35 protein-coding genes, 1 other RNA gene and 3 pseudogenes (1 of these 39 cut by a window edge) are annotated in these 43,068 nt (G+C 65.1%); 12 read left to right on the top strand and 27 right to left on the bottom strand.

Annotated features, from left to right (window positions below; genetic code table 11):
• Nucleotides 1–90: 90 nt before the first annotated feature.
• Nucleotides 91–438, bottom strand: a pseudogene (locus tag XBLMG947_RS22460) (integrase); the annotation flags it as partial.
• 107 nt (nucleotides 439–545) lie between these two features.
• Nucleotides 546–942, bottom strand: a transfer-messenger RNA (tmRNA) gene (ssrA, locus tag XBLMG947_RS04840).
• Between the two features lie 135 nt (nucleotides 943–1,077).
• On the opposite strand from ssrA, the gene XBLMG947_RS04835 reads away from it, so the two are divergent.
• Entirely contained in the window at nucleotides 1,078–3,477 is a 2,400-nt protein-coding gene (locus XBLMG947_RS04835; protein ID WP_065466640.1) for a S8 family peptidase, read from the top strand.
• Between the two features lie 156 nt (nucleotides 3,478–3,633).
• Here XBLMG947_RS04835 and smpB read toward each other — a convergent pair whose 3' ends face one another.
• Entirely contained in the window at nucleotides 3,634–4,137 is a 504-nt protein-coding gene (gene smpB / locus XBLMG947_RS04830) for an SsrA-binding protein SmpB (RefSeq protein ID WP_065466639.1), read from the bottom strand.
• 60 nt (nucleotides 4,138–4,197) lie between these two features.
• Between smpB and XBLMG947_RS04825 the strand changes: the two genes are divergently transcribed.
• Both XBLMG947_RS04825 and XBLMG947_RS04820 read left to right on the top strand, forming a co-directional pair.
• A complete protein-coding gene (locus XBLMG947_RS04825; RefSeq protein WP_065466638.1) occupies nucleotides 4,198–4,629 on the top strand; it encodes a type II toxin-antitoxin system RatA family toxin in 432 nt (143 codons plus the stop codon).
• 13 nt (nucleotides 4,630–4,642) lie between these two features.
• Nucleotides 4,643–4,918: an RnfH family protein gene (locus tag XBLMG947_RS04820; RefSeq protein WP_065466637.1), complete on the top strand. Its 276-nt coding sequence runs from the start codon at nucleotides 4,643–4,645 to the stop codon at nucleotides 4,916–4,918.
• A 266-nt stretch (nucleotides 4,919–5,184) separates the two neighbouring features.
• Here the strand turns inward: XBLMG947_RS04820 and XBLMG947_RS04815 are convergent, their stop codons facing one another.
• On the bottom strand, nucleotides 5,185–5,580 hold the full coding sequence (locus XBLMG947_RS04815) for an outer membrane protein assembly factor BamE (RefSeq protein ID WP_065466636.1): 396 nt from the start codon (nucleotides 5,578–5,580) through the stop codon (nucleotides 5,185–5,187).
• A 104-nt stretch (nucleotides 5,581–5,684) separates the two neighbouring features.
• Between XBLMG947_RS04815 and fur the strand changes: the two genes are divergently transcribed.
• Nucleotides 5,685–6,095, top strand: coding sequence for a ferric iron uptake transcriptional regulator (fur, locus tag XBLMG947_RS04810; protein ID WP_002804358.1), 411 nt, complete (start codon nucleotides 5,685–5,687; stop codon nucleotides 6,093–6,095).
• A gap of 206 nt (nucleotides 6,096–6,301) precedes the next feature.
• Here fur and recN read toward each other — a convergent pair whose 3' ends face one another.
• Nucleotides 6,302–7,966: a DNA repair protein RecN gene (gene recN, locus XBLMG947_RS04805; protein ID WP_065466635.1), complete on the bottom strand. Its 1,665-nt coding sequence runs from the start codon at nucleotides 7,964–7,966 to the stop codon at nucleotides 6,302–6,304.
• A 137-nt stretch (nucleotides 7,967–8,103) separates the two neighbouring features.
• On the opposite strand from recN, the gene hrcA reads away from it, so the two are divergent.
• The 6 genes from hrcA to XBLMG947_RS04775 all read left to right on the top strand — a co-directional run bounded on the left by hrcA (nucleotide 8,104) and on the right by XBLMG947_RS04775 (nucleotide 15,599).
• Nucleotides 8,104–9,135: a heat-inducible transcriptional repressor HrcA gene (gene hrcA, locus XBLMG947_RS04800; RefSeq protein ID WP_065466634.1), complete on the top strand. Its 1,032-nt coding sequence runs from the start codon at nucleotides 8,104–8,106 to the stop codon at nucleotides 9,133–9,135.
• A gap of 99 nt (nucleotides 9,136–9,234) precedes the next feature.
• Nucleotides 9,235–9,753, top strand: coding sequence for a nucleotide exchange factor GrpE (gene grpE, locus XBLMG947_RS04795; protein WP_065466633.1), 519 nt, complete (start codon nucleotides 9,235–9,237; stop codon nucleotides 9,751–9,753).
• 141 nt (nucleotides 9,754–9,894) lie between these two features.
• Nucleotides 9,895–11,820: a molecular chaperone DnaK gene (gene dnaK / locus XBLMG947_RS04790; protein WP_065466632.1), complete on the top strand. Its 1,926-nt coding sequence runs from the start codon at nucleotides 9,895–9,897 to the stop codon at nucleotides 11,818–11,820.
• Nucleotides 11,821–11,979: 159 nt separating this feature from the next.
• Entirely contained in the window at nucleotides 11,980–13,107 is a 1,128-nt protein-coding gene (gene dnaJ, locus XBLMG947_RS04785) for a molecular chaperone DnaJ (protein WP_065466631.1), read from the top strand.
• Between the two features lie 465 nt (nucleotides 13,108–13,572).
• Nucleotides 13,573–14,481, top strand: coding sequence for a pyridoxal kinase (pdxY, locus tag XBLMG947_RS04780; RefSeq protein ID WP_065466630.1), 909 nt, complete (start codon nucleotides 13,573–13,575; stop codon nucleotides 14,479–14,481).
• A complete protein-coding gene (locus XBLMG947_RS04775) occupies nucleotides 14,478–15,599 on the top strand; it encodes a prephenate dehydrogenase (RefSeq protein ID WP_065466629.1) in 1,122 nt (373 codons plus the stop codon). The genes pdxY and XBLMG947_RS04775 overlap by 4 nt, the downstream gene beginning before the upstream one ends.
• A gap of 280 nt (nucleotides 15,600–15,879) precedes the next feature.
• Here XBLMG947_RS04775 and XBLMG947_RS04770 read toward each other — a convergent pair whose 3' ends face one another.
• The 15 genes and pseudogenes from XBLMG947_RS04770 to purB form a co-directional block, all read right to left on the bottom strand.
• Nucleotides 15,880–16,074 carry a hypothetical protein gene (locus XBLMG947_RS04770; RefSeq protein WP_065466628.1) on the bottom strand — a complete coding sequence of 65 codons (195 nt, stop codon included), beginning with the start codon at nucleotides 16,072–16,074 and terminating at the stop codon, nucleotides 15,880–15,882.
• A 360-nt stretch (nucleotides 16,075–16,434) separates the two neighbouring features.
• Nucleotides 16,435–17,838: a TolC family protein gene (locus tag XBLMG947_RS04765; RefSeq protein ID WP_065466627.1), complete on the bottom strand. Its 1,404-nt coding sequence runs from the start codon at nucleotides 17,836–17,838 to the stop codon at nucleotides 16,435–16,437.
• Nucleotides 17,835–18,920, bottom strand: a complete 1,086-nt coding sequence (locus tag XBLMG947_RS04760; protein ID WP_065466626.1) for an HlyD family secretion protein — start codon at nucleotides 18,918–18,920, stop codon at nucleotides 17,835–17,837. Before XBLMG947_RS04760 ends, XBLMG947_RS04765 begins: the two co-directional genes overlap by 4 nt.
• Nucleotides 18,904–20,592 carry an ATP-binding cassette domain-containing protein gene (locus tag XBLMG947_RS04755; RefSeq protein WP_065466625.1) on the bottom strand — a complete coding sequence of 563 codons (1,689 nt, stop codon included), beginning with the start codon at nucleotides 20,590–20,592 and terminating at the stop codon, nucleotides 18,904–18,906. The genes XBLMG947_RS04760 and XBLMG947_RS04755 overlap by 17 nt, the downstream gene beginning before the upstream one ends.
• 89 nt (nucleotides 20,593–20,681) lie before the next feature.
• Nucleotides 20,682–21,581 carry a hydrogen peroxide-inducible genes activator gene (locus XBLMG947_RS04750; protein WP_065466624.1) on the bottom strand — a complete coding sequence of 300 codons (900 nt, stop codon included), beginning with the start codon at nucleotides 21,579–21,581 and terminating at the stop codon, nucleotides 20,682–20,684.
• A gap of 173 nt (nucleotides 21,582–21,754) precedes the next feature.
• Nucleotides 21,755–23,524 (bottom strand): ABC transporter transmembrane domain-containing protein, encoded by a 1,770-nt coding sequence (locus XBLMG947_RS04745; RefSeq protein ID WP_065466623.1) that lies wholly within the window; start codon nucleotides 23,522–23,524, stop codon nucleotides 21,755–21,757.
• On the bottom strand, nucleotides 23,521–24,123 hold the full coding sequence (locus tag XBLMG947_RS04740; protein ID WP_065466622.1) for an IMPACT family protein: 603 nt from the start codon (nucleotides 24,121–24,123) through the stop codon (nucleotides 23,521–23,523). The genes XBLMG947_RS04745 and XBLMG947_RS04740 overlap by 4 nt, the downstream gene beginning before the upstream one ends.
• Nucleotides 24,124–24,354: 231 nt before the next feature.
• Nucleotides 24,355–24,948: an LOG family protein gene (locus XBLMG947_RS04735; protein ID WP_065466621.1), complete on the bottom strand. Its 594-nt coding sequence runs from the start codon at nucleotides 24,946–24,948 to the stop codon at nucleotides 24,355–24,357.
• 220 nt (nucleotides 24,949–25,168) lie between these two features.
• A complete protein-coding gene (lpdA, locus tag XBLMG947_RS04730) occupies nucleotides 25,169–26,605 on the bottom strand; it encodes a dihydrolipoyl dehydrogenase (RefSeq protein ID WP_065466620.1) in 1,437 nt (478 codons plus the stop codon).
• Nucleotides 26,606–26,789: 184 nt separating this feature from the next.
• Complete coding sequence (gene sucB, locus XBLMG947_RS04725; RefSeq protein ID WP_065466619.1) at nucleotides 26,790–27,995, bottom strand: dihydrolipoyllysine-residue succinyltransferase; 1,206 nt, start codon at nucleotides 27,993–27,995, stop codon at nucleotides 26,790–26,792.
• Between the two features lie 42 nt (nucleotides 27,996–28,037).
• The gene (locus XBLMG947_RS04720) at nucleotides 28,038–30,866 is read right to left on the bottom strand and encodes a 2-oxoglutarate dehydrogenase E1 component (protein ID WP_065466618.1); all 2,829 of its coding nucleotides are present in this window, start codon (nucleotides 30,864–30,866) and stop codon (nucleotides 28,038–28,040) included.
• Between the two features lie 180 nt (nucleotides 30,867–31,046).
• On the bottom strand, nucleotides 31,047–31,970 hold the full coding sequence (locus XBLMG947_RS04715; RefSeq protein ID WP_065466617.1) for a GNAT family N-acetyltransferase: 924 nt from the start codon (nucleotides 31,968–31,970) through the stop codon (nucleotides 31,047–31,049).
• Complete coding sequence (locus XBLMG947_RS04710; protein WP_065466616.1) at nucleotides 31,967–33,454, bottom strand: ribosomal protein uL16 3-hydroxylase; 1,488 nt, start codon at nucleotides 33,452–33,454, stop codon at nucleotides 31,967–31,969. The genes XBLMG947_RS04715 and XBLMG947_RS04710 overlap by 4 nt, the downstream gene beginning before the upstream one ends.
• Nucleotides 33,455–33,691: 237 nt before the next feature.
• A pseudogene (locus XBLMG947_RS23480) lies at nucleotides 33,692–34,193 on the bottom strand (DUF3060 domain-containing protein).
• Between the two features lie 241 nt (nucleotides 34,194–34,434).
• Nucleotides 34,435–35,802, bottom strand: coding sequence for an adenylosuccinate lyase (gene purB, locus XBLMG947_RS04700; protein WP_065466615.1), 1,368 nt, complete (start codon nucleotides 35,800–35,802; stop codon nucleotides 34,435–34,437).
• 196 nt (nucleotides 35,803–35,998) lie between these two features.
• Between purB and XBLMG947_RS04695 the strand changes: the two genes are divergently transcribed.
• Nucleotides 35,999–36,949 carry a CAP domain-containing protein gene (locus tag XBLMG947_RS04695; RefSeq protein ID WP_065466614.1) on the top strand — a complete coding sequence of 317 codons (951 nt, stop codon included), beginning with the start codon at nucleotides 35,999–36,001 and terminating at the stop codon, nucleotides 36,947–36,949.
• 30 nt (nucleotides 36,950–36,979) lie between these two features.
• On the opposite strand, the pseudogene XBLMG947_RS21100 reads toward XBLMG947_RS04695, so the two are convergent.
• A pseudogene (locus XBLMG947_RS21100) lies at nucleotides 36,980–37,198 on the bottom strand (transporter associated domain-containing protein); the annotation flags it as partial.
• A gap of 108 nt (nucleotides 37,199–37,306) precedes the next feature.
• Here XBLMG947_RS21100 and XBLMG947_RS04690 point away from each other — a divergent pair.
• A complete protein-coding gene (locus XBLMG947_RS04690) occupies nucleotides 37,307–38,710 on the top strand; it encodes a class II fumarate hydratase (RefSeq protein ID WP_065466613.1) in 1,404 nt (467 codons plus the stop codon).
• Nucleotides 38,711–38,833: 123 nt separating this feature from the next.
• Here the strand turns inward: XBLMG947_RS04690 and XBLMG947_RS04685 are convergent, their stop codons facing one another.
• The 6 genes from XBLMG947_RS04685 to XBLMG947_RS04660 all read right to left on the bottom strand — a co-directional run.
• Nucleotides 38,834–39,256 (bottom strand): hypothetical protein, encoded by a 423-nt coding sequence (locus XBLMG947_RS04685; protein ID WP_065466612.1) that lies wholly within the window; start codon nucleotides 39,254–39,256, stop codon nucleotides 38,834–38,836.
• Between the two features lie 346 nt (nucleotides 39,257–39,602).
• The gene (locus XBLMG947_RS04680) at nucleotides 39,603–40,133 is read right to left on the bottom strand and encodes a DUF2884 family protein (RefSeq protein WP_065466611.1); all 531 of its coding nucleotides are present in this window, start codon (nucleotides 40,131–40,133) and stop codon (nucleotides 39,603–39,605) included.
• A gap of 34 nt (nucleotides 40,134–40,167) precedes the next feature.
• Nucleotides 40,168–40,986: a DUF4097 family beta strand repeat-containing protein gene (locus XBLMG947_RS04675; protein WP_065466610.1), complete on the bottom strand. Its 819-nt coding sequence runs from the start codon at nucleotides 40,984–40,986 to the stop codon at nucleotides 40,168–40,170.
• A 10-nt stretch (nucleotides 40,987–40,996) separates the two neighbouring features.
• The gene (locus XBLMG947_RS04670; RefSeq protein ID WP_065466609.1) at nucleotides 40,997–41,983 is read right to left on the bottom strand and encodes an ABC transporter permease; all 987 of its coding nucleotides are present in this window, start codon (nucleotides 41,981–41,983) and stop codon (nucleotides 40,997–40,999) included.
• A complete protein-coding gene (locus tag XBLMG947_RS04665) occupies nucleotides 41,980–42,855 on the bottom strand; it encodes an ABC transporter ATP-binding protein (protein ID WP_065466608.1) in 876 nt (291 codons plus the stop codon). Before XBLMG947_RS04665 ends, XBLMG947_RS04670 begins: the two co-directional genes overlap by 4 nt.
• Nucleotides 42,852–43,068, bottom strand: the 3' portion of a protein-coding gene (locus XBLMG947_RS04660; protein ID WP_003483692.1) for a GntR family transcriptional regulator. 146 nt of this gene lie beyond the right edge of the window; 217 of the gene's 363 nt are visible here — the last part of the coding sequence; the start codon falls outside the window, past its right edge — the gene reads right to left on this strand; its stop codon occupies nucleotides 42,852–42,854. The genes XBLMG947_RS04665 and XBLMG947_RS04660 overlap by 4 nt, the downstream gene beginning before the upstream one ends.

Here is a 43,068-nt window from a genome sequence, read left to right as displayed (position 1 = left end):
TGGTTCAACGGAGGACCTGTCCCCTGTAGAGTTTGAACGGCGCTACGCGCAACGAGGGTCTTGAGTGTCTACGGAACCCTGGGCGTATCAAAGATTTTTCAGCGCTTCGAGCAACCGGGCATGATCTTCGGCCCCGTCAGCAGACAGTTCCATGCCACCGACCTTGATGGTGTAGGGGCTGGCTTCGTTGCCTTGCAATGCGGCCAAAGCCTGGCTCAGCAAATCGTCCTTCACGCTGCTTGCTCCCTGCCGCATCCGATCGAATGCTTCGGAGAGTGCCACAGCCGTTCGAGCTACGGCCAGACGTGCAGCATCACCAAGGGCCAAGCGAACGGGACGGACGAGGTAGCGTGAGCCGATGAGGGCTTGGAGGTCGGTCGGGACGAAGAAGCGCACGTAGAGCCCAGCAGGGCGACGCAGAAAATAAGGCTTCGGCACGGGGTTTGATACCTCGTTTGATACCTAACGCAGGCTCAAACTGAACATCAAACCCCGGGCCGAACCTTCGCAGAATCAAGCACTTAGTGCTCTTTTCCGCGATCAGATGGTGGAGGTGGGCGGAATCGAACCGCCGTCCGGAAGCACTCCATCCCCAGCACTACATGCTTAGCCCGCCGTTAGATCTCATTCCCAGGCAGCACGGTTGGCAAAGCGCACCTGGAAACCAGCCTGCTTTATCTAACCGGTAGCTGACAGGCAGCCACTACCGATGGTTCCGTGATAATGACCCTACACCTACGAGCACGGGCACAAGTAGGTTCGGGGGTTCGCCTTAGGCGGCTGTAGAACTACAACTAAAGCCAATTAAGCGGCGATAGCGAAGTCCGAACCGTAGTTGTCATCGTTGGCAACTAAAAGTTTGCTGCTGGATTAACGAGGAAAGCTGCCCCCTCGGCATGCGCCAAGCGACTTCGCGACCCCCGTCGAAACCAGTGCACCCCCGGGGAAAGCAATAAAACGCTGACCGGCCTAGTGTAGGGATCGGAGCGCCCTGTCACAAGTGATGACATGCGCAGCGCTTACAGTGGCTTCAGTCCCGTACCGAACGGAACATTCTGTAAACGAAGGAGCGAGGCGATGGCGACAGGCAAGCCCCCACGTTCGAAACCCGCGCGCGCGCGGCGCGCGCAGCAGGCCGAGGTCCAGGAGCCCACGTTGACCCGCGTGCAGGGTAGAGCGCGCACGGTGATCTACATCCACGGTATCGGCAACAAACCGCCCGCCGACGTGCTGCGTTGTCAGTGGGACAAGGCCTTGTTCGGGCGGCCGATGGGCGAGCGCACGCGCCTGGCGTACTGGGTCAATCGCGAGCGGTATCCGGTGGCCGAGCCGGGCAATTGCGACGGGCGCGATGTGGGGCCGGCGCTCAACCAGAGCGTGCAGCGTGCGTTGACCACGCTTGGCCTGGTGCCGGGCGGACAGGATCTGCACGTGCTCGCCGATGCATTGGCACAGAGCGATCAGGAGCGGGCCGACCTGCATCGCTTGCTCGACGAACTGGAGGCTGCGAGCGCACCCGGCAGCGTGCTGCAGGCAAAGGGGCCGATCGATGCGATCAACCGCGTGCTGCTGCGGCTGATTTCCGCGGCGCTGCTGCAGGACGTGCACGATCTGTTTTTCGTGCCCGAACGCGCGGCGTCGATGCGCGACAGCCTGACGCAGCGGCTGCGTGCAGGGGGCGGGCCGTTCGTGGTGGTCGCCCATAGCCAGGGCTCGATGATCGCCTACGACGTGCTGCGCCAGCTTGAGGCGGCCGACTGCGAGGTCACACTGTTCCTGACCCTGGGGTCGCCGCTCGGGCTGCCGCAGGTGCGCAGCATGTTCAAGCGCCGGACCGGCACGCGCAAACTGCCGTTCCCCGCGTGTGTGCAGCGCTGGATCAATGTGGCCGAAACGCGCGACCCGATCGCGTTGGACCCGGATCTCACCGACGACATCGCCAACGCGAAAGGGCGTTTCGAAAATTTGGCCGCGGCGCGCTTGAACCTGGACTGGCAGCACAACCCGCATTCGGCCTCGGGCTATCTGTCGATTCCGCAGGTGCGCGCAGCGGTGCGCCAAGCCGTGGGGGTCGGCTTCGATCAGCCGGTGTCCAATGCGGTGCTGATCAAGGATCTCAGCGAGCAGCTCGAAGCGCATGGCCCGGAGCACCGACACGACGTGCTGATCGAGCTGGATCGCCGCGTATTGGGCAACGACCCCGCCGGTGTGCGCGCATTGCTGTTGCAGCACGTGCGGGAGGCCGCTGCGCGTACCACCGGCTTGAGCGGCGATGCGCTGGATGAGGCGATCGAACTGGAAGACAGCCTGCAGCGCTTCGTGTCCGCGCGGTTGACCCGGTTCGAGATCGAATCGCTGCAGGATCGCTATCGCGCGTTGGGCTTTCGACGGGTGTGGCGCGACGCCGGCAAACGCGCGTTGATCCATGTGTCCGGCAATGTGCTGCATGCCGATGCGGCGCGCACGGCCTATCGCGCGCGCGGTCAACAGATCGGTTGGGCGGTGCTCGATAGCGGCATCGCGGCCAGTCACCCGCATTTTTTCGTCGAGGGCGAGCGCGACAACGTGATGGCACAGTGGGACTGCACGCGGCGCGGTGCGCCCAAACGGCTGACCCGCGCCGACGGCGCTGCGTTTACCCGACTCGATCGGCATGGGCATGGCACGCACATCGCCGGGATCATCGCCGGCCAGTGCCGTGCTTCGATCCTGGACGCAAGTGGCACTCCCGGCCACACGCTGGAGTTTGTCGGCATGGCGCCAGACACCCAGCTGTATGGATTCAAGGTGCTCGACGATGCCGGAAACGGCCGCGACTCGTGGATGATCAAGGCCGTGCAGCAGATCGCCGCAATCAACGAACGCGCCGGCGAGTTGGTGATTCATGGTGTGAATCTGAGCTTGGGCGGCTGCTTCGATCCGGAGAGCTACGGCTGCGGCTTTACGCCGATGTGCAACGAATTGCGCCGGCTATGGCGGCAAGGCGTATTGGTCGTGGTGGCGGCCGGCAACGAAGGCCTTGCGTGGTTGATGCGCAACGATGGCGATGCGTACGCGGCCAACATGGATCTGTCGATCAGCGACCCGGGCAATCTGGAAGACGCCATCGTGGTCGGCTCGGTACACAAGAGCAGCCCGCACAACTATGGCGTGTCGTATTTTTCCTCGCGCGGCCCCACTGCCGATGGTCGCAGCAAGCCGGATGTGGTCGCGCCAGGCGAAAAGATCCTGTCGGCCTACTACGATTTCGATCCGGACGATCCGGCCAGCCTGATGGTCGAAATGAGCGGCACCAGCATGGCCGCACCGCATGTCTCCGGCGTGCTGGCGGGCTTCTTATCGGCGCGCCGCGAGTTCATCGGCTTCCCGGACCGCGTCAAGCAATTGCTGCTGGAAACCAGTACCGACCTGCAGCGCGATCGCTATGTGCAGGGCAGGGGAGTGCCGAATTTGATGCGCATGCTTGGAGCGACGTGATTCGAAAGCCGGGAGTCGGGATTAGGAATTGGAGATTTGCAAGAGCCGCGGGCTAGCCTTGCGTTGCTGCGTGTGTTCGTCGCAAGCCAGCAGTCTGAAGACCTCCACACGACTGCTGTAACGAATCCCTAATTGCGAATCACCAATCCCGGCCCCTTACGCATCCCGATTATGCCGCCGCATCACGCGCTGCTTGTCGCGCTGCCAGTCGCGGTCCTTGGCGGCGTCGCGCTTGTCGTGATTCTGCTTGCCCTTGGCGAGTGCGATTTCCAGCTTGACCTTGTTGCTGCTCCAATACAGCGCGGTGGGCACCAGCGTGTAGCCCTCGCGCTCAACGCGGGTGAGCACCTTGTCGATCTCGGCCCGGTGCAGCAGCAGTTTGCGGTCGCGACGTTCCACCGGCACGGTGTGGGTGGAGGCCTGAATCAGTGGAGTGATTTGCGCGCCGATCAGGTAGATCTCGCCAGAGCGCACATAGGCGTACCCGTCGACGATGTTGGCGCGGCCGGCGCGGATCGCCTTGATCTCCCAGCCCTGCAGCGCCAGCCCGGCTTCGTAGCGTTCTTCCAGGTGGTACTCGTAGCGCGCACGCTTGTTCAACGCGATGGTTTTCGTGGCCTTCGCGCCGTTTGCTTTATCCTTGGTCGGTTTCTTGCTCATCCGTCCATTGTCGCCGATTCGGTGTCGTCAAACGATCTTCCGTCTTTCACAAGTTAGCGAATGCCTACCATCCGTCGCAGCGCCCTGGTCGAACACAGCGCCACCCGCATGTTCGATCTGGTCAATGATGTCGCCGCTTATCCGCGCCGCTTTGGCTGGTGCGACGCTGCCCATGTGCTCGAGCAGGACCAAGCGCATATCGTGGCGCGCCTGGATCTGGGGCTGGGGTCGTTCCGCACCTGGTTCACCACCGAAAACATCCTCGAGCGCCCCCAGCGCATCGTCATGCATCTGCGCGATGGCCCGTTCAAGCGCCTGGAGGGCCTGTGGGAGTTCCAGGCGCTGGGCGAGAACGCCTGCAAGGTGAGTCTGACCCTGGAAGTGGAGACCAGCTCGCGGCTGTTGGGCCCGGCGCTGGCGCTGGGGTTTCAGGGCTTGGCCGACCGCATGGTCAACGATTTCGTGCGTGTCGCCGACCGCGGCGACGTCTAGGCAGTACGGCGGCATGCGCATCGAGGTCGTGCTGGCTTGGCCGGATCGCTACAGCTCGGTGCAGCTGGAGTTGCCCAATGGCGCAACGGTGGCAGAAGCAATCGCCCGCTCGGGTTTAGCGCTGGAGCAAACGCCTGCGGCGCAGGCGGTGCATGGGCTGATCGCCCGCCCGGAGCAGGTGTTGCGCGACGGCGACCGGGTCGAATTGCTCAGGCCGCTGTTGCTCGATCCGAAGGAAGCGCGGCGTCGCCGTGCCGGACCAAGTAAAAAAGCTGGTCCCAACACCTAGCGGTTTGCCGGCCCTGCGACGCACGTGGGCGTTGCTGCAAAGCGAACTCTTCGTGAAAAGATCAGGCGGGTTCGTCGAGTTCGACCAAGCGCAGCGACGCGAGATAGGTGACAGAAGCGGCGATGGATCGGTCTTGAGATCAGCGCTGCAGAGCTTCATCGAAGCGCGCTTTGAGCACCAGGCAAAAACGAAAAACGAAAAAACGCATCCGTTCGATGGGATGCGTTCTTTGGTCATGCGGACACGCAGACTGCCGAGCAACTGCATCAACGGCCGCGCTGCTTCTTCTTGTCGCGTGCCAGGTTGCGGCCGAACTGCTTGGGCGCGGATTTTGCCAGTTGCTCGTCCTGCGACGGGAAATAGTCGCCTTCCCAGCGTACGACCTGTTCGTTTTCGAAGAACACGGTGAAATTCTTGACCTCGGTGCGGGCCAGACGGTCCACGCGCTGCGTGGAGGTGTAGTCCCAACGCTGCGCATGGAACGGGTCAGGAATCGACGGGGTGCCCAGCAACGCGCTGACCTGCTGCTTGCTCTGGCCTACCTGCAGTTGCTCCACGGCGTTCTGTTTGATCAGATTGCCCTGGTAGATCGGCTGCTTGTAGATGATGCCGCAGCCAGCGGTGGAAAGAGCAACGGCGGCGACCAGCAGGAGATTACGCATCGGGGATTAAGTGCTGAGGAAATCACGCCGATGATACACTTCCGCCGGTCGCCGCGACCCGTTTGATGGCAGCTGGCGCTAAATCGCCAATGAACGGAGAACGTATGGAAACCCACGACCTGCGCAAAGTCGGGCTCAAGGTGACCCATCCGCGCATGCGGATCCTGGAATTGCTCGAGCAAAAGAGCAATCACCACCACCTGAGCGCAGAAGACATTTACCGCCAGCTGCTCGACCATGGCGACGAGATCGGGCTGGCCACGGTGTATCGGGTGCTGACCCAGTTCGAGGCCGCCGGCCTGGTACTTAAGCACAATTTCGAAGGCGGGCAAGCTGTGTACGAGCTCGATCGCGGCGGTCATCACGACCATATGGTCGATGTGGATACCGGTCATGTGATCGAGTTCGAGAGCGAGGAAATCGAGGCGCTGCAGCGTCAGATCGCCGCCAAGCACGGCTACGAGCTGGAAGAGCATTCGCTGGTGCTCTACGTGCGCAAGAAGCGCCCGCGCTGAGCCAGCCGTATTGAAAGTATGAATGCACAAGGCGGCTTCGGCCGCCTTGTGCATTCTGGCGCGCGTTGGGGCAATCGCTGCGTTACCCGTTCATCATCCAAGCTTCGGGCACCTTCCCCGCGGGCGGGGTAAGGGAGCTTGTCAGCGGAGAAGGCATCCTCGCTGACGAGGCAGGGAGGCGCGTCGATGGCGCGCTGCCGGCCCTATCAGGCGCTCTGCAGCAGCTTGCGGGCTGCCGCGCGCGCTTCCTTGCTGACTTCCACGCCACCCAGCATGCGGGCCAGTTCTTCCTGGCGGGCCTGTGGGCCGAGCAGCTCGACCGCGCTCTGGGTCATGCCGTCCACCGGCGCCTTGCTGACCCGGTAGTGCGCGTGGCCCTTGGCAGCCACCTGCGGCAAGTGGGTGACGCACAGCACCTGCCGTTCTTCGCCCAAGGCCCGCAGCTTCTGCCCGACGATGTCCGCCACCGCGCCGCCGATGCCCGAATCCACTTCGTCGAACACCATGGTCGGTACGCTGTCCAGCCCAAGTGCGGCTACTTCGATCGCCAGCGAAATCCGCGACAGCTCACCGCCGGAGGCCACCTTGCGCAAGGCGCGTGGCGGCTGGCCGGCATTGGCGGCGACCAGGAATTCCACCCGCTCGGCGCCGTTGGGGTCCGGCCGCGCACTGTCGTGCGGCTGCAGCTGGATCAGGAACTGCCCGCCGCCCATGCCCAGCTCGCCGATCAGCGTGGTGGTGGCGGCCGACAACGCCGCGGCCGCGGTGGTGCGGCTGTCGCTGAGCACCCCGGCCGCGCTGCGCCAGGCGGCGGTGGCGGTGTCGATGTGCTTGTCGAGCTGCTGCAGACGCTCGTCGGCACCGCGCAGGCTCTCGACCTCGGCACTCAGGTGATCGCGATGCGCGGCCAGTTCGTCCGGGGTGACACGGTGCTTGCGCGCCAGGTCGTGCAGGCGGCCCAGGCGGCGTTCCATGGCCTCGAACTGGGCCGGGTCGGCCTCCAGATCGTCGCGCACGCGGTCGAGCAGGGCCAGCGCCTCTTCGATCTGGATGACGGCGCTGTCCAGCAGGGCGTCCACTTCGCCCAGCCGCGGTTCGTGCTCGGCCACGCGGGCCAGATCGTGGCGGCTGTCCTGCAACAAGCCCAGTGCCGAGGCACCGTCATCACCGTTGAGCTGCTGGGCCACGCTGTCGCAGGCGCCGATCAATGCGGTGGCATGCGCCTGGCGGCGATGATTGACGTCCAGCGCGGCGATCGCGGCCGGGTCCAGGTCCTCGCGTTCCAGTTCGGCCAGCTGATGCTCCAGAAAGCCGATCCGGTCGGAGACATCGCCCTGTGCCGACAGCGCATCGCGCTCGTCCAGCAGCGCCTGCCAGCGCTGGCTGGCCTGGCGCACCTGCTCGCGCTGGGCGCTGTTGCGGGCGTAGGCGTCGAGCAGGGCGAGCTGGCTGTTGCGGGCCATCAGCGCCTGGTGTTCGTGCTGGCCGTGGATTTCCACCAGTTTCGAGGCCAGTTCGGCCAACTGCGAGGAGGTGACCGGGCGGCCGTTGATCCAGGCGCGCGAGCCGCCGTCGGCACGGATGATCCGGCGCAGCTGGCATTGGGCCTCGTCATCGAACTCATTGTCGGCCAGCCAGCTCAGGCCCGGGTGCTCGGCCGGCAGCTGGAATTCGGCCGACAGTTCGGCGCGGTCGGCGCCATGGCGGACCACCCCGCTGTCGGCGCGCAGGCCGGACAGAAAGCCCAGCGCGTCCACCATCAGCGACTTGCCGGCGCCAGTTTCGCCCGAGACCACGGTCATGCCCGGCCCGAATTCCAGTTCGGTGGCGCGGACGACGGCGAAATCCTTGATCGAGAGGTGTCTGAGCATGGGGTCGAGTGTGAACGCTTTGGGGAAGCTTAGGGTGGGAAGGGAAGACGGGGAATCGGACGCTTGCCATCCCCGGGGCCAGACATTATCTATGCGCTGTCTCACCGGATGATCCCATGCGCGCGTCCCAGTCCCCAATGCTCGACCCCCGCGCCCGTCAGCTGCTGCGCACGCTGATCGCGCGCTACATCCGCGACGGCGAGCCGGTTGGCTCCAAGACGCTGGCCCAGCACGCGGGGCTGGATGTCAGTCCGGCCACCATCCGCAACATCCTGGCCGATCTGGAGGACGTGGGGCTGCTCAGCTCCCCGCACACCTCGGCCGGGCGGGTGCCCACGGCGCATGGCTACCGGGTGTTCGTGGACAGCCTGGTGCAGATGCAGCCACCTGGCGAGGAGGAAGTGCGCCGGCTGCGCGCGGAGCTGGCCAGCGGCAATGGCACCCAGTCGCTGCTGGGCAGCGCCTCGCAGATGCTGTCGGCGATGAGCCACTTCGTCGGGGTGGTCAGCGCGCCGCGCCGCGAGCAGTTTGCGTTCCGGCATATCGATTTCGTGGCGCTGGACGCACGCCGCGTGCTGGCGATCCTGGTGTTTGCCGACAACGAGGTGCAGAACCGGGTGATCGAGCCGCGTCGCGCCTACGAGCCGGCCGAGCTGGAACGGGTGGCCAATTATCTCAATGCGCAGTTCGCCGGGCGCGCGCTGTCGGATATCCGCGCCAGCCTGCTGCGCGAACTGCGCATGGCCAAGAACGAAATGGAGCAACTGCTGGCGCACAGCGTGGACCTGGCCAGCGAGGCGCTGGTGCCGGCCGATGCCGAGGACATGGTGATGGCCGGGCAGACCCGGCTGATGGGGGTGCAGGATCTGTCGGACCTGGACCGGCTGCGCGAGCTGTTCGAGGCCTTTGCCAGCAAGCGCGAGATCCTGCAATTGCTCGAACGCACCATCCAGGCGCCGGGCGTGCGCATCTTCATCGGCGAAGAGACCGGCATGGTGTCGCTGGAAGACGTCTCGCTGGTCACTGCGCCTTACGCCGCCAATGGCCAGGTGCTGGGCGTGCTGGGGGTGATCGGGCCCAAACGCATGGCCTACGACCGCCTGATTCCGCTGGTGCAGACCGCCGCCGACGTCCTCGGTGCGGCGATGGAGTCGCCCGGCACGCGATAAACGGCATCGATCGGCGCGATGCGTTTGCTTGAAACGCGCGCGAGCGCCCATATACGGGGTGACGTTGGGGCGGGCGTTCCGCTTGCCCGGGAACTGCACATGAACCAAGACCACCCCGAATTCGACTCCGAAGACCTGTCCCAGAACCCCCCCGAGACCGATCCGCTCAAGGCCGAGATCGAATCGCTGCGCAGCGAGATCGCCCTGGTCAAGGCCGACGCCCTGCGCGAGCGTGCCGATCTGGAAAACCAGCGCAAGCGCATCGCCCGCGATGTGGAAAACGCGCGCAAGTTCGCCAACGAAAAGTTGCTCGGTGAACTGCTGCCGGTATTCGACAGCCTGGATGCGGGGCTGACGGCAGCCGGCAGCGAGCCTAGCCCGCTGCGCGATGGTCTGGATATGACCTATAAGCAATTGCTCAAGGTTGCCGCCGACAACGGCCTGACCCTGCTCGATCCGGTCGGCCAGCCGTTCAACCCCGACCAGCACCAGGCCATCAGCCAGGGCGAGGCCGAGGGGATCGCGCCCGGCCACGTGGTGCAGGTATTCCAGAAGGGCTATCTGCTCAACGATCGCCTGCTGCGCCCGGCCCTGGTGGTCGTGGCCAAGCACGACTGAACTGCAGCGCCGGCTGAACTGCCAGGCGCAGGCATGAAACACAGATGTGCGCCGGTGGCTTGAACACCTGCGCACCACCCCCACATCTCAGCCAGACCCGGCGTCGCCGGACACAGCTACAGACTCATTAGGAGCATATCCATGGGCAAGATCATTGGTATTGACCTCGGCACCACAAACTCGTGCGTGTCGATCATGGACGGCGGCAAGGCCCGCGTCATCGAAAATTCCGAGGGCGATCGCACCACGCCTTCGATCGTCGCCTACACCAAGGACGGCGAAGTATTGGTCGGTGCCTCGGCCAAGCGCCAGGCGGTGACCAACCCGAAGAATACCTTCTACGCGGTGAAGCGCCTGATCGGCCGCAAGTTCACCGACGGCGAAGTGCAGAAGGACATCTCGCACGTGCCGTACGGCATCCTGGCGCACGACAACGGCGACGCCTGGGTGCAGACCAGCGATGCCAAGCGGATGGCGCCGCAGGAAATCTCCGCGCGCGTGCTGGAAAAAATGAAGAAGACCGCCGAAGACTTCCTCGGCGAGAAGGTCACCGAGGCGGTGATCACGGTGCCGGCGTACTTCAATGACAGCCAGCGTCAGGCCACCAAGGACGCCGGCCGCATCGCCGGTCTGGACGTCAAGCGCATCATCAACGAGCCGACCGCCGCAGCCCTGGCCTATGGCCTGGACAAGAACGGCGGCGACCGCAAGATCGCTGTGTACGACCTGGGCGGCGGTACCTTCGACGTGTCGATCATCGAAATTGCCGAAGTCGACGGCGAGAAGCAGTTCGAAGTGCTGGCCACCAACGGCGACACCTTCCTGGGCGGCGAAGACTTCGACAACCGCGTCATCGAGTACCTGGTCGACGAATTCAACAAGGATCAGGGCATCGATCTGCGCAAGGATCCGTTGGCGCTGCAGCGCCTGAAGGACGCCGCAGAGCGCGCCAAGATCGAGCTGTCGTCCAGCCAGCAGACCGAAGTGAACCTGCCGTACGTCACCGCCGATGCGTCGGGCCCGAAGCACCTCAACATCAAGTTGACCCGTGCCAAGCTCGAAGCGCTGGTGGAAGACCTGGTCAAGAAGTCGATCGAGCCGTGCCGCACCGCGTTGAACGACGCTGGCCTGCGCGCCAGCGACGTCAACGAAGTGATCCTGGTCGGCGGTCAGACCCGCATGCCGAAGGTGCAGCAGGCGGTGGCCGACTTCTTCGGCAAGGAACCGCGCAAGGACGTCAACCCGGACGAAGCGGTTGCCGTGGGCGCTGCGATCCAGGGCGGCGTGCTGGCCGGCGACGTCAAGGACGTGCTGCTGCTGGACGTGACTCCGCTGTCGCTGGGCATCGAGACCATGGGCGGCGTGTTCACCAAGATCATCGAAAAGAACACCACCATCCCGACCAAGGCCTCGCAGACCTTCTCCACCGCCGAGGACAACCAGTCGGCCGTGACCGTGCACGTGCTGCAGGGTGAGCGCGAGCAGGCCCGCTTCAACAAGTCGCTGGCCAAGTTCGACCTGTCCGGCATCGAGCCGGCGCCGCGCGGCATGCCGCAGGTGGAAGTGTCCTTCGACATCGACGCCAACGGCATCCTGCACGTGTCGGCCAAGGACAAGAAGACCAACAAGGAACAGAAGGTCGAGATCAAGGCCGGGTCGGGCCTGTCGGACGAAGAGATCCAGCGCATGGTCGCCGACGCGGAAGCCAACCGCGAGGAAGACAAGAAGTTCCAGGAACTGGTGCAGACCCGCAACCAGGCCGATGGCCTGATCCACGCCACCCGCACCGCGATCACCGAGCATGGCAGCAAGGTCGGTGGCGATGTGATCGGCAAGGTGGAAGCGGCGCTGGCCGACCTGGAAACCGCCATGAAGGGCGACGACAAGGCGCAGATCGAAGCGCGCAGCAAGACCCTGGAAGAAGCCGGTCAGTCGCTGTATGCAGCGGCCGCCGCGGCAGAGCAGGGCGGCAACGCCGATGCGGCCAGCGGCAATGCACAGGCCTCCAAGGCCGCCGATGACGTGGTGGACGCCGAGTTCACCGAGGTCAAGGACGACAAGAAGTAAGTCGTGATTCGGGAGTCGGGAGTGGGGATTCGCACGCCGCCGTGCGGGTGAGTTCCCACCCCGATATCCTCTACGCGTCGCGTCGCCAGGGCGGACCAGCACACGCTGTCCGCCTTCGCGTTTCAACGAATTCAAATCACGAATCCCGAATCCCGGCTTATGAGCAAACGCGATTACTACGAAGTGCTGGGCGTTGCCCGCGGCGCCAGCGACGAGGAGCTGAAGAAGGCTTATCGACGTTGTGCCATGAAGCACCACCCCGACCGCAATCCTGGCGATGCTGCTGCCGAAGCGGCGTTCAAGGAGTGCAAGGAAGCCTACGAAGTGCTCTCCGACGGCAATAAGCGGCGTGCCTACGACGCGCATGGCCATGCGGCGTTCGAGCACGGCATGGGCGGTGGCGGCGGGCCGGGCGGCCCGGATATGGGCGATATCTTTGGGGATATCTTCGGTAATATTTTCGGCGGTGGCGCCGCCGGTCCGCGCGCTGCGCGACGTGGCGCCGACGTCGGTTACGTTCTGGAACTGGATCTGGAAGAGGCCGTCGCCGGCATCGAGCGACGTATCGAGATCCCGACCCTGATCGAATGCATGCCCTGCCATGGCAGCGGCTCGGAAGACGGCAAGGTGCAAGTGTGTGGGACCTGTCATGGGCGCGGCCAGGTGCGCATCCAGCGCGGCATCTTCGCCATGCAGCAGAGCTGCCCGCATTGCGATGGGCGCGGCACGCTGATCCAGAATCCGTGCAAGGTCTGCCACGGCGCCGGTCGCGTGGAAGAAAACAAGGTGCTGTCGATCAAGGTACCTGCAGGTGTGGATACCGGCGATCGGATTCGTCTGGCAGGCGAGGGCGAGGCCGGTCCGGCCGGCACGCCGCCGGGCGATCTGTACGTGGAAGTGCGCGTGCGCGAGCACGCGATCTTTCAGCGCGACGGCGACGATCTGCATTGCGAAGTGCCGATCCGCATTTCGCAGGCAGCACTCGGCGACACCGTGCGTGTTGCCACCCTGGGCGGCGAAGCGGAAATCCGCATCCCGGCCGAGACGCAGACCGGCAAGCTGTTCCGCCTGCGCGGCAAGGGCGTGCGTTCGGTGCGTAGCCGCAGCGAGGGCGATCTGTATTGCCGCGTGGTAGTGGAGACGCCGGTCAATCTGACTGCCGATCAGCGCGAGCTGCTTAACCAGTTCGAAGCGACGTTCACCGGTGAGGATGCCCGCAAGCATTCGCCCAAGTCGGCCACGTTCATCGATGGTGTCAAGGGGTTTTGGGACCGGATGACGTCCTGACGCAGGCGGTGTGAGGTCACAATGGCCCGGCGTGCGGCTTGCTGTGCGTCGGGTTTTTTTGTGCTGGTTGGAAGCTGCCCGCGGCCCGGGCAGCGCATGCAGCCGGGATGGGTTGACGCTGCGGAAAGAACCGGTATGCGCGTATGGCGCTTGCCGGCTCGGCGCATCCACTACGTCGTCTGGTCGGGCGCATGGTCGCCGCAGCGTGGGCTACGCCAACCGCTGATCATGCAACTGGCGCCATCCACCTGCATCATCGTTCGAGCGCGTTGAGCGTTCTTGCGTTGCTCAACGTCGGTCTTACGACGAACGCTGCGCGGGCTGGCGTAGCCAGCTGGCCTCGATGTGGTGAGATCGAGTGCGCTGTTTCCAACGCGCCACCTGCCGATCGCACCGTGCATCCACGGCACTCTTGCCACCTTGCGCGGATAATCCTTGCCATCTCCTTCCAGCCCGGCCGCCCTCATGAGCGATGCAACCGACAGCCACCTCGTCCACGGTCGCCGCCAGCGTCCGGATGGTCCTTCGCCGATCGATGTGATCTCGGTGCAATCGCAGTTGGTCTATGGCCATGCGGGCAACAGCGCTGCGGTGCCGCCGCTGCGCGCGCTGGGCTTGCGTGTGGCGGAAGTGCCCACCACGCTGCTGAGCAATGCGCCGTTCTACGCGACCCTGCGCGGGCGCATCCTGCCCGCCGAGTGGTTGGCCGATCTGTTGCTGGGCGCCACCGAGCGCGGGCTGCCGCAGCGTGCGCGCATGCTGGTGTCCGGCTATTTCGGCAGCCTGGCCAATGGCGAAGCCTTCGCCGATTGGCTGGAGCAGACCTTGCCGCAAGCGCCGCAGCTGCGCTATTGCCTGGATCCGGTGATTGGCGACACGCACACCGGCCCGTATGTGGAACCGGGGCTGGAGCGCGTGTTTGCCGAGCGTTTGCTGCCGCATGCCTGGCTGGTCACGCCCAATGCATTCGAGCTGGGGCGGCTGACCGGCTTGCCGAGTCTGCAGCAGGACGATGCCATCGTTGCCGCGCGCGCGTTGCTGGCGCGTGGGCCGCGGTGGGTACTTGCACACAGCGTGGCCGGGGCCGCGGGTGAGCTGGTGACCCTGGCGGTCAGCGATGCGGCGGTCTATCGCTGGGCCAGCCCGCATCTTCCGGTGGATGTTGCCGGTACCGGGGATGTCTTGATGGCATTACTGATCGGCCTGCTGTTGCGCGATGTGCCGTTCGAGCAGGCGGTGGGCCACGCGCTCAGTGGCGTGCACAGCGCGCTGGAAGCGACGCTGGCGGCAGGCTTCGAAGAGTTCGACGTGCTGGCCGCGGCGCCGGCCGCACTCGCCGCGACGCCGCGATTTGCCGTCGAGCGATTGGCATGATCGCCCAGCCGGTGGTCGGCATCGTCGGCATCGCCGGTGCGTACGGGCGCTGGCTGGCGCAGTTCCTGCGCACGCGCATGCAGCTGGAGGTGATCGGCTTCGATCCGGCCGACCGCAGCAGCATGGACGAAGCCACGCTGGCGCAGCGTGCGGATGTGCTGATGTTTGCCGCGCCGATTCGCCATACCGCCGCATTGATCGAGCGATACGTGGAACTTGCCGGCGCACGCGCGTCTTCGCAGCTATGGCTGGATGTCACCTCGATCAAACAGGCGCCGGTTGCTGCGATGCTGACCTCGCACGCGGAGGTGGTCGGCCTGCACCCGATGACCGCACCGCCCAAATCGCCGACATTGAAAGGGCGCGTCATGGTGGTCTGCCAGGCGCGGTTGCAGCACTGGTCGGAATGGGTGCAGACCTTATGCGGCGCGCTGCAAGCCGAATGCGTGTACGCCACTCCCGAGCACCACGACCGCGTCATGGCGCTGGTGCAGGCGATGGTGCATGCCACCCACCTGGCGCAGGCCGGGACCTTGCGCGACTACGCACCGCTGCTGGGCGAGTTACGCGCGCTGATGCCGTATCGCTCGGCCTCGTTCGAGCTGGATACCGCGGTGATCGCGCGCATTCTCTCGCTCAACCCGTCGATCTACGAAGACATCCAGTTCGGTAACCCGTATGTCGGCGAGATGCTTGATCGGCTGTTGCTGCAATTGAAGCAGTTGCGCGCATTGGTCGCGCAAGGCGACGATGCGGCGCGCACGCAATTTCGCAGTCAATTTCTGCACGACAACGCGAAAGCGCTGCGGCACGACACGCTTGCGGCAGGCAATTACACCTATGAGCGCGTGGGCTACCTGCTGGCCGATCTCACCGAGCCGCTGACCCTGAGCGTGTATCTGCCCGAAGACCAGCCCGGCTCGCTGCGTGCCTTGCTGCATGTGTTCGAGCGGCATGGGGTGAATCTGTCGTCGATTCATTCCTCGCGCACCCCAATGGGCGAGCTGCATTTCCGTATCGGCTTTGAGGCTGGAAGCGATCGCGCTGCATTGGCGCAAGCGGCGAGCGAGATTGACCGCAGTGGGACGGGGCGTGTACTGGAGCGATCCGACTGCTAATCGCGATACGAGACCACTCTTCGCTTCATCCACAGAGGGTGTGGATGAAACTTGCACAAGCATGTGGATAACTCTGCGCAGCCCATGCAGCACAGGGGCTGTGCAATAGATGGTCAAAAATTGATCAATGGTGTCTTCGAGCAGCTAACGAAACTGCAGCGCAGTCGCCAGGTGGGCGTGCCCGGAGCCCGGACTCGAGCGTGTACGACGCGGACACGCAGATCCCTATATGCCGTCGACGTCCACCTGACAACTGCTCGCTACGTGTTAAGCGCCGCGCTTAGAGGCTGGAAAGGCGCAGTTCGCCGCCGTCGGTGACGAAGCGCTGTCCTTGTCGTTGCAGATGTCGCCCATCGGGAAGCTCGTAACGCGGCGCTGGTTGCGCGTTCGCGCGCGGCAGCTGCTCGTCGCGAAATTCGATGATGACGTAAGACTCGCCATCTGCACCAATTGCGGGAAATTGCCGGAAAGACATACGCACCTCCGAACGTTCCTAAGGTTGCAGTGCAGATCGCGCTGGATCCACATGCCCGGCGCCGAGCCGGTAGGACGAGCATGCGCACGCAGGTGTTACCCAGGCGTCGTTATGCGGTGAGGTCCGAAAGCCTGCAAGTTGAGCTCGTCAGCGTGGGAGCCGCGGCCATTGGCTGCCTGGCAAGCTGCAATGCCAACGCGCAGTAGCGACACAGCAAACTGCAGCGGTCGTCGCATCTCGACCAGGGTTTCAGCGTTTTGAAGCGCAGTCGCTTCGCACAACTGGCGGCCGACTGCTTCGCTGAGATGCGCTGAAACCGCCCGATGCATCACCGCGCCTGCGCGACGCATGGCAAAACGCTTAGCGACTCAGCTGCAACGCATCCCGGTCGGCTGTGGCTGCGGCCAGTTCTGCGCGCGCGGAGGCAATGCGTGCCTGCGCATCGATCAGGCGCACGCGCGCGTCGTTGGCGGTTTCCTCGCGCTGGTTGACCAGGAAGAAGTCGCCCGAGCCGAGCTCGAAGCGTCGCCGCTCGGCTGCGGCCAGCCGATCCGCCAGGCCGCGTTCCTCATCGGCGATCTTGGCCAGCCGTTCGGCGGCATTGAGCGAGATGACGATCGATTCGACCTCGATCGAAATCTGGTCGCGCAGAAAACGGCTGCGCTGGTCCAGCGCTTCGATCTCGGCGCGCGCTTCGGCCACGCGGCCCTTGGCGGCGCGGTTTTCCAGCGGCACGCTGAAACGGAAGCCGATGATGGCATCGGTCAGCGAACGATTCGGGCCGCCGACGCCGGGCGGGCCCAGATCCTTGCTGACTTCCACACTGACATCCAGACGGGGTTTCAGATCGTTCTGCGCCAGCATCAGCCGCGCGGTGGCCTGGTCGATGCGGGTGAGCACGGCGCGGTAATCCGGGCGCTCCACCGGCGCGGTGATCTTGCTGGCGCCGGCCAATCCTTCCAGCGCCGACGTATCGGCCGGCAGGCGCTCGGCGGAGACGATCAGCGGCATCCCCGCGTCGTCGCGTAGATACAGCGACAAGGCGTTGGCCGCGGTGGCGAAGTCCTGTTCCGAGCGGACGACCAACGCGCGCCGGCGTACCAAATTCTGGTCGTTTTCGGTGAGCAAAATGGTCGGCCGCGCACCCAGCGTGACCTGCCGCGAAATCGCATTGCGGCGTTGCTCGGCCAGTTGCAGCAGGTCGTTGTAGGCACGCAACTTCAGCCCGGCGGCGACCCAGCTCTGGTAGGCGTCCACCGCGCGCCGCTGCACGCCGATGGCCACCATTTCCGCCTCGTACTTGGCCACATCGATATCGGTACTGGCAACGCTGCGCTTGGTGCGGCGCTCGTCGATCACACGGTCGCGCAGCAGCGCGTACAGCGCGCCGACCTTCACTTCGCCGCCGCGGTCGGTATAGGACTTGTCCTCGTAGACCGGAAACGCGCCGCGCGAGGAGCGGTAGCCGCCGTAGTAATAGCCGCCGTTGTCTTCGAACGGCCGCTTGACGCCGGTTTCGACCGTGCTGCCGTCGTAATAGCCGGCCTCGCGCGAGCGGCCTTCGATGTCGAACACAGTGTCGAAGGACCCGTCGGCCGAGAGGCCCTTGCCCTCGGCCTGGCGCACCTTCGCCAGCGATTCGACGATCTGTGGCGCAGAGCGGGCCGACGACTGCAGCACTTCGTCCAGCGTCAGCGCACCGGCCTGGGCGAATGCCGCACCGGGGCAGAGTGCGATCAGCAGGACTACAAGACGGCCGATCATTTCTTACCCGTCGCTTCGTCTTCGGCCTTGGGCGCGGCCGGTTTGGCCTTGCCCTCTTCCTGCGTGGTCGCAGCCGGGCGCCGGCCGAATTCCAGCGGGAAGTTGTTGAGCTGGCGCCACAGTTCGTAGCCGACCTTGACGGTTTCGCCCTGCACCCAGCCGCGCACCTTGCCACCCTGGCGGGCGAATTCCTGCGCTGGCCACGCCGGCTTGCCCGGCATCGGCTCCACCAGGATGCGGAACAGGCCATCGGGCGCAGCGTTTGGGTCGATGGCGCGCACCCTGCCGTCGAACATGCCGTGCGCCACCGACGGCCAGCCGCTGAACTGGATCGCCGGCCAGCCTTCGAACTCCAGCCGCACCGGGCGACCGGGACGGATCAGCGGCACGTCGCGGCCGTCGATGTACAGCTCGACCGCGCGTTCCACCCGTTCCGGCGCGATCACCGCCAACACCGTGCCTGGCGAGACCATGGCACTGCCGCTGGCGGCATTGAGCTGCTGCACGCGACCGTCGCGCGGGGCGCGCACCAACTGTGCAGACTGGCGATTCAACTGGATGTCGATGCGGGTCAGCTTGGCGCGCGATTCGGCCAGCTTGGCGTCGGCTTCGGCCACCTTGATCTGGGTCAGCTCGTAGTCGCGGCGGCCGGCGAGGCCTTCGGCCAGCAATTGCCGGCTGCGTTCCACATCGATGCTGGCCACCGCGCGCGATTGCTGGATGGCGGCAATTTCCGCCTGCGCCTGTGCGCGTTCGCTGGCCAGGCGGGTCAGCAGGTCCGGGTCCAGGTCGCCGACACGCGCGATCGGATCGCCTTTGGACACATGTTGGCCATCGTGCACGTACCAACGCTCGACGCGGCCCGGCACGAAGGCGGTGACTTGTTGCTGACGGTCGCTGGGGTCCAACGACACCACCTGGCCTTTGCCACTGGCGGTCTGCACCCACGGCGCCAGCGCCAGGGTCGCGGCAGCGATACCAATGCCGATCAACAGCATCCAGGCGATTGCCTTGGCGATGCTGGGCGGGCGCATCGCCGCCAGGGTGGGGAAGTGTGCGTCACGGTCAGAGGCGTAGTGCATCGCTGGCCTCCTGCGTGGACGCGATCAATTCGGCGCGCGTGGCATAGCGTTGCTGACGCTCCGCTTCCAGCCGGAACCAGCCATCCAGGGTGATGTCCTCCGGCCGCCCGGTGCACAGCAGCACGGTGGTTCCTGCATCCTTCAAGCGTCGCAATACCTGGGTCAGGCGCTCGACTGGAATCAGGTCATACAGTTGCGACAGCATCAATACACGCGGGCGCACCAGCAACGCATTGGCCAATTTGAGCGCCATCACCTCGCCGATCCATAGCGGGAAACCGGATGCGGCAAGCCGGGTATCCAGGCCTTGCGGCAAGGCGGCGATGCGCGCGCGCAACCCCACCGCATCGATGGCTTGCAGCATCACTTCGGACGTCACATCGGCCGAGGCCATCGCCAGGTATTCGCGAATGGTGACTTCCACGATGCTCGGCCGGTCGAGCACGGAGACCTCCGAACGCAGCAAGTACATATCGAAGGTGGCCATGTCCGCGCCGCCCACCACGACCAGCCCGCGGTCGGGAACGACATGGCGCTTGAGCACCAGGGCCAGCAGGCGTTGGGCGCCGCCATCGGCCAGCGTGACCAACTGCTCGCCGGCCTCCAGTGCGAAATCGAAACGCGCGCCCTCGATCACCACGCCATCCAGGCGCACGGCGCTGCTGCGCGGTGCCTCGCCGGCGGTAGCCACCGGGCGCTCCTGCGGGATGGCGTACAGCAGCGACAATTCCTCCGCGCTGGCCACCAGGTCGTAGAACATGTCCAGGTAGGAGCCCAATTGCGCGATGCCGTAGAACACAGCGCTCAGGATCAGCTCGGCTGCCACCAGTTGGCCGATCGACAGTTCGCCGCGCAGGATCAGGCTGCCGCCCAGCGCCAGCAACGCCGCACTGGCCACCGCATAGGTGAGCAGGAACGCCAGCGTCTGGGTGAAGGTGTAGCGGAAATGGCGCCGATGCCGGTCGACATACTCGGCGGTGACTCTTTCCGAGCGATCCATCGCGAAGTTGAGATGGCGGCTGGATTTATAGAAACCGTTGGAGCCGCCGACGCTTTCCAGCCAGTGCGCGGCGTTGTGCTTGGCCTGGCTCAGTTCGACCGCCGAACGGATCGAGCCGCGCGACCAGATCATCCAGATCGAGAAGATGGTCAGCAGCAGCAGCGCGTTGAAACCCAGGAAAAACGGGTGATAGAAGCTGGTGACGATCAGGCCGACCGCCGACTGCAACACGATGGTGAACGCACCAACCGCCAGGCTGGGCACCGCTTTCTGCACGACCACCAGATCGAAGTAGCGGTTGAACACGTCGCCACGGTTCTGGTCGGCGAAGAACGGGTTCTGCGCATGTACTGCGCGTACGGTGATCTCGGCCACCACGCGTGCGAACAGGCGGCGTTCGAACAGCGCCATCACCCACACCCGCATCGCGCTCAGTGCCGCCACCAGCAGCAGCAAGCCGAGCAACAAGCCGGACAAGGTCCACAGCGGCGTCGGCAGCGCGGTGTTGGCAACGCTGTTGATCAGCAATTGCACCGAAATCGGCGTGGCGAGCGACAGCAGACTGATCGCAACGCCGTACACCAGGGTCAGGCGCACATACGGCATGTCCGGGCCGACGATTTCCGTCAGCCAGCTTGCCGCTTCCCGCCATCCAATCCGCTTGCCCGCCATGCGTTATCCGTTGATGAGTTCAGTGAAACATTGACGAGTTGCCAGCCTTCAAACAAGGCCAGAGCGCTTATTTACCGCATAGGATTTTCCTATGCAGCCACCGAACGTAGCAAATTGGCGATCAAACCGAAGGCCGGTGCGCGGCCCGCGCCCTGCCGCCAGAGCAGACCGATCTCCCGATAGTAGCGTCCGCCTTTGACTGGACGAACCACCACGTCGTCGCCTTCGCGGATTTCCTGACGGACGTACAGGTCCGGGAGCAAGGCAAGACCCATCCCCATCCCGGCCATTTGCCGGATCGCATCCAGACTGGTGCCTTCGTAATCGCGCAATACATTGGCGCCGACATCCATCGCGATTGCGGCGATCTGCTCTGCCAATCGGTATTCCGGCATCAAGGTCAGCAGGTTGGCGCCGCGCAGATCCGCCGGCGTGATGCAGGACTTGCTGCGTAGTGGATGGTCGGCGGCCATGGTCACATGCAGCGGTTCGCGGAACAGCCGCTCGCTATGCAGGCCGCGGCCGGCCACCGGCAGTTGCGCAAGGACCAGATCGTGTACGCCGCTGCCCAGATCGGCGGCAAGCGCGGTCGGCAGCCCCTCGCGCACATGCACGCGCAGGGCCGGATGCTCGCGATGCAGACGTGCCACCAGGCTCGGCATCAGATAGGCGCCAAGCGTGGGCGACACGCCGAGCCGGATGGTGCCGATCAAGGTATCGGCGGCGGTGGCGCGGACCTCTTCCAGATCGGTGACATCGAGCAGGATGCTGCGTGTGCGGTCGAGCAGATCGCGACCCAACGGGGTCAGGATCGCCTGCGCGCCGCGCTCGAACAGTGGCGCGCCGATGATGGCCTCCAAGGCGCGGATCTGCTGCGACAACGATGGTTGCGAGACGCCCATCTGCTCGGCCGCGCGGGTAAAACTGCCGGTGTCGGCCAGCGCGACGAAGTAGCTCAGCTGGCGAAGGGTGGTCTTAGGGCGGGGCATGGGCACATCGTGACGTCGGATAGCGTGGGAGCGCAGGGCCGGCGTAGCCGGTGAGACAGGACGGGCCAAGCGCGCCAACACTATCGAGCGAGCCGCCGCCCGATGCCGGTGAGCGCGGTCGTGTTGCTTGCCGCGTCAAATGCTATCGCTGGCAACACGGTGCCCGAGGAGCTTCATTGGTCGATGAACTGCAGCCGCGCCAACTCCGCATACAGGCCGCCTTCGGCGATCAACTGCGCGTGGGTACCCTGCGCGACGATGCGGCCGGCATCCATCACCACGATGCGGTCGGCCTTGAGCACGGTGGCCAGGCGGTGCGCGATGACCAGTGTGGTGCGGCCTTCCATCAGCCGGTCCAGCGCCTGCTGTACGGCGCGTTCGCTTTGCGCATCGAGCGCGCTGGTGGCTTCGTCCAGGAGCAGGATCGGCGCGTCCTTGAGCAGCGCACGCGCAATCGCCACGCGTTGCTGCTGGCCACCGGACAGACGGGTGCCGCGCTCGCCCAGTTCGCTGGCGTAGCCCTGGGGCAGGGCGCGGATGAAGACATCGGCTTCGGCGGCTCCGGCTGCCGCTTCCACCTCGGCATCGCTGGCTTGCAGGCGCCCGTAGCGGATGTTGTCGGCGGCGCTCGCGGCAAAGAGCGTGGGTTGCTGCGGCACTAGGGCGATGCGTTCGCGCAACAGGACCGGGTCGGTGTCGCGCAGGTCGATATCGTCGATGCGCACCTTGCCGCTGACCGGGTCGTGGAAGCGCAGCAGCATCGCCAGCACCGTGCTCTTGCCCGCCCCGGACGGACCGACAAGTGCCACGGTTTCGCCAGGGCTGACATGCAGATCGAAGCCATCCAGCGCCGGCGCGTTCGGACGCTGCGGGTAATGGAACACCACCTGATCGAAGTGGATCGCGCCGCGCAGCGGCTGCGGTAACGCCTGCGGTGTGGCCGGCGCCACGATGGCCGGTTGTTCGTCGAGCAATTCACCCACCCGGCCCATGCCGCCAGCGGCACGCTGCAACTCGTTCCAGACCTCGGCCAGCGCGCCGACCGAACCGCCGCCGATCATCGCGTACAACACGAATTGGCCCAGCGTGCCGGGCGTCATGCGGCCAGACACCACATCGTGCGCGCCCAGCCACAACACCGCGACGATCGCGCCGAAGATCAGCATGATCGCTACCGCAGTCACGATGGCCTGGGTGCGGATGCGCGCCTTTGCGGTCTCGATGGCGGTCAGCAGTGCGCGACTGAAACGTTGGCTTTCGTAACGCTCGCGCGCATGCGCCTGCACGGTGCGCACCGCACCCAGGGTTTCGGCCGCCAGCGTATTGGCGTCGGCCACGCGGTCCTGGCTGGCACGCGAAATCTTCTGCAGGCGGCGTGCGCCCAGCACGATCGGCAGCACCGCCAGCGGGATGCCGATCAAAGTGAAGCCTGCCAGACGCGGGCTGGTGACGAACAACATGACCACGCTGCCGATCACCGTGGCCACGCTACGCAAGGCCACCGACATGGTGCTGCCGATCAGCCCACGCAGCAATTCGCTGTCGGCCGACAAGCGTGACACCAGTTCGCCGCTGCGGCTGCGGTCATGAAACCCGGCGTCCAGACCGATCAGGTGCGCGTACAGCCGGCCACGCAGGTCGGCGACCACTTTTTCGCCCAGCAGAGCGACGAAATAGAAGCGGGCGGCGGTCGCCAACGCCAGAACCACTGCCACGGCGAACAGCAGCGAGAACGCCTGGCTGATCTGTGAATCGCCGGAGAATCCTTGATCGATCATGCGCTTGACCGCTGCCGGCAGGCTCAGTGTGGCGGTCGCGGAGATCGCCAGCGCGATCAGCCAGGCGGCGAACAGGCCGCGCTGGCGTTGCACGAATGGCCACAAGGTGCGCAGGCTACCCAGCTTCCGCAACGGGTTGGGGCGTGCAGCGGCTGGCTGGGTCATGCGGCTTCCGGGGTTGAGAGATGGACACGATTGCGAGTGGCGTCGCACAGGCGGGTTTTCAAGCCGGCGAGCTGATCTGCAGGCAGTTGCACGCGCAACGCAGCACCGTTGGCGTCGAAATGTTCGTCCAGTTTGTCGGCATGGAAGGCCGCCAGCGCTGCGTGCACCAGGCCCAGGTCGTCGAACCGGCATTGCACCTGCACCAGCGACAACGCGATCAACGGCTGCCGCGTCGCCAGCCGCAGGCACTCGGCCGCCGTGCCGCCATAGGCACGCACCAGCCCGCCAGCACCGAGTTTGATGCCGCCGTACCAGCGCGTGACCACGACCACCACCCGGTCGACGCCCTGGCCGTCGATGGCCGCAAGGATGGGCCGGCCGGCGGTACCGCTCGGCTCGCCGTCGTCGCTGGAACGGTAGTCCTGCCCGAACCGATAGGCCCAGCAGTTGTGCGTCGCATCCGGCACTGCCACGCGTTGCACCACCTCCAGCGCATGCGCGGGAGCGTCCAGTGCGGCAGCGTGGGCCAGAAAGCGACTGTGCTTGATGTCCAGGCTGTAGTGCGCATCAGCGGCGAGGGTATCGAGCATCGCCGCCATTCTATGCGAGGCGGTCGTGCGGATTGCGACGGCCCTCGTGACTGCCGTTGCAAGCGGGCAGATGGATGCGGTGGTGGTGTGACCGCGCTGTGGTCTTTCTAGGGTGTCGCTGCAGAATGCCGTGTTACTGGCCGGCACCGCGCTTGCCGACGCGGCTGCGGTGATGCGCGCAGGGAACCTGTCGCGCGCGTACACAGCGCCGCCGACTCGAGGGGGCTTGTTGGCGAACGGTTACACCAGGGTGGAGCGACGCTTCTCGTCGATCCACTTCGACGCCTGCGCCGGGGTGTAGTGCTGCATCCATTCCAGCATCTGCTCGATATCGTCGCCGTACCAAAGGTCGGCACGTTGGTCCGGATGCAGAAAACGCTCTTCCACCATGCGATCGATCATGCCGATCAAGGGTGCGTAGAAATTTTCGATATCCAGGAACGCACACGGCTTGTTGCCGATGCCGAGCTGGCGCCAGGTCAGCATCTCGAAGATCTCTTCCATGGTGCCGAAGCCGCCGGGCAGGGCGACGAACGCATCGGACAGCTCGAACATGCGCATCTTGCGCTCATGCATGGAGCCGACGATTTCCAGGCTGGTCAGCCCGCGATGCGCCACTTCCCAGTCGGCCAGCTGCTGCGGAATGACGCCAGTCACTTCGCCGCCGGCCGCCAGCACCGCATTGGCCACCGTGCCCATCAAGCCGACATTGCCGCCACCGTAGACCAAGCGCAGGCCCTGCGCAGCAATGCGCTGGCCCAGCGCGGTGGCGCGTTCGACATAGGCGGGTTTGTTGCCGGCGTTGGAGCCGCAGTAGACGCAGATGCTTTTCATCGGGGATTCGGGAGTCGGGAGTCGGGATTCGTCACAGCGCAAGCGGGCTGCGGGTTGCCTATGCGATGTCGGCAGGGCTGCGCTGAGGGGTACCGCGTTTCTTGCAGGGCTTAAAAACATAACGCCGGGCTTTCACCCGGCGTTGTGCCATCGCCGGGTGCGGGCCGGGGCCTGAATCCGCTGTTGCGAATCCCCAATCCCCAATCCGCTCATCCCGGCCTCAGTTGGCCTTGTGGATCGCCCGCTTGCTCACCGCCATCGCGGCGTCGTGGATGGCTTCGGACAGCGTCGGATGCGCGTGACAGATGCGTGCCAGGTCGTCGGCCGAGCCGTTGAATTCCATCGTCAGCACACCTTCGTGCACCAGCTCGGAGACGCCCACGCCGACCAGGTGCATGCCCAGCACGCGGTCGGTTTCGGCATCGGCGATCACCTTGACGAAGCCGGCCGGCTCGCCCATGGCCACCGCACGGCCAATCGCCGCGAACGGGAAGCTGCCGACCTTGTAGGCCACGCCCTCGGCCTTCAACTGCTGCTCGGTCTTGCCGACCCAGGCAATTTCCGGCTCGGTGTAGATGACCCAGGGAATGGTGTCGAAGTTGACGTGACCCGGCAGGCCGGCGATCAGTTCGGCCACCGCGATGCCTTCCTCGAAGCCCTTGTGCGCCAGCATCGGGCCGCGCACGCAGTCGCCGATCGCCCACACGCCGTCGACGCCGGTATGGCAATGGCCATCGACCTCGATCTGGCCGCGGTCGGTGACCTTGACGCCGGTGCCCTCGCCCAGCAGGTTCTTGGTCGCGGCCTTGCGGCCCACGGCCACCAGCAGCTTGTCCACGGTCAGGGTCTGCTCGCCCGCAGCGTCGGTGTAGCTGAGCACCACCTGCTTGGCGTCGCCGCTGCCGGTGATTTCGGTCTTGCTGACCTTGGCGCCCAGCTTGATGTCCAGGCCCTGCTTCTTGAATTCCTTCAACGCGGTCTTGGCCACTTCGGCATCGGCCAGCGCCAGGAAGTCCGGCAACGCTTCGAGGATGGTGACCTCGGCGCCCAAGCGCTTCCACACGCTGCCCAACTCCAGGCCGATCACGCCGGCACCGATCACGGCCATGCGCTTGGGCACGGCGGTGAAGTCCAGGCCGCCGACGTTGTCGACGATGGTGTCGCCCTCGAACTTGGCGAACGGCAGTTCGATCGATTCCGAACCGGCCGCCAGGATCACGTTGGTGCCCTTGAGCTCGATCTCGCCGCCTTCGTGCTGGGCGACCTTGACGATGTTGCCCGGCAGCAGCTGGCCGAAGCCGTAGTACGGGGTGATCTTGTTGGCCTTGAACAGCATCGCGATGCCGCCGGTGAACTGCTTCACGATCTTGTCCTTGCGGCCGATCATGGTGGGCACGTCCATCTTGGCGTCGTTGAAGCTGATGCCGTGGTCGCCGAACAGGTGACCCATGTTCCAGAACTGGCGCGAGGAATCCAGCAGCGCCTTGGACGGAATGCAGCCCACGCGCAGGCAGGTACCGCCCAGGGCGGGCTTGCCGTCCTTGCCGATTGCCGCGTCGATGCAGGCGACCTTCATGCCCAGCTGGGCTGCGCGAATCGCCGCGTGATAGCCGGCCGGACCGGCACCGATGACGACGACGTCGTAGTTTTCAGCCATTTCTAGAGTCCTTTGCCTTTCCCTTCTCCTGCGGGAGAAGGTGGCGCGTAGCGCCGGATGAGGGTGCGGCGGAGCGGGATGGCGCTGCCGACTGTGCTGCTGGGTTGGGGCGGGCACGCGGAGATGCAAGTGCACCCGTGCCCTCACCCTAACCCCTCTCCCGATGGGAGAGGGGCTTCAAGGCTTACAGACCAAACAACATCCGGCCCGGGTTTTCCAGCTGATTCTTGATGTCGACCAGGAACTGCACCGAATCCTTGCCGTCGATGATGCGGTGGTCGTAGGACAGCGCCAGATACATCATCGGGGCGATCACGACCTGGCCGTTCTCGGCGATCGGACGTTCCTTGATCGCGTGCATGCCCAGGATGGCGCTCTGCGGCGGGTTGATGATCGGGGTGGACAGCAGCGAGCCGAAGGTGCCGCCATTGGTGATGGTGAACGTACCACCCTGCAGATCGTCCAGACCCAACTTGCCGGCGCGCGCCTTGGCGGCGTAGTCGGCGATGCCCTGTTCGACCTCGGCAAACGACTGGCGCTCGACGTTACGCAGCACCGGCGTGACCAGGCCCTTCTCGGTCGACACCGCGATCGAGATATCGCTGTAGCCGTGATAGATGATGTCGTCGCCGTCGATCGAAGCGTTGACCAGCGGGAAGCGCTGCAGTGCGTTGGCGGCTGCCTTGACGAAAAAGCTCATGAAACCGAGCTTGATGCCGTGTGCCTTCTGGAACTCGTCCTGCAGTTCCTTGCGCGCAGCCGACACCTTGGCCAGATTCACCTCGTTGAAGGTGGTCAGCATCGCGGTGGAGTTCTTGGACTCCATCAGGCGCTTGGCGATGGTCTTGCGCACGCGGGTCATCGCCACGCGCTCTTCCGGACGGGCGCCGGAGGCCTTGCCCACACCGCCGGCCTTGGCGAAGTTCACGATGTCTTCCTTGGTCACCGCACCGCGGCGGCCAGTGCCTTCGACCTGCGCCGGGTCCACGCCCTGGGTGATCGCGGAGAACCGCGCACCCGGGGGCAGCGCATCGGCAGCGGACTTGGAGGCAGCGGCCGGCGCAGCGGCGGCAGCCGGTGCCGGCGCGGCAGCAGGAGCTGCGGCCGGTGCAGCTGCCTTCTTCTCTTCGGCCGGCGCGGCAGCAGCCACGGCGCCTTCTTCGATGATCGCCAGGATCTGGTTGCTGGTCACCGTGCTGCCGGCTTCGAACTTGATTTCCTTCAACACGCCGTCGACCGGCGAAGGAACTTCCAATACGACCTTGTCGGTTTCCAGGTCGACCAGATTCTCGTCGCGCTTGACCGCTTCACCGGCCTTCTTGTGCCAGCTGGCGATGGTGGCGTCGGAAACGGATTCGGGCAGTACCGGAACTTTGACTTCGGTGGCCATTCGGGGAGCGTCCTAGGGTTTTCGTTCTTTGGGGAAGAGGAGTTATTCAGCGACTTGGTCGTTGAACGGATTGAGTAGCGCATCGGCGACCAGCTTCTGCTGTTCGATGATGTGGTCGGCCATGTGGCCGGCGGCCGGCGAGGGCGAACGGGCACGGCCGGCGTAATGCAGGCTCTGACCGCTGGTCAGGCAGAAATTGAGGTGATGGCGGATCTGGTACCACGCACCCTGGTTCTGCGGTTCTTCCTGGCACCACACCACGTCGGTGGCGTTGGCGTAGCCCTTGAGCTCGGCGGCCAGCTGCGCACGCGGGAACGGGTACAACTGCTCGATGCGCAGGATGGCCACATCGTCCTGGCCGCGCTTGGTCTGGTCTTCGAGCAGGTCGTAATAGACCTTGCCCGAGCACAGCACCACGCGCTTGACCTTGGCCGCGTTGGCCTTGGCATCCGGGATCAGGTGCTGGAATTGCCCGTCGGCCAGGTCTTCCAGGCTCGATACCGCCAGCTTGTGGCGCAGCAGCGACTTGGGCGTCATCACCACCAGCGGCTTGCGGGTGGTCATGCGCATCTGGCGGCGGATCATGTGGAAGCACTGCGCCGGCGTGGTCGGCACGCACACCAACATATTTTCCAGCGCGCACAGCTGCAGGAAGCGTTCAAGGCGTGCGGAGCTGTGTTCCGGGCCTTGCCCTTCGTAGCCGTGCGGCAGGAACAGCGACAGACCCGCGATGCGGCCCCACTTGGCTTCGCCGGCGGCGATGAACTGGTCGATCACCACCTGCGCGCCGTTGGCGAAGTCGCCGAACTGCGCTTCCCACACGCACAGCGCGTTCGGATCGGTGGTGGAGTAGCCGTATTCGAAGCCCATCACCGCTTCTTCGCTCAGCAACGAGTCGATGACGGTGGCGTCTTCCGGGTTCTGCACCAGCTGGCGCAGCGGCAGGTAGTAGTTGTCGGTCTTCTGGTCGTGCAGGATCGCGTGACGGTGGAAGAACGTGCCACGACCGGCGTCCTGGCCGACCAGACGCAGCTTGTGGCCTTCGGCCAGCAGCGTAGCGTAGGCCAGGTTTTCGGCAAAGCCCCAGTCGCCGAGCTGATCGCCGGCGGCCATCTTGACGCGATCTTCGTAGATCTTCGCCACGCGGGCGTGCAGCTCGACGCCTTCGGGGATGGTGGTGATCAGCTTGGCCAGACGGTCCAGCTGCGCGCGCTGGACGCGCGTATCGACCGGATCGGCGGCGGTGCCGACCAGATACTTGGACCACTCGATGGCGAATTCGTCCGGCTTGCGCTTGGCAAGTTCGGTGGTGTATTCGCCCGAATCGAGCTTGTTGCGATAGCCGTCCACCAGCGCCTTGGCCTCGTCGGCGCTCAGCACGCCGTCGCTTTCCAGCCTGGCGGCGTACAGCTCGCGGGTGGTCTTGTGCTTGCGGATGGTCTGGTACATCACCGGCTGTGTCGCTGCCGGTTCGTCGGCCTCGTTATGGCCCCAACGGCGGTAGCAGACCAGGTCGATGACCACGTCCTTCTTGAACTGCTGGCGGAATTCGTAGGCCAGCTTGGACACGAACATCACCGCGTCCGGGTCGTCGCCGTTCACGTGGAAAACCGGCGCGCCGATCATCTTGGCCACGTCGGTGCAATACAGCGTGGAGCGGGCGTCGTCGCGGGTGCTGGTGGTGAAGCCGATCTGGTTGTTGATGACGATGTGCACGGTGCCGCCGACCGCGAAACCGCGCGCCTGCGACATCTGGAACAGCTCCATCACCACGCCTTGGCCGGCGAATGCGGCATCGCCGTGGATCAGGATCGGCAGCACGGTCTTGCGTTCGGCATCGCCGAAGCGTTCCTGGCGCGAGCGCACGCTGCCGACCACGACCGGGTCAACGATTTCCAGGTGCGAGGGGTTGAACGCCAGCGCGAGATGCACCTGCTTGTCGGTGCCGACCGCGATATCGGCCGAGAAACCCATGTGGTACTTGACGTCGCCGGTATGCGCGCGGTCGTCGTGGGCATGCTCGAACTTGCCTTCGAATTCGTCGAACAGCTTGCGCGGGTTCTTGCCCAGCGTATTGACCAGCACGTTGAGGCGGCCGCGGTGGGCCATGCCGATCACGATGTCCTTGACCTGATCGTTGCCGGATTGGCGAATGATCTCGTCCATCATCGGAATCAGCGAATCGCCGCCTTCCAGCGAGAAGCGCTTCTGGCCGACGTATTTGGTGTGCAGGTAGCGCTCCAGGCCTTCGGCGGCGGTGAGCCGCTCCAGGGTGCGCTTGCGGCTGGCCGCATCGCCGGCGATCTTGCCGCCGGCATCTTCCAGGCGCTTGTAGATCCACTGGCGCTGGTCGAATTCCTGGATGTGCATGAACTCTGCGCCGATGGTGCTGGCGTAGGTCGCCTTCAGGCGCGTCAGCAGATCCTTCAGCTTCATCCGCGGCTGGCCGCCGACGCCGCCGGTGCTGAACTCGCTGTCCATGTCAGCCTGCGACAGGCTGTGGAACGGCAGGTCCAGATCGGGCGGGTTGACCGGCGGGGTCAGGCCCAGCGGATCGAGCTGCGCGCCGAGGTGACCGCGGGCGCGGTAGGCAGTGATCAGGCGGCCGACATTGCGCTCGCGCTCGTCGCTGGCACCTGCGCCAATTCCGGCATTGGCGGCCTGCTTGGAGGCGGAGAGAATGTGGGCGATAGCTGCCGAGTGCGGAACATCACCGGCACTGCGACCTTCGAAACCATCGAAGTAGTTCTTCCACTTCGGATCGACACTGTCCGGGGCGACGAGGTACTGCTCGTACAGATCCTCGATATAGGCGGCGTTGCCGCCGGCGAGTTGCGATGACTGCGCGAACTGCTTTAGGAGATTATCCACGATGGTAAGTCGGGTCTGCTGTGGGGATGATTGTGCGGAAGCGGCAGGGCGAGATGCCCTATCGGTCGGTCTCAAATCTCGAAAAATTATACCCCCTTGTGCTTGTGAGGGGGCGTCTGCGAGCTGACCGGCGGGGTAGACCAATTGCGCGCACGCCTACGTGGGAGGGGCGCTGCGGCGTCAGATGCCGAGCGCGCGTGGCTCGTTCCAAAGCGCGCTGCGCTCCCATATCTGCGCGAATTCGCGCTCTAACTGGCGGCTGCGCGCTGCACCGGACAACCAGGTTTCGCCATCATCGAAGCGATGACCTGTTGAACGAAAGTAGTAGGCGTCGTCGCCGACAACATAGACCGATGCAAAACTTGCATCGACCGGGTCGCTGATTGCGCGGAACCGGAACACGCTGGGCAGGCGTTGTGCCAGCCGCAGCATTGCACTGTTCCCCGCGTTGGCGCTGGCGGGGTCCTGTACCAAGACATGCACGCGCTTGTCGTGGCGGGCGGTGGCGAAACGGCGCAGCGCATCGAGCACCACGGCGTTGTCGAACAGGGGCGGGTCCAGGGCGCGGGTGTAGATCAGCACCTGGCGGCGCGCGGCGTAGAGCAGACCAGTGGTGGCGGCCAGCGCTGCGGTGAGGGTCTCCACTGCCATCGGGCCGTCGAGGCGACGGTGCACGACGATGCCGGGCGCAGCGTGTGTCTGGCCGACGCGCTCGGGGAAGGGGAGTGGGGTGGTGTCGGGCAGGAAGCCCTGGCGTGCGAAGAGCGCCTCCGCGTTGGGGCTGGGGCTCGCGTGCAGGCTGGGCCAGCCGTGCTGCCGGGCCGTGCCGACGGCGGCAGCGAGCAATTGATCCGCCAATCCGCGGCGGCGCCAGTCGGGTAGAACGCCGAGCCGGTCGAGACGGCGGTCGGCGGTGAGCCGCACCGAGGCGATCAGCTGGCCTTCGATGCGCGCGGCCAGATGCAGGCTAAGCGGATCCAGTGCATCCCATTCGCCACCGCTGGTCTCGCCAGCGGTGGCGCAGGCTAGCCGCAGCGCACGCAGCGCCGCGGCGTCGGCGGCCGGGTGCAGCGTGACGATCTGCGGGCTGGCGTGTGGGGTCATGCAGGTTTGGTGGTGTCTTCGCTGTCGTCGGATTCGGCGTCGTCGGCGATGTCGCGCTCGTCGTCCTGCTCGGCCTGGGCGTCATCCCCGCGTTCGACATCGGCATCCAGCGCCTCTGCCGGGTTGTCGGCGTCGTCGGCGACCTGTTCGACATCCACGTCGGCAGCGATGTCCTCGTGCGCTTCCGGCACATCGTCGTCGGCGTCTTCGTCGTCGTGGTAGGAAGATACGCTCAATGCATGCGCGTGGTCATCGTCGGCGATGTCTCCGTCGGCGTCTTCGTGGGCGCGCTGGTAGTGGCCCCGTGCCAGCAGCTCCAGCACCACCTCACGCCCGCGCGGCGACAACTGCGCATACAGTGCGCCGTCGATCTCTTCGGCCGCGGCCAGACGGGACGCATCCTTGGCCGACAGCGCAAACTCCAGGCCGCTGCAGAACAGCGTGGCGCCGCGCTTGGCACGCCGCCAGGCCAGCCGCGACCAGGGGTGACGATGCAGCAGCACGCCTTCTTCCAAGGCCTGCTCCACCGCTTCGCGCGGAATCGGTTCCGGGGCCGGCACCACGTCGCCGGAGGCGCGATAGGTGGTCATGAAACGGCCGAACCAGTCGCCCAGGCGATCGGGGTCGTTCATGCGCAGCGCATTGAGTGCGGCGACCACGCGGTTCATTGCGGTGACGTCGATCTCGTACGGGTCGGCCGGGACCTTGAGGTCTTCATCGTGGTAGCGCACGCTCTCGTCGGCATCGGCGATCAAGGTGTCCAGGTAATCGCCGATCAGCTCCGCCGACGACGGGGCGCGGGTGCCGATGGAGAAGGTCAGGCAGGCGTCTTCGGCCACACCGTGGTGGGGAATCAACGGCGGCAGATACAGCATGTCGCCCGGACCCAGCACCCAGTCGTGGGTGGGCTTGAACTCGCGCAGCAGCTTCAGCTCGACATCGTCGCGGAACGCCAGCGGGGTGGCTTTGCGGCCCTGGACGGTGCGTGCGTCGATCTGCCAGCGGCGGTGGCCCTGGCCCTGCAGCAGGAACACGTCGTAATGGTCGACATGTGCGCCCACCGAGCCGCCGGTGGCGGCGAAGCTGATCATGATGTCGTCGATGCGCCAGCGCGGCAGGAAGCGGAAGTGCTCCAGCACGGCGCGCACGTCCGCGTCCCATTTGTCCACGTCCTGCACCAGCAGGGTCCAGTCGTGGTCGGGCAGGCCGGGGAAATCGGTTTCCTGGAATGGACCCGTGCGCACATCCCAGCCGTCGGTGGCGCGGTCGTGGCGGATCAGGCGCGCCAGCACGCCGTCTTCGCAGGCCAGGCCAGCCAGGTCTTCCGGCTGCAATGGCGAGGCGAAATCCGCGAACGCGTTGCGGATCAGCAGCGGGTGCTTGTGCCAGTAATGACGCAGGAAACGCTCGACCGGCATGCCCAGCGGCTGTCCCGGACGGGCCTGGACTTCGATGGCAAGTGGGGTCGCTTTACGTACGGCCATTTGGGGGTCCTTACACGGTGTAAAAAAGAGTGGGGGGGCGCGGCATCGGCGCGCAGATGGCCTATTGTCGACTGGCCGAGCCGGATATGCACCTGCGCGGCGCGCCGGTGCCTCGTTCGCCGCCGCAGTGCTGGTCAGCGTGTCCGATGGCTTAGTGGTCTGATGGCTGTGCGAGCGGCGGGGTGCTGCGTGCCGCGCATGGCCGATCGCCGCGCGCGCGTAACGCGCCGGCACGCATCACATCACTTGGTTACCGCTGCCGCGGTCGTCCAGTGTGGGTTTGCTGGATGGGTTGACGGTGTTGTCGTTGCCTGAAAACCGCACCTGTTTCACTTCGCGTGCCAGCACAAGATTCTTGTTGCCCTGGATGTTCACGCGATCGACATTGGTCAGATTGAGCGTGTTGTCGTGACCGGTCACGCTGAGCTGACCAAGTTGCTTGTTGAGTACCGTGAAGTTGCTTCCCTCCACCCGAATGCTGCGCGCGGCGTCAACATTACATTGCGCCACGTGAGGCAGTGATGGTGACCGCGCCGCATTCGCCGTGCAGGATCCACTCGCTGTCGTTGCGGGTCAGCCGGACGTCCTTGCCGACGCAGTCTGCGCCGCTGGCCGGATCGGTCAACGTGGGCGACACCGCCGACAGCGCCTGCGCGGCAGGTCCGTCGCCACCGCATGCGCTCAGCGCAACGACGCTTGCCAGCGTCAACAGGGACAGTGCTGTGTGAGTGACCCGCATCGCCGATCTCCTGATGAGTGAGGCCGGCACGATAGCAGTCCGGTTCGGTCACCATGTGCAGGCCATCGTCCGCTGTCCAGGCCGGTCTCGATATGTCGTGCGTGCGTGCGGCGCGTGTCGTGGCGTAGGTATCACCGAACTCGGAGGTGCTTCATCTGCATGCAGTGATGCCGAAGAACCCTCGCCGATGATCGTCAATGACGTGACCCGGCCCCCGCGCACAAAGGGCGGGGCGGTCAGTTCAGATCGCGCGCGCCAGCTGTTCGGCCAGGCCGGTATAGGCGCCCGGGGTGAGCGCACGCAGGCGCTGCTTGTCTTCGTCCGGCAATTGCAGACTTTCGACGAAGGCTTGCATCGAGGCGGCGGTGATGCCCTGGCCGCGGGTCAGCGCCTTGAGTTGTTCATACGGATTGGGCAAGCCGTGACGGCGCATCACCGTCTGCACGGCTTCGGCCAGCACTTCCCAGGCCGCATCTAGGTCCGCATCCAGACGCTCGGGGTTGACGGTGAGTTTGCCCAGGCCCTTGGCCAGCGAATCCAGCGCCACCTGGGTGTGGCCGAAGGCAGTACCGAGTGCGCGCAGCACGGTGGAATCGGTGAGGTCGCGCTGCCATCGACTGATCGGCAACTTGGCGGAAAAATGTTCGAACAGCGCGTTGGCGATGCCGAAATTGCCTTCGGCATTTTCGAAGTCGATCGGGTTGACCTTGTGCGGCATGGTCGAGGAGCCGACTTCGCCCTCTTTGAGCTTCTGCTTGAAATAGCCCAGCGAGATGTAACCCCAGATATCGCGCGCCAGATCGATCAGGATGGTATTGGCGCGGCGGCTGGCATCGCCGATTTCGGCCACATTGTCGTGCGGCTCGATCTGCGTGGTGTACGGGTTGAACACCAGGCCCAGGCTCTCGACGAAACGCTGTGCGAACGCCGCCCAGTCCAGGTCCGGATACGACACCAGATGCGCGTTGTAGTTGCCGACCGCGCCGTTGATCTTGCCGGTGAGCTCGACCGCCGCGATCTGCTTGCGCTGGCGCTCCAGACGCGCGACCACGTTGGCGATTTCCTTGCCCAGCGTGGTGGGCGAGGCGGTCTGGCCGTGGGTGCGCGACAGCATCGGCTGGCCGGCCTGGGCGTGGGCGAGCGAGCGCAGCGCAGCGGTGATGCCGTCCAGACTGGGCAGCAGCACCTCGCGGCGTGCCTGCTCCAGCATCAGGCCGTAGCTGAGGTTGTTGATGTCCTCGCTGGTGCAGGCGAAATGCACGAATTCCAGTGCCGGGCCCAGCTCGGCGTCGTCGGTGAGCTGCTCCTTGATGAAGTACTCCACCGCCTTGACGTCGTGGTTGGTGGTGCGCTCGATCTCCTTGACGCGGGCGGCATGCGTGACGTTGAAGCCATCGGCCAGCGCGCGCAGGCGCTGCGTGGCAGGGGCCGAGAACGGCGCCAGCTCGGCGATGCCCGGCTCGGCCGCAAGGGCCAGCAGCCATTCGATTTCGACCTTGACCCGCGCCTTGATCAGGCCGTATTCGGAGAAGATCGGGCGCAGCGCATCCACCTTGGAGGCGTAGCGGCCATCGAGCGGGGACAGGGCGAGCAGGGTAGAGTCCGACATGGGCAAGAGAGGCAGCGGCGACGGTGGGGCCAGCATTCTACGCCGCCGGCGCTGCGGTCAGGCCCAGTGCGCTGCAAAGCGGGCCGCCGAGCCCACGCCAGCGCGGCCTGAACGGCGGGCGACCTGTGCAGCAGCGGAGCCCGACACAGCGCGACGTACACTTTATGGTAAAGCTCTCCGCGCTGTCCGGTCTGCCATGCGTCCGATCTTCGCTCGCCTCGCCATCGCGATTCTGCCCGCCGCGCTGCCCGCCGCTGCGCGGGATGCCGACTTCGCGGCGCAGGCGGCGGCGTTGTATCGCACCGTGCCCGCGATCACTGCTTGCCGTGCCGGAGAGCTGCAGCCGGCGCAGCGACAACGCGTGCTGGCGCTGATCAACGACATCCGTCGCTTGCACGGTCTCGACGCGGTCGACGACGACCCGGCGGCCGAGCCCGAAGCCACCCAGGCGGCCTTGGTCATTGCCGCCAACGGCCGCCTCAGCCATACGCCGACGCCGGACTGGCGCTGCTATTCCGCCACGGCGGCAAAGGGCGCGCGCCGTAGCCTGATCTATGGCGGGGTCAGCTCGCCGCTACTGCGGTTTTCCAGCGTCGAACAGATCGTGATCGAGTGGCTGACCGATGCCAACAATGTCAGCGCTGGCGGACTGGGACACCGCCGCTGGCTGCTGGATCCGTTTCTGCGACGCGTCGGCTTCGGCATGGTGGCCGGCCGCGACGGCTCCGCGTTCAGTAGCGGTGCCGCGCTGCGCATCGTTCCGGCACTCGGCGTCGCCGCGCGGACGCGCGACGATTTCATCGCCTGGCCGATCGGCGAGTATCCGCGTCGCTACTACGCCGACGATGCGCTGTTGTCGTTCACCGCATTGCCGGACCGCAACCGCAAGTTCGCCAATCGCGATGTCGACTACGCCGATGTGCAGGTGCAGATCAGCGAGCGCGGTGGACGCCAATTGCAGGTGCGCAACCTGAGCCACGACAACGAGGGTTTCGGGGTGCCCAACAGCCTGCAGTTCCGGGTGCCGCGCTTGCAGCCGGGTGTGATCTACGACGTGACCATCCGCACGGTGCGGTTCGGCGGGCAGTCGCGCGACTACCGCTACTGGTTTCGCATCGGCGAAGCGTCTCGCGTGTCCGCTGAATGAATCGACGGCGTCGCCGGCCCCGGTGCCGACGTCGCCCACCGGTCGCACCGTGATGGTCTGGATGCGGTGGCCGGCCATGCGCCGTACGGTCAGCACGTGGCCGTCCAGCTCCGGGGTCTCGCCTTCCTCGGGTAGCCGCTGCAACCGGTACACCATCAACCCGCCGACCGAATTGACGTGATCCGGGGCGCTCAGGTCCTGGCCGAGCAGGCGTTCCAGGCGGAAGATCGAGGTGCTGCCGGCCACCAGCGACATCCTCGCAACGCAGCGAGCGAGTATCGTAGAGAGCCTCGCCAGCGTGGGCACGCCCGCTGCCAGCCATCCATCACCACAACCCAATCAGTGCGGAGAGTGCAGATGAGCGAACGTTTCAGGACCGAACACGACAGCATGGGCGAACTGCAGGTGCCCGCCGATGCGTTGTGGGGCGCGCAGACCCAACGTGCAGTGCAGAATTTCCCGGTGTCCGGGCAGCCGATGCCGCGTGGTTTCATTCGCGCGCTGGGCTTGATCAAGGCGGCCGCCGCCGGCGTCAACGCCGAGCTTGGATTGCTGCCGAAGTCGATTGGCAAGACGGTACAGGCGGCTGCGCTGCAGGTGGCCGATGGCAGCTTCGATGCGCAGTTTCCCATCGATGTGTACCAGACCGGTTCGGGCACCTCGTCCAACATGAATGCCAATGAGGTGATCGCCACATTGGCCACGCGCGCCGGCAAGGACGCGGTGCATCCCAACGACCACGTCAACCTCGGCCAGAGCTCAAACGACGTCGTGCCGACGGCCATTCGCGTCTCGGCATTGCTCGCCGTGCAGGAACACCTGCAACCGGCGCTCAAGCATCTGCGCAAGACCATCGACAAGCGCGCGAAATCGCTGGACAAGGTCGTCAAGACCGGTCGTACGCACTTGATGGATGCGATGCCGCTGACGTTCGGTCAGGAGTTCGGTGCATGGTCGGCGCAGCTGAGTTCGGCGCAGGCGCGTATCGACGATGCGCTCAAGCGCTTGCGGCGGTTGCCGCTGGGCGGCACCGCGATCGGGACCGGCATCAACGCCGATCCGCGTTTCGGCGACAAGGTGGCCAAGGCCTTGTCCAGCCTGAGCGGCGCCAAGTTCGAAAGCGCGGAAAACAAGTTCGAAGGGCTCGCCGCACAGGACGATGCGGTGGAATTGTCCGGCCAGCTCAACGCGCTGGCGGTGGCGCTGATCAAGATCGCAAACGATTTGCGCTGGATGAATGCCGGCCCCTTGGCGGGTCTGGGCGAAATCGAATTGCCGGCGCTGCAGCCGGGCAGTTCGATCATGCCGGGCAAGGTCAATCCGGTGATTCCCGAAGCCACCGTGATGGCGTGCGCGCAAGTCATCGGCCACCACACCGCGATCACCGTGGCCGGGCAGACCGGTAACTTTCAATTGAACGTGACGCTGCCATTGATCGCCTACAACCTGCTGGATTCGATCACCTTGTTGGGCAACGTCTCGCGTCTGCTGGCCGACACGGCGATTGCCGGGCTGAAGGTGCGTCAGGAGCGCGTGCGCGAGGCGCTGGACCGCAATCCCATTCTGGTGACGGCGCTGAATCCGATCATCGGGTACGAAAAGGCGGCGGCCATCGCCAAGCGTGCCTACAAGGAGCAGCGGCCGGTTCTCGATGTGGCCAAGGAAGACAGCGGGCTCAGCGAAGCGGAACTGCGGCGATTGCTCGACCCGGCCGCGTTGACGCGTGGCGGCATCCAGGCCGGCGGTGGTAGCGGCGGCTGATCGCGACGGATGCATGCATCAGCGCCCCGGTACGCGATGAGGTGCGATCGATCCTCATCGCGCGCCAGCGCTCCTACCGGGTTCTCGCTGCTTTTGTCGTCGCTTGGCGACGCTGCTTGAGCGTCAGTGCCGCTCGGCCTGTACGTTGCTGAAACTCTCGCGATACGGCTGCAGCGAGGGAATTTCATCCAGTAATTCGCCACTGAGCGTCTGGATCTGCGGTGTGGCGGTCAACTTGATCGATTTGTACTCCGGATCCGGACCAGCTTCGTTGACCGCCTGCTGACGCAACATTTGCAGGTGGCCGAACAGCAGTTGCAACTTGGCGCGTGTCGGTTCTTTTTGCGGCAGCGCGATGTCGTCGATCTTGAGCGTGCCGTCGGGGGTGATTTCGGCGTTGGCAGCCGGCGGGCGACGGATCATCACCGATTGCGTGGTGATCGCAACGCGCGGCTTGCCGCGTTCGGCACGGCGGGACGATTGGTCGCCGCAGGCGGCGAGCGTGCACAGCAGAAGCGCCATGCAGAGCATCACGAACTTGTTCATGGGGTCGATGCACTGAGGAGAGCGCACTAGTGTAATCCGGCTCCGGTCCGCGGATCGGCCAAGTGGCCGCCCAACGCCTGCCCAACATGTCGCAGGGCATCGACCGTTTGGTCCCCGTGCACGCAGCGTCGTGTCGCGGCGCCTTCTCGATGATCGAACAGCAGCTACGCAGGCCTGGCCATGCGCAGCCACCTGGTGGCGGTGTCTGGAGCGCCATCAAGCGCCGCCCGCGGCCTTCAGCTGGGCGTAGACGGCCGACAGGAAACGCAGTGTATGCGCGTTAGATGCCGCCACAAGTGCCGGCCGTGCCCGCCTGGCGGCGAGCGCAGTCCTGTCGTCAGCCGCTCTATGTGCGGCAATCGTCGATGTCGTGTTGCGTCAGGCTCGAATACGGTGCAAACGCCGGTACCAGTTGCGCCGCTGCATCCTGTGCGGTGCGCAAGTTGGCCAACTGATGGCAGATCTGCATCGCGCTGGTTTTGAAGGTATCCGCCTGGGCTTCGATCTTGTCGCCGATCTGAGCGGGATTCCCGCTGAGCACGCCCTTGATCGCTTCGCCCGCCGCATGTGCGCCAAACGCCGCACCTTCGCTGCCGATATCGATGCCCTTTTTGGCCAGGCCTTGCACCTGTGCGTAGTAATCGCGCATTGCCTTGCGCTGCGCCTCGTTCAAGTCCACCGGCTTGCCATCGATGCTGAGCACCCCATCCACACCGATGCTGGCTGCGGGCAGGCCATCGCGCTTGAGCGTCAAACTCTTCCCGTTCAAGATCACGCCGGCACCGTTGGCCTGGCCGGAGACCTGGGCAGTGGGTTCGGACTTGCCGCAGCCCACCAGCAACACGCTCATCACTACCGCCGAAACAAGCAATTTCATCAGCAATTCCCCCGTGTCCTGAAAGAAGTCGTCATCATTTGTCTGCAGGCACCCGAGTGCTGCCGGTGACCTCGCTCACCTCGATATCGCCGCTGCCTTTGCGCGTCACGCTTACATCGCCGCGCACGTTGCGCAGACCCAAGGTGCCGGACGCGAGCGACTCCACGCTGACATTGCCCTGGACATCGCGGATGTCGACATCGCCCGAGCCGATCGTGCCGACCTTGATGTTGCCTGCGACGCCGTGCAGCTTGACCTCGCCGGACTGCACTTTCGCCACCTCTGCTGCGCCATGCACATCGCGCGCCTTGAGGTCGCCCGAGCCCACTGCCAGCACGCGCAGCGCGCCCAGATCTTCCAGCTCGACATCGCCGGAACCGACCTTGGCGGTCACGCGGCCCTTGGTGCGACGAATCGTCATGTCGCCGAAACCAACGACGGCGCTCACTGCGGCGGCCCCGCTGATCTGCGCATCGCCGGAACCCACATCGAATTGCACCAGCATCGTATTGGGCACGCTGCCGTGCAGATCCAGGTAGGCGTAGCTCTGCCCGAAGGAAAACCGGCGGTCATCGCTCAACGTCACGACCAGCTTGTCGCCGACGCGCTTCTGGGTCACGGTCAGACCCTTGAGCAACTCGGCCCTGGCAGCACAGGCACGCCCGCTCAACCGTCCGCCGCCGCTGGGTAACGCGTCCAGATGCAGGTCGTTGGAGGCGACCTCGAACAGCACCGACTTCACGCCGGTCAGTTGTAATTCCAGACTGCGTGGTTCGGAGAGTTTGCACTGCTCCTCCGCTGCTGCGGCGCCGGGCAATGCGAACAGGATGCCCAGGGTCAAAGGCAGGCGCATGGGATGTCCTTCAGGCTTCGGAGCGCCGGCGGCGCAGGTAGATGGACGCGGCGATCAGCGCAATACCGATGGCGGCGCCGATCCAGATGTCCGGGTCGCCGTAGACCCGCGAGCTGTCGGTGTGCTGCAACGCCCACTGCACCAGATCGCTGGGGTTGTGCATCGCGCTGCTGTCCAGAGTGCCGCTGACGGCAACTGGCGACCAGGTACCGGGCAGGGCGCTGAGCAGGCCGCGATAGACGACGATGTACCAGACGTCGCCGATTGGCAGCGACACGCCCGGCATTGCCGAGAGAATGCTCAACATCACGCAGGCCAGCAGCGGAAACAGCACCGCCCACAGGAACGGCTTGCTGCTGGCCCAGGCCGAGCAGAACATCAGCCAGCCGATGGTCGGCAACGCCCACAGCAGGCTCATCGGCACGGTCTTCAGCAGCAACCACATCAACGCGAACGGGTGCGAATGGGTGGCCAACGCCCAGGGGCTGGGGACGCCTGCGATCGAGGCGCCAACGATGGCGATCAACCACAGCGCCAGTCCGACCACTGTACCGATCACGATGGAAATCAGCGGCGCCAGCAACAACGCCCAGGCGGCCTTGGACAACACCGTCTGCACGTCGGACACCGGCAACGATTTCCAGAACAGCACGCTGCGGTCGCGGCGGTCGTCGTAGAGGCTGCCCAGCGCATAGAAGAACACCACGAATGCCAGCACCACCGAGGCGATGCCGATGCCGCCGAGCAGCAGCCCGTCGCCGACCTGGCCAAGCGTGCGCGTGTATTCGGCAAGGTCGTCCATCCTGATGCTGTCGCCGGTCATGTTGCGGCGCGCACTGATTGCACCGATCACCGCGCCCAGCAGCGCGAAGAACACCGCAATGCCGCCGGTAATTACCGGCGCCCAGACGAAGCCGCCGCGGTGTTCCCAGTACTCGCGCTTGAGCAGCCAGGCAAAGGTGCGTGCGGGTGATGCGTGGTTGGTCACTGCATTCATGCGTAGGTCTCCTTCATGACCGCAACGAACAGGTCGGCTAGGCCGGGATTGCGGGTTTCGCCGAAACGGGCGAGCTGTTCTTTCGGCGCGCCATCGAACAACATCACGGTCTTGCCGAACGGCAGGCTGCGCTCGTCGATGGGTTTCAATTCGCGCGCCGCATCCAGATGGTCGGCGCCCACCAAGATTTCGGTGTAGCGCTCGGAGACGCTTTCCATATCGGCGGTGAGCACGATGCGGCCGTCGCGGATGAACATCACATCGGTGAGGATGTGTTCGATCTCTTCGACCTGGTGCGTGGTGACGATGATGGTCTTCTGCTCGTCGAAGTAATCTTCCAACAGGCGCTGGTAGAACTGCTTGCGGTAGAGGATGTCCAGTCCCAGTGTCGGTTCGTCCAGCACCAGGATGCGCGCGTCGATCGCCATCACCAGCGCCAGATGCAGCTGCACGATCATGCCCTTGGACAATTCGCGCACCCGCGATTTGCGATTGAGCTGGGTATTGGCCAAAAAGCGCTCGCACTTGGCGCGATCGAAGCGCGGATGCACGCCGGCGACGAAATCGATCGCTTCGCCCACCCGCAACCAGCGCGGCAGCACCGCAACGTCGGCAATGAAGCAGACCTCGTTCATCAGTGCGTTGCGCTGGGTGCGCGGGTCCATGCCCAGCACCTTCAAGTCGCCATCGAAGTCGGTCAGCCCCAGCACCGCCTTGAGCGCGGTGGTCTTGCCGGCGCCGTTGGGGCCAATCAGGCCGACGATGCGGCCCGGGGCGATGGTAAAGCTGGTGTTGTCCAGCGCCAGCCGATGTTTGTAGGCCTTGCGCAGGCCACGTGCGTCGACCACATGGTCGGAGGAGACGGCGGTCATGGTGTTTTTCCCTGTGGCAACAGATCGTCAATGGACAGTCCCAGGCGCTGGATCCTTTCCAGCACGGCGGGCCATTCTTCATTCAAGAAACGCTCGCGTTCGCTGCCACGCAGTTTCTGTGCGGCTTCCGGGGTCATGAACATGCCCAGGCCGCGGCGTTTCTCCACCAGGTTCTCGTCGGCCAGTTCCTGATAGGCGCGCGAAACGGTGATG

This window comes from Xanthomonas bromi (assembly GCF_900092025.1).
Classification (GTDB): Bacteria; Pseudomonadota; Gammaproteobacteria; order Xanthomonadales; family Xanthomonadaceae; genus Xanthomonas; species Xanthomonas bromi.
The sequence above is the reverse complement of the archived record's forward strand: the minus strand, read 5'-3'. Positions and strand labels throughout refer to the sequence as shown.

What these genes read in the sequence shown, in the direction of transcription:
- dnaK (WP_065466632.1), top strand. Translation starts at nt 9,895, where the DNA reads ATGGGCAAGATCATTGGTATTGACCTCGGCACCACAAACTCGTGCGTG.
- grpE (WP_065466633.1), top strand. Translation starts at nt 9,235, where the DNA reads ATGAACCAAGACCACCCCGAATTCGACTCCGAAGACCTGTCCCAGAAC.
- XBLMG947_RS04770 (WP_065466628.1), bottom strand. Translation starts at nt 16,074, where the DNA reads ATGTCTTTCCGGCAATTTCCCGCAATTGGTGCAGATGGCGAGTCTTAC.
- XBLMG947_RS04755 (WP_065466625.1), bottom strand. Translation starts at nt 20,592, where the DNA reads ATGGCGGGCAAGCGGATTGGATGGCGGGAAGCGGCAAGCTGGCTGACG.
- pdxY (WP_065466630.1), top strand. Translation starts at nt 13,573, where the DNA reads ATGAGCGATGCAACCGACAGCCACCTCGTCCACGGTCGCCGCCAGCGT.
- purB (WP_065466615.1), bottom strand. Translation starts at nt 35,802, where the DNA reads ATGTCGGACTCTACCCTGCTCGCCCTGTCCCCGCTCGATGGCCGCTAC.
- XBLMG947_RS04825 (WP_065466638.1), top strand. Translation starts at nt 4,198, where the DNA reads ATGCCTACCATCCGTCGCAGCGCCCTGGTCGAACACAGCGCCACCCGC.
- XBLMG947_RS04765 (WP_065466627.1), bottom strand. Translation starts at nt 17,838, where the DNA reads ATGATCGGCCGTCTTGTAGTCCTGCTGATCGCACTCTGCCCCGGTGCG.
- XBLMG947_RS04740 (WP_065466622.1), bottom strand. Translation starts at nt 24,123, where the DNA reads ATGGCGGCGATGCTCGATACCCTCGCCGCTGATGCGCACTACAGCCTG.
- XBLMG947_RS04760 (WP_065466626.1), bottom strand. Translation starts at nt 18,920, where the DNA reads ATGCACTACGCCTCTGACCGTGACGCACACTTCCCCACCCTGGCGGCG.
- dnaJ (WP_065466631.1), top strand. Translation starts at nt 11,980, where the DNA reads ATGAGCAAACGCGATTACTACGAAGTGCTGGGCGTTGCCCGCGGCGCC.
- XBLMG947_RS04835 (WP_065466640.1), top strand. Translation starts at nt 1,078, where the DNA reads ATGGCGACAGGCAAGCCCCCACGTTCGAAACCCGCGCGCGCGCGGCGC.
- recN (WP_065466635.1), bottom strand. Translation starts at nt 7,966, where the DNA reads ATGCTCAGACACCTCTCGATCAAGGATTTCGCCGTCGTCCGCGCCACC.
- XBLMG947_RS04695 (WP_065466614.1), top strand. Translation starts at nt 35,999, where the DNA reads ATGCGTCCGATCTTCGCTCGCCTCGCCATCGCGATTCTGCCCGCCGCG.
- sucB (WP_065466619.1), bottom strand. Translation starts at nt 27,995, where the DNA reads ATGGCCACCGAAGTCAAAGTTCCGGTACTGCCCGAATCCGTTTCCGAC.
- smpB (WP_065466639.1), bottom strand. Translation starts at nt 4,137, where the DNA reads ATGAGCAAGAAACCGACCAAGGATAAAGCAAACGGCGCGAAGGCCACG.
- fur (WP_002804358.1), top strand. Translation starts at nt 5,685, where the DNA reads ATGGAAACCCACGACCTGCGCAAAGTCGGGCTCAAGGTGACCCATCCG.
- XBLMG947_RS04690 (WP_065466613.1), top strand. Translation starts at nt 37,307, where the DNA reads ATGAGCGAACGTTTCAGGACCGAACACGACAGCATGGGCGAACTGCAG.
- XBLMG947_RS04680 (WP_065466611.1), bottom strand. Translation starts at nt 40,133, where the DNA reads ATGAAATTGCTTGTTTCGGCGGTAGTGATGAGCGTGTTGCTGGTGGGC.
- XBLMG947_RS04665 (WP_065466608.1), bottom strand. Translation starts at nt 42,855, where the DNA reads ATGACCGCCGTCTCCTCCGACCATGTGGTCGACGCACGTGGCCTGCGC.
- XBLMG947_RS04815 (WP_065466636.1), bottom strand. Translation starts at nt 5,580, where the DNA reads ATGCGTAATCTCCTGCTGGTCGCCGCCGTTGCTCTTTCCACCGCTGGC.
- XBLMG947_RS04710 (WP_065466616.1), bottom strand. Translation starts at nt 33,454, where the DNA reads ATGGCCGTACGTAAAGCGACCCCACTTGCCATCGAAGTCCAGGCCCGT.
- XBLMG947_RS04715 (WP_065466617.1), bottom strand. Translation starts at nt 31,970, where the DNA reads ATGACCCCACACGCCAGCCCGCAGATCGTCACGCTGCACCCGGCCGCC.
- XBLMG947_RS04775 (WP_065466629.1), top strand. Translation starts at nt 14,478, where the DNA reads ATGATCGCCCAGCCGGTGGTCGGCATCGTCGGCATCGCCGGTGCGTAC.
- XBLMG947_RS04735 (WP_065466621.1), bottom strand. Translation starts at nt 24,948, where the DNA reads ATGAAAAGCATCTGCGTCTACTGCGGCTCCAACGCCGGCAACAAACCC.
- XBLMG947_RS04750 (WP_065466624.1), bottom strand. Translation starts at nt 21,581, where the DNA reads ATGCCCCGCCCTAAGACCACCCTTCGCCAGCTGAGCTACTTCGTCGCG.
- XBLMG947_RS04745 (WP_065466623.1), bottom strand. Translation starts at nt 23,524, where the DNA reads ATGACCCAGCCAGCCGCTGCACGCCCCAACCCGTTGCGGAAGCTGGGT.
- XBLMG947_RS04670 (WP_065466609.1), bottom strand. Translation starts at nt 41,983, where the DNA reads ATGAATGCAGTGACCAACCACGCATCACCCGCACGCACCTTTGCCTGG.
- XBLMG947_RS04685 (WP_065466612.1), bottom strand. Translation starts at nt 39,256, where the DNA reads ATGAACAAGTTCGTGATGCTCTGCATGGCGCTTCTGCTGTGCACGCTC.
- lpdA (WP_065466620.1), bottom strand. Translation starts at nt 26,605, where the DNA reads ATGGCTGAAAACTACGACGTCGTCGTCATCGGTGCCGGTCCGGCCGGC.
- hrcA (WP_065466634.1), top strand. Translation starts at nt 8,104, where the DNA reads ATGCTCGACCCCCGCGCCCGTCAGCTGCTGCGCACGCTGATCGCGCGC.
- XBLMG947_RS04675 (WP_065466610.1), bottom strand. Translation starts at nt 40,986, where the DNA reads ATGCGCCTGCCTTTGACCCTGGGCATCCTGTTCGCATTGCCCGGCGCC.
- XBLMG947_RS04820 (WP_065466637.1), top strand. Translation starts at nt 4,643, where the DNA reads ATGCGCATCGAGGTCGTGCTGGCTTGGCCGGATCGCTACAGCTCGGTG.